Below are 57,671 nucleotides of genomic sequence, written 5' to 3' on the forward strand. Positions count from 1 at the left end.
TAGTTATGGCAAAAAATGATCTGTAATTATACGTCTTGAATCGTTTTTCGTTTCATGCTTTGGATCAATTTATCTGCTCATTTAGAACCGTATGTTTCAAATGAGTTTTGGTTTATGAACGGAATTATCAAAGCTGAACTCTACCGCAAGGTCGTGGATAGACGTGTTAGATACTTGCACGGCAATTGTTGTGTTAATCCCACTGGAGGCAGTAAACCTGGCCACTTGATTCAATTGTGAAAATTCCCCTGAACCACTCGTGTCCACAAATGCGCCCATTGGGGTAACTTTGACATACTGGTCGACATTAGTTTCATCAACACTTGAGCCAGACAATAATGCACTGACATCAAGAACATCGTCTCCACCATTATCAGAATCAAATGATATGTTTTTTATAGTGCGTGGGTTTGTAATCTCATGAGTGATCGCTTCTGTAAGTACCTAACCATATGAAATCGAATATTTCTGGCTTAGTGGTTAGTTACTATGCAAGGCGCAGCGGAGTGAGCATAGCCGTAGCTATGTGATCGAAGCTGCAACGTAGTAGAGTAGCTGGCCACTGAGTCAGAAAGTATGATTTCATATGGTTGGGTACTTACTTCCATTTTGCTCAGAAGTCTAACCTCCGATAGTGCCATCAGAATCACAAGGAAGATCATCAGAAGCACCAAGAAAATCATCAATGTTGAAGTCAGGATTCATTTTAAAACTCCATTTAATAAAAGAATCAAATTCATATTAATTAGTTAATAATTAGCTAAAAGTATAAACAACAAAATCATCTTTGCTGTTTCAATTTAAATCTAACTTCATCTACCTTTTGTTTCAAAAATTACAAAAAAAATCAACCAGTTAATTTTTTAAATTAGATAGTGATTTTAATTTACATAATCAATGTTATTGTGTAACACTTCCTATTTTAAACATCCTCATATCTTTATGACAAAAGCACACCCCACGGATACTTCCCACGACCACAACCTTTGCATAAAAGAAGCGCTGGAAAATGCACAAAAAGTATGTACTGCTCGTGGATCCAGGCTAACAGCTCTTAGGGAAAGGGTGCTGGAGCTGGTTTGGCAGAGTCATCGCCCAATCGGTGCCTATGAGGTAATGGCCAATCTGAAGCAAGGCAATTCAAAACCAGCTCAACCGCCTACTGTCTACAGAGCCTTAAGCTTTCTGGTAGAGCAAGGGCTGGTTCACAAGCTGTCATCATCTAATGCCTATATTGGCTGTCATATACCCGATAAAGCGCATGATAGCTGCTTTTTGGTTTGCAGCAATTGCCAGACAACGATCGAGCTGGATATTCCTGATATAAAGCAATCACTTGCAGCCCATGCTGAGCAGCGCCACTTTTCTATTAATTACTCCAATATCGAGCTTTCTGGCCTTTGCGCCGAGTGTCGATAAACGGATCAAGGGCTAACGAACAAAACAATGATGCAGCCACTCATTGACCTGAAAGACATCTGGATGAAATACCAGAGTAAGGACGTACTAACTGGCGTCAGCCTCCAGGTACACCCTGGAGAAATCGTGACGCTTATAGGCCCCAATGGCGCAGGAAAAACCACGTTGGTTCGCATTGCCCTAGGCCTTCAAGAGCCATCTGCAGGCCAGAGAACTCTGCAGAAAGGGCTTCGTATTGGCTATATGCCACAAAAGCTTCACATCAATCAAATGATGCCCTTAACCGTCGATCGCTTTCTACAGCTAACCGGTTGCCGTCTCACAGCGATCAAAGATGCGCTGGCTAAAACAGGTGTAGTGCACCTTCTTAATTCACCGATGCAATCCTTATCCGGTGGTGAGATGCAGAGAGTACTTCTGGCTCGGGCTTTGCTTCATAAGCCTCATCTTCTGGTGTTAGATGAGCCGGTGCAGGGCGTTGATATCACGGGCCAGCGAGAGCTTTACAAGCTGATTAATGATATTCGTGAAGAACCTCGAGAGAAGAAACGTTGTGCGGTCTTCATGGTCTCCCATGACCTCCATCTGGTCATGGCCTCAACCGACAGAGTTGTGTGCGTAAACCAGCATGTTTGCTGTTCCGGGCACCCGCAACAAGTCAGGGAACACCCCGCCTATCAACGTTTATTTGGCATAATGCCGGATGAGCTCGCCGTCTATGAACACCATCACGATCACCAACATGACATCAACGGCCAGATAACCAGCTGCGGGCACAGTCATCCAGAAGGAAATAACAATGTCTGACATTCTGCTGTACGCCCTTCTGGCAGGCTATGGGGTGGCAATTCTTGCTGCGCCTCTGGGTTGCTTTGTCGTCTGGCGCAAGATGGCTTACTTCGGTGATACGCTATCCCACTCTGCACTGTTAGGTGTCTCCATTGGGCTAATGCTCGATGTGAACATGAATCTGGCCGTTATTATCAGCTCCCTGTTTCTGGCAATCATTCTGGCAGGTTTGCAGGAAAAACAACGGATTGCCTCAGATACTCTTTTGGGCATTCTCGCTCACAGCACCCTGTCTATCGGCCTTGTCGCCGTCAGTTTTTCAGAAAACGTGCGGGTGGATATGATGTCTTACCTGTTCGGAGATCTATTAGCCGTGAATGCTGAAGATCTGCTCTGGATTTTTGGCGGTGGCAGCCTGATATTGCTGATTTTAGGTTGGTTTTGGAAACCGCTTCTATCGCTTTCCGTTCATGCTGAGTTAGCACAGGTAGAAGGCGTTCCCGTCAAACGGCTAAAGCTGGTGTTAACCATGCTGATGGCTCTGGTGATTGCAGTAGCCATGAAGATTGTTGGTGTACTGCTGATCACGGCCTTGATGATTATTCCTGCTGCCACTGCCCAGCGCCTGGCAAAAACGCCAGAACAGATGATGTTTATGTCAGCCATCATCGGTATTGTCAGTGTTTCTGGAGGGTTATCAGCGTCTTGGTACTTAGATAGCCCGGCGGGCCCATCGGTGGTTACCAGTAGTTTTATATTATTTCTCTTATCAAACACCATTAGATCCAGATAATATTTAAGCCAGAATTATTCTGGCTTCATTAAAATCAAATCCTTGCATCTATACTTCCCATATCATCCATTCAACTTTGGTTGAATTGTGTAAATACCAAAAATCATCAATAATTAATTAATTTTCGATTAAATGGAGTTTAGTCATGCCAGGTTCTAGTGGAGCAGTAAATAAATCGATTAAAACCACAGTAAATACTGAAGTTATAAATCCGCCAAACCCACCGGTAAAACAACCTGCATCAGGAACCCGTGATGGAAAAAAAATCACTTCTTCTGACCCAGAAGCACAAATTCAAGATGTTCCGAAAGATGAAGTACTTAAAGATGCTACCAACTTGAATAAAAGGACGGTTGGAAGAAAAGAAGCAAGACAGAAAATAGCCGCTGCGTTAAAAAGCGCCTCTAAAGCTGCAAAAGAGCAAGCAAGGGAAAAGCCTCAACCAGAACAACCTTCAAATTCTTCAAACCCGCCTGCACCTCCTATTCCTGTTGGAGTTCCTATGCCGCCACCTCCGCCGCCGCTAAGCGCTGCTGGAGTTCCCATACCTCCACCACCTCCTGTAAACGGTGCTCCCACACCATCTTCTAAACCCTCTTTAAATTTGAATGACGCACTTCTTACACGTCTAAAGAATGGGTCAGGCCTGAAAAAAGGCGCCAAACAAATAATGACTTTGGAAGAATTGGAAAAGCTGGCAAATAAAAAGAAAGAAGATGCTCTCAAAAACGAACACAAAGCAACATCAATACAAAGCTCTCAGACCAATAGTCCAACAGACAGAGGAAAACCACTACAAGCTGTTACTGAATGGATGGATGTAAATGATATTAAAGATATGACAGTAGACGAATTCCTTCTGGCTACTTACTGGGGTTGTACTGAATCGTTTTTGCAGAATGAAATGAAACAACAAGCACTTTCAGGGAACTCAAAATTATCAGATGAGCTCTTTGATTTTGCTAAAACTGAATTTCAAAAATCACAAAGAAGACAGGCTAGCTGGAAAACATTCAGGAACTTTAAAGCAGAAAAAGTTTCTGGATTTAACCCTAATGATGTGGCCACCAATTTCATTAAAGAGAAGGTGAAATCCATTAACACAAACCTTCCAAAAGAAAACAACAAAAGAACATTATGCGAACATCTCATAAAAGAATTTAAACTTAAACCAGACGCTTCAGAGTTCATAATTAAAAACGACCCATTACTCCAAAGAGCATTTTCAGAATCAAAAACAAGCGACAAAGATATAATTCAAATTCATATAAGAAAACCACAGGAATATTTAAATATCATGAAAGGAGCATTAACACCAGAACACCTTTCAAAAATGAAGGATGAAGCTGCTTCCACAAGAACTATTGAGCTATTAAAAGATCATGGAGAAGGTGAACTAGCCGAAAAAGTGGCTGAAGTCATGCGTCGAATCAATAACAGCTAAGCAATTGAGAGTTTATTATAAGAAAGCAGGATTTGATTTCTGCATTCTTATAATATTTTAATTATCTTATTATCGAATTAAAGGCATTGATTAAGGATACTGAGTCAAATGGTGGCCTAATAAACCCATGGTAATAACCCTTAGGATTGACCAAAGCCAAATTCGCCCCATGATCCACTAAATAAAACTCATCTTCAGGATCAACCACCGGCGTAAACGGCACGTTCATCTGTGTGGCCAGATTATAAATCTGAGTTATTTCACCCGTAACGCCAATAAAATCGTTATTAAAGTGCGGGACATAACCTTTTAGCTTCTCAGGCGTGTCTCGTCTCGGATCCACCGTGACCATCACGTACTGCATCTTTTTCGCCAGCTCTGGCGACTGCTCTTTTAAGAGTTTATCCACCTTGTTCAACTGGCTTAACGTAGCGGGGCAGATATCCGGGCAAAACGTAAATCCGTAATACACCAGAGTCCAACGGTCTTTGAAGTGCTCAGGGGTAAATGGCTGACCGTTGTGGTCTACCAGTTCACCCATCGTAAAACTTCTCGGTGTGTCGAACACCACCACGCCCATCTGTTGCAGCTGCTCTTTGGTTAACGCTGGCTTATTTAGGAACTTGTTAAACGTCAGCCCAAGCACCACGGCGATCACTGACAACAACACAAAAACCGTTTTCCTCACCGACTGACTCCTTCCTGTATCCATTATTCTTGTACCGAAGTTATACCCAGAGATAGAACGAGTAATGATCCACCAATAGCACCACAAATAACAGCATCAGATAGGTGATTGAGAAGCGGAACGTTTTAATCGCAGCATTTGGTCGACTGTCACGCATTAAAACGATTGACCAATACAAGAACCTTGCGCCCAAAATGGATGCACCAAAGAGATAGAAAACACCGCTCATACCCGTTAAAAACGGCAACATGGTCACCAGAAACATAATGACGGTATAAAGCAGAATATGCAGTTTGGTATAAGCCTCACCGTGAGTGACCGGCAGCATGGGCACATCCGCTTTGGCGTATTCTTCCTTTCGGTGAATGGCCAGCGCCCAGAAATGCGGTGGCGTCCAGGCGAAAATAATCAGCACTAATAAAAGACCATGACCTTCTAATTGTCCGGTCACTGCCGTCCAACCGAGTAGGGGAGGTGCGGCACCCGCTAACCCACCAATAACAATGTTCTGGGGCGTGGCTCGCTTCAGAATCAGAGTGTAAATCACTGCGTAACCCATCAGAGAAGCCAGCGTCAGCCACGCTGTTAATGGGTTCACCATGACCAGCAATATCGCCATTCCAGCAGAACCAATCATTAAAGCAAACAAAACCGCCTGAAGTGGTTCAACCCGGCCTGTGGCAACCGGTCGTTTATGGGTTCGAGCCATTTTGGTATCAATCTGTCGATCAACCACATGGTTGATCACTGCTGCGGCACCGGCACAAAGGGCGATGCCTAAATTACCAAAGAACAGAATATCCAGAGATACCCAACCCGGTGTCGCCAGATACATACCAATCACCGATGTCAGAATCATCAGTGCAACCACTTTGGGCTTGGTCAGTTCCAGATAATCCCGCCAGCTGGCACTTCGTGCTTCCATTGCCTGACTTTGACTCATGCTTCAGCCCTCCATGTTGCTAACTTGCCTGATGATTGCTCACCACCAAACAGAAAGTAGTTATACGCTACCAGAGACAGCAGCAATAATGCACCGCCGAGGTTATGAGCTACCGCCACATTTAATGGCAGGCTCCAGATAATATTGCTCAACCCGAGAGAGACCTGCGCTATCAACAGCAACAGTATGCACCAGGAAAGCATGCGTAATTTGTTACCGGATGATTGAGATTCAATATCCAGCGTAGCTGCTTTTCTAAAGGAAATGAGTACCAGAGAAATCACCAACAGGGTTGTCAGTAACGCCCCAATGCGATGAGCAAAGTGAATCGCCGTTCGCGCTTCAGCATGGAGCTGGCCTCCGAGATAATTCGGCCCAATATCCTGCCCAACATCAAACCCCTCTGAAAAATTCATAGGCGGTAACCATTGTCCCTGACACATGGGAAGATCCGGACAGGCCAGAGCCGCATAATTAGAGCTGACCCAACCGCCAAGGCTCACTTGCCCAATCACCACTAGAAGACTTAAGACGCCAAGGCCTTTTAAAACCCCGACACTTTTTGCCGCTGATCTTGCCACTGAGCGCCCTTTGAGCCAACCCGACAATCGCAGTGTTAATAGAAACAACAAACTGAACGTAGCAAAACCACCCAATAAGTGAGCAGTTACCACCTGAGGCCATAATTTAAGCGTCACTGTCCACATACCAAAAGCTGCCTGGAGAGTGATCAGCAACAGAATAAAGATGGGAAGCTTGATGGGTTGACTTGGCTCACGGCGATGTCGAATTGCCTGTATCACAATAGCCAGCACCAGCAGCATAAGCGTTCCGGCAACATAGCGATGAATCATCTCTGCCCAGCCTTTGTCCACTTCCACCGGCGCTTCCGGATAGAGCGATTCTGCATGAGCAATTTCATGAGCTTCGTCTGGCACAGTAAGAAAACCGTAACAACCGGGCCAATCCGGACAACCCAGCCCTGCATGAACCAACCGGGTATAGGCACCCAACCCAACCACAATACTGGCTAACAGGGTGGCGATCAGCGCCAGATAAAATCCTTTCTTTTTCGTATCGTTCGTCATAACAGAACTACCCGTTAACAACCCTTTCTTTATCCGATAAATACCAGAATAGTAAAATCAGGTTTTGCTTTATTCATTTAATATCCATTAACCAATACTGGAAGCTCTCAACAGCTTTTTAAGGTCATTTAACAAGTCGCCTCCCGGCTGCTCTGGCTGATAACTCATGATGACATTACCCAGAGGATCGATAATAAATACCTGATTAGACGGCCACTGACTGGTACCAAGCACTGTCTCAATAGTGTTTTTATCCGCTGCTAGCCAGTAAATACCAGGATGTTCGCTTTCAAGCGCCTCTGAAGGCTTCGGCGCTTCTGGAGAGATAAAGAACCGCGCGACCCGCTCAGCTTCTTTGTTCAAAGCTATGTGCACCTGTCGTGTTTTATACAGACTTTCCTGACACTGAGACTCTGTGCATTCAGTACTACCAAACACCACAATGCGCCATAAACCGTCGGTTTCATCGGGTATAAATGCCTGACCGCCATCTCGCAGAGGTATATCCGCAAGCTGTGCTGGCGGTAGCAGCAGTTCGCCTTTATTTGTGCGTCCGTCTGGAACCCAAACCCCGGTGAAATACATAGTCCAGGCCAACGCCATGGCGGTGGTTGGAATAAGGAAAACAAGTGCCAGCTGCAGACGGTCTCGCTTCTTTGGGCGTTTTTCTGGTGATGCTTTTGGTGATGCTTCTGGTAATAATTGCGCCATAACTACCTCACTGCTTTATACGTCGTTGTTCTTATTCTTTTTTTTCCCGGCTCGAATCATTTGATACCCATAAAGGGTCAATAACACCAGCGCCATGGCAAACCATTGGAAGGCATAACCTCTGTGTTTTTCAGAGGTCATGTTCATCGTTAATGGTCTTACCTGTTTGCTACCCATTTCTCCACCTTCAAGCACCATAAAAAAGTCGGGCGTCGTTTCATTAATGGTTTGAGACATCTTTGCCAGATCAATGGACTGGATTCTTTTTGGCCAGTCATCGTTCCATACGTCTTCACCCAGAAGAAAAGCATCACCCAATGGTTTATAGACAACGCCTTTTAACGTCAGGTGCCGGCTATCTGTGTCTATATTCGGTAATGTGTTTCGATCACCGGCGGGTAGCCAGCCACGGTTGATCAACAGCCACTGCCCATTATCTGTCTGGAAAGGCATAAACAGGTCATAGCCCGCTTGCTGTTGATAAACTTGATTATCCAGCAAAAAGTACCGCTCTACGTCGTAATGACCATTGACGACAATGGGGAGGTACAAGGGATCGTCATACTGTCTTACCTGAGTTAGCATTACAGGCTTAAGACGCTGTCGGGATTCATAGGTTTGCACAAGCTGAAGTTTCTGCTCATACCGCGACAGCTGCCAGAATCCAAGGTACAAAAGTACCGGCAGGAGGGCAATCACTAATAGGGTCAACTTCAATCTGAATCCAAACATCAAGTGAACAGTCTTTCTATGCTATTGTGTGGAAAAAACTGAGCTTCTTATCCTTCATCTCACCAAAAACCCTGTATTTTCAGTGCTTTTAGAGATGTTGGTTATGCTTCAGACTCTTGTGGATAACCTGTGAGCTAAAAAGCATGTGGATAAAACTCATTGTTATTGTTCTGTTTCTTGCCGTTGTCGCCAGCCTCGGAACCGGCTTTTATTTTCTGTTGACTGAAAAGAAAAACTCTCCTCGTTTGTTAAACTCTTTGAAAGTTCGTATCAGCCTTACGGTGCTGATCATGGTGGCTATTGTGGTCGCCTGGTTCCATGGAGATATCCACAGCCAGGCGCCCTGGCTTTATCAGTAATCAGAATATATAAACAAAAATAAACAGCCCAACCCAAACCACGTCGACGAAGTGCCAGTACCAGCTGGACGCTTCGAAGGCGAAATGGTTCTCCGCTTCGAAATGCCCTTGGTAAACCCGGTACAACATCACCGCTAACATAATGGCGCCCAGAGTTACGTGCGCACCATGGAAGCCAGTAAGCAGGAAGAAGGTTGAACCGTAAATTCCAGCGCTTAGTGTCAAACCAAGCTCGTTATAAGCTTCTATGTACTCTTCTACTTGGAGAAATAAGAAAGCTGCTCCCAGAACCAGAGTAAAAATTAGCCAGAGTTTCGTTTTATAACGATCATTGGCTCTCAAGGCATGATGCGAAAATGTTAGAGTTATACTGGAAGCCACCAGCAGCAAGGTGTTTATCAATGGTAATTTAAAAGGGTCAACCACGTTTGCAGCACCCACAAACAGATCGTTATCCGGATTCACCATCAACGGCCAGTCCGCTACAAAATCGGGCCATAAAAATTGGTGTGTACTTGCCCCATCACCTTCACCAGCCAACCAGGGCACCGCAAAGGTACGCACATAAAACAGCGTGCCAAACAGTGCCGCGAAGAACATCACTTCGGAGAAAATAAACCAGAACATTCCCCACCGGAAAGTTCGATCCATTTGTGCACTGTACAGGCCAGCCCGCGATTCGCTGATGACATTGCTAAACCAGCCAAACAGCATCCAGGCCATCAGTAACCCACCTGTGTAAAAAACATAGTGAGCAGAGGAATCTTTCACGCCAGCGGACATGTCGTTCATCATCATGCCGGCGCCAGCCAACGTCAGAAACAGGCCGATGGAGGCAATAATCGGCCACTTGCTTTGGGCCGGAACGTAATAGGTACCTTCTTCGGTAGCCATAGTTATCTCCTGAAAGGGCAGGGAGTACGCCTTTTCTCCCGATTATTGCAAATGCGTCACATCAAACAGTGTGTACGACAACGTTAGTTTTTTAATGTGCTTGGGCAGTTCCTGATCCACGATAATTCGAAGCGGCATTATTTTTTCTTCGCCAGGTTGAAGTGTCTGGGTTGTAAAGCAGAAACACTCTACTTTGTGAAGAAAATTAGTGGCTTCAAAAGGTGTCACACTGGGAATAGCCTGCCCAACCATGGGTTTATCCGTCGGATTCTTCACCACAAAGTTAAGCACACCGGGCTCACCCGGATGCACGGTCACCTGTGGCGTGCTGGGAGCAAAGCTCCAGCTCATACTCGCATTTCGTGTAGCCACAAATTGCACTTTAATGTCACGACTGGTGTCTGCTTTGGCTTCAGCCGCTTTATACAGATAAGGGTCTGGATCGGTTTTCCCGTTGAGACCGGTCACCTGACAAAACACGTTATAGAGAGGCACCATGGCAAATCCGAAACCGAACATGCCAATGGCCACCAGAATGGAGCGAATCACAGTACGGCGGGCTGATTGCGCCACCGATAACGTTTTCTGATCGCTTTCGCCCTTATCTGACTGTGACATCAACGACTACTCCTGTTTATTTCACATCTGGCGGAGTAGTGAACGTGTGATAGGGCGCAGGAGAAGGAACACTCCACTCCAACCCTTCAGCACCTTCCCAAGGCTTCGCTGGCGCTTTTTCGCCACCTCTGATGCACTTGATAATAATGAACAGAAACAGGAATTGTGTGGTGCCAAACAGGAAACCACCGACACTGGAGATCTCGTTAAAGTTGGCAAATTGCAGGGCGTAATCCGGAATACGTCGCGGCATACCGGCCAACCCAACAAAGTGCATTGGGAAGAAGGTCAGATTCATCCCGATAAACGACAGCCAGAAATGAGTCTTTGCCAGTGTTTCGTCGTACATATGGCCAGTCCATTTAGGAAGCCAGTAATAGACGGCTGCAAAGATGGCAAAGATCGCTCCAGGCACCAAAACGTAATGGAAGTGCGCCACCACAAAGTAAGTATCGTGGTATTGGAAGTCTGCCGGAGCAATAGAGAGCATCAACCCGGAGAAGCCACCAATGGTAAAAAGCACCACGAACGCGATGGAAAACAACATGGGGGTTTCAAAGGTCATGGAACCACGGAACATAGTGGTGACCCAGTTAAACACCTTCACCCCGGTGGGCACCGCAATCAACATGGTGGCGTACATAAAGAACAGTTCGCCAATCAGTGGAATACCCACGGTGAACATGTGATGCGCCCAGACAATAAACGACAGGAAAGCAATACTTGCCGTTGCATAGACCATGGAGGTATAGCCAAACAGCCCTTTACGAGCAAAGGCAGGGATAATGGCCGAGACAATACCGAAGGACGGAAGAATCATGATGTACACTTCCGGATGCCCGAAGAACCAGAAGATATGCTGGAACAGTACCGGGTCACCACCACCACCAGCGTTAAAGAAGCTGGTTCCGAAGTGAATATCCAGCAACATCATGGTCACTGCGCCCGCCAGTACTGGCATAACTGCAATCAGCAAATAAGCGGTGATCAGCCAGGTCCATACGAACAACGGCATCTTCATCATGGTCATACCCGGAGCCCGAAGGTTCAGGATGGTGGCAATAATATTAATCGCCCCCATGATGGAAGAGATTCCCAGCATGTGAATGGCAAAAATGAAGAAAGTCGTCGACGGTGGTGCGTAATCTGTGGATAACGGAGCGTAGAAAGTCCAACCAAAGTTCGGGCCGCCCCCTTCCATAAACAGTGTGCTGATCAGCATCACTGCCGCGAAAGGCAGAATCCAGAAACTCCAGTTATTCATCCGCGGCATCGCCATATCCGGCGCGCCGATTTGCATGGGGATCATCCAGTTCGCCAAACCCACAAAGGCTGGCATTACCGCACCGAACACCATGATCAAACCGTGCATGGTGGTCATCTGGTTAAAGAAGGCAGGTTCAACAATGTGAAGGCCGGGCTGAAACAGTTCTGCCCGGATAATCATTGCCATAGCGCCGCCGGTCAGAAACATAATGAAACTGAACCAGAGGTACATGGAGCCAATGTCTTTATGGTTGGTGGTTAATACCCAACGCATCAAGCCTTTGGCTGGCCCGTGAGCGTGATCATCGTGACCACCATGAGTGTCTGTTGCCGAGGTCATTTCAGTGCTCCTTACAGGCTTGCCTGTTGTTTAGCGGGCATGGCCTGCTTGGCCGCTTGTTCTACATATTTACCAGTTTCTTTGTACTCCATGACTTCTTTTGGCGTCACCATTTCACCGGTATTATTGCCCCAGGCATTACGCTCATAAGTCACCACGGCGGCAATATCCACCTCGCTCAACTGGTTGGCGAACGCCTGCATAGCAGTGCCTTTCTTACCGTTTACCACGATATCAACATGGGCTGCAATCTGGCTGGCTTCGGTCGCCATTGCACTGCCTTTGAGAGCAGGGAAGAGTGGCGGCATTCCTGTACCGTTCACCTGATGGCAAACTGCGCAGACTTTGTTGTATGTCTGCTCGCCACGAGCCATAAGCTCTTCCATAGACCAAGTCTTATCATTCAGCTCACGTTCTTTCTCAGCTTCTTCTTTTTTCGCTACCAGCCATGCTTCGTAATCAGCTTCTGATTTGGCTTCTACGACAATGGGCATATAGCCGTGATCTTTGCCGCACAACTCAGCACATTGCCCGCGATAAGTTCCGGGAACGTCGATATTAGTCCAGGCTTCGTTGATAAATCCGGGAATAGCATCACGCTTAACGGCCAGTGCTGGCACCCACCAGGAGTGGATAACATCCGCAGCCGTTACCAGAAAGCGAACTTTTTTACCCACAGGAATCACCAGTGGTTCATCCACTTCCAAAAGATAGTTGGGATTCTTGGTGCGTACGTTGGTCACTTCTTCACGGGGCGTGCTCAGATTACTGAAGAAAGAAACGTCTTCGCCCACGTATTCATACTGCCACTTCCACTGATAACCCGTTATTTTTATATCAATGTCGGCTTCGTCAGTGTTGTAGATATCCACCAGCGTTTTGGTGGCTGGAATCGCCATCAACACCAGAATCAAAAATGGAATGGACGTCCACGCAATTTCCACCAACGTACTTTCGTGAAATTGCTGCGGAACCGCACCTTTTGACTTCCGGTGCTTAAAAATGGAATAGAACATAACCCCAAAAACAATCACGCCAATGACGACGCAGATCATTAATATGGTCATGTGTAGACCGTAGATGTTCCGGCTTACCGCCGTTACACCCTCGGTCATATTGACTTCCCACTCGGCAAGACTGCTGCCTGATGCAGTCGAACCCGCAAGAAGAAGAAAAAGAGATCTCGCCTGCTGCCTCATTCCCTTACATCCCCTGACTATCCGCCGATCGCAGCGGAGACTTCTTATTATTATTGTGCAGACTTATTGTGCTGCTGTACTTCAGAGGTGTGACGGTAATCAATGACTCATTTCAATGAGTAACGATTACTGACATCACGATACTGACCTGTCCAATGGCCTAATTTTAAAGACAATTCTCCCTGAAATCTGTAAATAGACTGAAACATGACTCACTTGTGAAAGTCATAACCTCATTTACAGGTTTGGAAAGTACTATCTTGATTTATCTGACTTGAAAAACCCCAATACATCTAATCAAGAGCAGATATGCAACCAGTAGAAACACGTCAAACTGCCTTAACACATAACTGCAAATCCAACACCTCAGACTGTCATTACCATAAAATAATCACAGCTTTACATCCCAAGCAGAACACTCTAAGCCTGACAATAATCGCACATAGAGTATAGTTCCCGAAAACCATTAAACAACATGGCGAAAAAAAATGAAATCTTCAATCCATAAAATATTATTCTGTCGTCTACTTCAAATGAACTAATTCATAGATAAAACCTAGAAAAACACAGGCAATTACACGACAAATTTATTATTTATAATTTTCGTTTTATGGATATGATATCAGGTGAGTAATCCGGCATGTCTTGAGATTTTTCTACTTCCCTACAGCCGTTCATCCATAATGGACAGTAAATGTCACCCTGTGATTTATATCTCATAATTACAAATTTGTAAGCTGGCACAGCTCATCTTGTGTGCCATATTTTTGACTGCACAACACATAGTAAAATCAGAAAACTCCCTATTTTTACAGCATATTCTTTTAATCTTTTTTACTTATAAAAATTTATCTATATATGCAAAAGTGATATTTTGTATATCTTGTCTTAATGCAGTGACTGTGGTGTTGTAAGCATCTATCAACAACAGCGACGTTGTCAGTTGTGATTCTATGACAGGCTAGTGGAAGGCAGGAGGCAACTATGGATGTTCAGGCAATCCGCGACTTAATCAGTCAGGCTAAGTTACTTGAGTCCCAGAATAAGCATCTTTGTAAACTGATGGATGATCAGATCGAACAACTGCATCATACGATTGAACTCCCCGATCAAAACGCCTGTGAGACGCTTCAGCTCTTCACGATTGACTACATCGATCATGTTCCTGATTTTCTAGAAGCACTCGAGTCATCATCAAAAGAAGCGGGAATCGGCCATTTCATTTGCCCTTTTCTGGATATTGCAGAAGAAAACTTCCTGGCTCCAGCCATTAAGGGGGATCCAATCAATGGTCTGGATTTACTTCTCGATAAAGCCTATTTTGCGCACCGCCTCATTGAAGAAGTGAATGATCAGTACCTGATGAAAACAGGTTCAACTCTTATCCCTATGAACATGACCTGGGCAAACCTGATTATTCACTCCATTCTCGGTGAAAACTTCGCAAATGAGCTGGACATCATTGTGGATAAAACCGTTGAACAGATGATGAAGTCTCAGGCCATTTACCACCAGGAAAAGTTTATGGCGTTTATTCACAACCGCAGTTCTGAGGAGTGGATCCGGATATGGTCGCGCTGGAACTGCCTATCAAACAATTTGGGCATTGAACTGAAATTTACCTCTGCAGCCTGAGCTGCAGGGTTCTGAAATTAATGTTTGGCGTCTGATGGTGAAGAGGCATCGACAAATCGAATAACATCCGTGTGCTCTTCCAGAGCTTTCTCTTCCCGAGTGATTCGCGCTTCTGGCAGGTCACCTTCCAAAGCAGGCGACACGTCCATCACGTCGCTGTAATCACACTCAACACATTCACGATAGTCCCGTTGAGTTTCACTTCGAAACATACGTATAGAGTCCATGGCACCACAGGAAGGACAAACTGCGCCCGCAATAAATCGTTTTGTTTTCATCATTGTACTTCCTATCTGAGGCTCCAGCTTTACGCAGACACTACTTAAATAGAGTAGTTACTGCGTAAACAGTGCTGCAGTCTATGCGATCAATCAGGCTGTCTCAATGCTGCTCTTAATGCCAGAGTGACGGAGAAGTGCATCAATCTCTGGTTCGCGACCCCGGAACTTCACGAATAGCTCCATAGGCTCTGCAGAACCACCTTTCTCGAGGACTTCATGAAGAAAGGATTCCCCCGTCTGACGGTTAAAAATACCTTCTTCTTCAAACTTTGAGAAAGCATCCGCAGACAACACTTCAGCCCACTTATAGCTGTAATAGCCCGCAGCGTAACCACCGGCGAAGATATGACTGAAGCTGTTCTGAAAACGATTAAACGCAGGCGGCATGATTACCGCTACCTGTTGACGAACAGCATCCAGAACGGTCTGAACATTCAGATCATCACCGTATTCTTTGTGCAGTTTGAAATCGAACAAAGAGAATTCCAGCTGTCGCACCATCATCATGGCAGACTGGAAGTTTTTCGCGGCTAACAGTTTTTGCAGTTTGTCTTCTGGTAATGGTTCACCGGTTTCAAAGTGACCAGAAATCAAGGCAAGGCCTTCTTTTTCCCAACACCAGTTCTCCATAAACTGACTTGGCAGTTCAACCGCATCCCACGCAACGCCACTGATGCCAGAAGCGGAAGGATAGTCCACTTTAGTCAGCATATGGTGCAGACCATGACCAAATTCGTGGAAAAGGGTAACGACTTCATCGTGGGTCAACAGTGCAGGGTTATCGCCAACCGGCGGGGTAAAGTTACAGGTCAGGTAAGCAACGGGCAATTGAACCTTGCCATCCCGCTGCCAACGGGAACGACAAACATCCATCCATGCACCGCCACGCTTGTGCTCTCTTGCATAGAGATCGAGATAGAAGCGCCCGATGGTTTCGCCATCACGGGTGATATTGAAAAAGCGAACATCTTTGTGCCAGGTATCCACACCTTCAACACTTTCGAACTCAATACCGTAGAGTCGATTTACCACGGCAAACATGCCGGAAATGGACTTTTCGGCTGGGAACCAAGGGCGAAGTTCTTCCTGAGAAATGGCATAACGTTGCTGACGCAGTTTTTCACCGTAGTAACCAATATCCCAAGCTTGCAGATCATCAGTACCGAACTCGGCTTTGGCAAAGGCTTTCAATTCAGCCAACTCTTTCTCTGCCTGAGGTTTGCTTTTCGCCGCAAGGTCTTCCAGAAATTCGATGACCTTTTCTGGAGACTCAGCCATTTTTGTGGCCAGAGAATACTCAGCGTAACCACTAAAACCTAAAAGTTTGGCCAACTCATAACGGAGCTTCAGAATTTGTTTGATATTGTCCGTATTATCAAACTGACCAGCACTGGGTCCTTGATCTGAAGCGCGCGTGGAGAAAGCCGTGTACACCTCTTTGCGCAGCTCACGGTTATCGCAGTATGTCATCACCGGGAAATAACTGGGGAAGTCCAGCGTCAGCATCCAACCTTCTTTTTCTTTTGCTTGCGCCAGTTGTTTTGCACCGGCTAAAGCAGACTCTGGCAGGCCAGCCAGCTCTGATTCATCGGTAATCAGCTTGCTCCATGCCATTGTGGCATCCAACACATTATCGGAGAATTTGCTGGTTAGTTCTGACAATTGTTTCTTAATGTCGCCAAAACGCTGTTTTTTGTCGTCATCAAGAGCGACTCCAGCCAGCCTGAAATCTCGTAGATTATCATTGATGATTTTCTGTTGCGCTTTATCTAGAGTGTTGAATTCAGCGGAATCTTTCAGCGATTGATAGGCCTCAAACAACTGACGGTTTTGTCCTAGTCGGGTGGAATACTCAGACAGTAGCGGAAGACAACTGTTGTACGCTTCCCGCAGAGCTTCACTGTTCACCACTGCATTCATATGCCCGACTGGAGACCATGCCTGACCAAGGCGGTCGTCCAGTTGGTCAATGGGCTCCTGAAGAGTTGTCCAACCTTTATTGTTTTCTGAGGCCAGAAGCATCGAAATCGCTTTTTCGTTGTCATGAATAATGCCTTCTATGGCAGGTCTAACGTGTTCTGGTTGTAACTGAGAGAATGGAGGGAGTTCGCAGTTTTCCAGCAATGGGTTTTTCATGGACAACTCTCTGTAAGATGGTAGTTTTTGTACCTGAATAATATCTATAGATGGGTTCCATACTTGAGGAATTCAAGCAAGGTTCCCTTTTACCCTGAGTGAGATCAATCAAATGAGCAATGCTGTTCGACCTTATCACCATAAAACGCCAACTATTGGCAAGCGGGTCTTTATCGACAGCAGCGCTGTTGTTATTGGTGATGTATCCATTGGGGATGATAGCTCCGTGTGGCCAACAGCCGTGATTCGCGGCGATATGCACTCAATTATCATCGGTGCCCGCACCAGTATTCAAGATGGCTCAGTGCTTCATATCACCCACTCCAGTGATTACAACCCGGAAGGCTACCCGCTGACCATTGGAGATGATGTGACAGTGGGTCATAAAGCCGTTTTGCATGGCTGCACCATTCACGATCGCTGCCTGATTGGCATTGGGTCGATAATTTTAGATGGCGCAGTGATAGAGGAAGAGGTGATTGTCGGAGCAGGTAGCCTGGTTCCGCCGGGAAAGCGCCTTGAAAGCGGTTTTGTCTATAAAGGCAACCCTGCTGCCAAATCTCGCCCTATTTCAGAAAAAGAGAAGACTTTCTTTCAGTACAGTGCAGCTAATTATGTGAAACTTAAAGACTCTTTCATTGATTGAAAATGAGACGTAAATTATTAAAATTCAATAACTTATATATAAGTACGACTTAAGTATCAATGAACTTCGTTCTATGACTGACTACGGTTTATATTATGAAACCGTTTTAGAAAGGGAGTTTTCTATGTCTGCACCAGGAGTTAGCATATCGGGTTTTAGTACGGCTATAAAACAGCAGCCTCATGGAATTGATAGTGCTGAAGAGAATCCATTAGCGCAGCAGCATGAGCACGCTGATGAAGTCAGAGATAAGAGTGAAATGGCTCTCTACGAAGACATTAATGATGTCAGGCTTGCTAAGATCGCCGCAAAATCCATACTCGAGGCCAGTTCACCTGTTAGTTTGGACTTTGAGTCTACCGGTGATTTTGGTTCATCAGAACAAAGCCCGCTGGAAAAAAGTCAGGATCCGGCACATTTTAATAAACTGGCGTCCATACTCGTTGGCAAGAACCTTATTTAACGCCAACATACAACCAGCACCCTTCTTTGGGTGCTGGTTGTATGTTATAAGCCTTTCTTATTCAACATGAACCAGCCGCTAAATCATGGATATTTATTCAACTGTTATTTTGCTTTTCCTGATCATGGATCCACTTGGAAATATGCCGGTCTTTATTTCCATTCTAAAAAGTGTGCCAGAAGAAAGGCGCTTCAAAGTACTGATCAGAGAACTCTTGATTGCTTTGCTGATCCTGCTTTTGTTCCTCTTCGCCGGTAAATATCTATTACTGTCCCTGAATCTCAAACAGGAATCCGTCAGTATCGCCGGGGCTATTATTCTATTCATCATCGCTATTCGAATGATTTTTCCGTCCAGTCGTGGTGGTGGGATTATGGGAAGCACCCCTGAAGGTGAGCCCTTTATCGTGCCTCTGGCGATTCCCCTGATCGCAGGCCCTTCCATTATGGCGGCACTGATGTTGGTTTCGAGCCAAAATCCTGGGCACCAGCTTGACCTTTCTCTGGCTGTATTTATCGCTTGGGCCATAAGTGCCGCGATTTTAATGTGTTCCGGAAAACTCATGAAGCTTCTTGGTGGCAGAGGGATTTTCGCTATTGAGCGGTTAATGGGAATGGTGCTGGTTATGCTTTCTGTTCAGATGTTTATGGATGGTATTGCGAAATACCTTACTCATTAAATAAAGAAGGCTTTAATTTGATTGCGCTTTGGTATTTAAATCCAGAGATAGCATTTAAAAGACAACAATAAAAATAAAAAAAGAACTTATCCGAAGGGTAGGGAGCAAAAAACATCTCCCTACCCATTAACAAAAATCACGCCGCCATTGAACGTTTCTTCATGTAAACCAGTAACAACGAAACGGCCGCAGGCGTCATCCCCTGAATTCGAGAAGCTCTACCTAACGTCTCTGGTCGTGTTTCACTTAACTTTTGCTTCAGTTCGTTAGAAAGCCCTTCAATTTTCGTGTAATCCATGGCTTCTGGAATGCGGGTTCCTTCGTAACGTCGCATTCTGTCTATTTCTTCCGTCTGCCGATCAATATAACCTTGATACTTGGTCTGGATCTCCACTTGCTCCGCTACTTGCTCATGGCTCTCAGCTTCACCCACAAGTCCGGAAACATCTTCATAAGTCAGCTCTGGTCGACGAAGCAGCTCCAATAGACTGTATTCACGGCTTATTGGCTTGCTGAGCTTGTTTTCCAGTTTTTGGGCAGCTTCGCTACCCGGGTGGACAAACGACGCTCTAAGACGCTCAGATTCCTTCTCAATGCGCTCTTTCTTTTCAGTGAACGCTGCCCAACGCTTATCATCAACCATCCCGAATTCACGACCTTTTTCGGTGAGACGAAGGTCAGCATTGTCTTCACGAAGGATCAGACGATATTCCGCGCGGCTGGTAAACATTCGATAGGGTTCACTGGTACCGTTGGTGATCAGATCATCCACCAGCACGCCAATGTAGGCTTCGTCACGGCGTGGGCACCAGGCTTCTTTCTCCTGAGCGCGCAGTGCTGCGTTCATTCCGGCCAGCAAACCTTGAGCTGCCGCTTCTTCGTAACCGGTGGTTCCGTTTATCTGACCAGCAAAGAACAAACCGCCAATGCTTTTCGTTTCCAGCGAGTATTTCAAACCACGAGGGTCAAAATAATCATACTCAATGGCATAACCTGGTCGTGTAATGTGCGCATTTTCCAAACCACGAATGGATTGAATTAGATTGATCTGCACATCAAATGGCAAACTGGTGGAAATACCATTTGGGTAGAGTTCGTTTGTGGATAACCCTTCTGGCTCCAGAAACACCTGATGGGAGTTCTTATCCGCAAACCGGGTAATTTTGTCTTCAATGGATGGGCAATAACGTGGTCCAACCCCTTCGATGACACCGGTAAACATTGGCGAACGATCAAGCCCGCCACGAATAATGTCATGGGTTTGCTCATTGGTATGGGTGATGTAGCAGGAAACCTGCTCAGGATGCTGTTCAACAGATCCCATGTAAGACATCACCGGCAATGGCGTATCGCCAGCCTGTTCTTCCATTACCGAAAAATCCACGCTTCGGGCATCAATTCGCGCAGGAGTTCCCGTTTTGAGACGCTGAACATCCAGCGGCAATTCTCTTAACCGGTTAGCCAGAGCAATGGAAGGTGGATCGCCGGCGCGGCCACCGCTGTGGTTTTCTAAACCAATATGGATTCGGCCACCAAGGAAAGTACCTGCTGTCAGTACCACGTTAGGCGCCAGGAAACGAACCCCCATGTTGGTCACAACACCACGAACTTCGTTGGTATTGTCATCCATCACCAGATCATCTGCAGACTGTTGGAAAATCCAGAGGTTTTCCTGATTTTCCAGAATGTTGCGTATGGCCGCTTTATACAGCGCACGATCAGCCTGAGCCCGGGTTGCACGAACCGCCGGCCCTTTCCGGGCATTGAGAATTCTGAACTGGATACCTGCGAGATCTGTGGCTATTGCCATAGCGCCGCCCAGAGCATCCACCTCTTTCACCAGATGACTTTTACCAATCCCGCCAATGGCCGGATTACAGGACATCATCCCCAGAGTTTCGATGTTATGGGTCAGTAATAGCGTTTTCACGCCCATACGCGCTGAAGCCAATGCGGCTTCAGTACCGGCATGGCCACCACCGATAACAATCACATCAAATTGATTTGGGAAATCCACTGCCAACGTCGGTCACCTGTGAGTTAAAAGGGTAAAGGCTGGCAATTATACACAGGAAAAATCACTCTGTGACCCTGTGATCACTACGGTTGATTAGAATAACGACTCGGACGGTCCCCTGATAGAACCGCCCCCTATCGGTAGTGCAAGTACTAACCTCCGTAATGATACGATCGTTTGCAAACTTTTGTTTTGTATTTACTGATCGAACAGGTAGAGATACTCGCCATATCCCTCTTTTGCCATATCCGCCTTGGGTACAAAACGCATGGCAGCGGAGTTCATACAATAGCGCAGCCCGGTTGACTCTGGGCCATCATCAAATACATGACCAAGATGAGAGTCTCCGTATTTACTGCGAACTTCCGTTCTTGGGAAAATCAGTTTGAAATCAGTCTGCTCAGTCACAAAGGTATCATTGATAGGCTGAGAGAAACTCGGCCATCCAGTACCGGATTTGTATTTATCAGTGGACGAGAACAGGGGCTCTCCCGTTACGATATCCACATAAATACCTTCAGCCTTGTTGTCCCAGTATTCATTCTGAAAGGCCTTCTCAGTGCCGTCTTCCTGGGTGACATAGTATTGCTGCTCTGTGAGTTGTTTGCGGATCACTTCGTCAGAGGGTTTGGTATAGGTCTTTTCGGTCGAAGGTGTGCTGCGAGCATCGATCATCTCCCTCAGCGTCACTGGATTTTCTTTTCGGTCAGAGCCGAAAATCCCATCCAGATATTTATCCCGGCCAGAGGCGTAGCGGTAATAGGTATAGCGAACTTTATTTCGCTTGTAATAATCCTGATGGTAGTCCTCTGCAGGCCAGAATTTATTGAAAGGGATCAACTCCGTCTTCAATGGCTTTTTAAAGACGCCCAACGCTTCAATCTCTTCCATAAAGGTTTGCGCTACCAGCTTCTGCTCCTCACTCCGAAAGAAGATGGCCGGTCGATACTGTGGCCCACGGTCAACAAAAGAGCCTTTATCATCCGTTGGGTCAATATGTCGAAAGAACTGATCCAGTACCTGCTCATAGCTCACAACGGCTGGATCATAAATGACGTTGATAACTTCAATATGTCCTGTCTTTCCTGAAGACACCTGATCATAAGACGGATTTTCCAGCTGCCCACCAGAGTAACCGGAAATCACATCAATAACGCCATTCAGTTTCTCCAGATCCGACTCCGTACACCAGAAGCAGCCACCGGCCAACGTGGCGATTTCTGTCGTAGCCGCTTTGGTTTCTGAAGCGTTATCCGCATAACTGAAGATGGATGTTGCCAACAGCAAGAGAGCTGCCAGTCTGGCCACCAGTTTTGAACCTGTTTTCATAAGCACCCCGCATTAACGCTTAAGTTATCTTTGCTATTAAACGGATTGATTGTTTAAACGTTACAAATGTTCCTACGAAAATCACATGATTTTTACACCGACCTTCCAATAAACACCTGCATCCTGAACACATCCCCCCTCTGAGTTTCGGCCTGAATTACAGTAATAACAGCGATAGCTGTTTTTTAGTGTTTTTTATATTAGATATTATTATTAGTGTTGATAAAATCTGTGCAAAACCCTAAAAAAACCTTTATAAACAATATGATACGTATTGAACAACCCTGTTCTTTTCATGGTAGGAAGCTCTACTTATCATGTAGGCAGGCTGTGGATAAAACGACACTTATCCACAACATCAACTTATCAATAACTTCTTCCATACCTTGTTAATAGTTTGTATGTGTTGATGTCCACATTTTCAGGTTCGCTGTGTCGACTGTGCTGGAGATCAATAAAATCAACCTGTTCAAAAGAAAAAGTACTTCTTTTGAGTGAAATACTATCCACAGGAATAAAAGACAGGGGTTGTTAGATAAGGAAATTTGAGTACAATCCGCAAACGATAATAATTATTGTTTGCAGGTGCATATGAAAAAGCTTCTCTCTATTGCCTCCGCCGTTGCTCTCTTTTGCTCGTCTCTGATTGCCCAGGCAGCTGAAGAGGTTAACGTTTACTCCTACCGTCAGCCTTTCCTTATCGAACCGATGCTGAAAAAGTTCGAAGAAGAGAACGACGTTAAGGTCAACGTGGTGTTTGCAAAGAAAGGTCTGGAAGAGCGAATCCAGCGAGAAGGGAAGTTCAGCCCCGCAGACGTGGTTCTGACTTCCGACATGATCAGTCTGTTTGATCTGGTAGACCGCAAGCTGGTTCAGCCTGTTGAGAGCAACGTTATTGATGAGAATATTCCCGCTAACCTGAGAGACCCGGATCACCAGTGGTACTCACTCACCAAGCGCGTACGCAACATCTACAGCTCCAAGCGCAATGAACAGCCGGTTGATATCAATTACGAAGATCTGGCCAGCGCTCAATACAAAGGGAAAATCTGTACCCGCAGCGGTAAGCATCCATACAATCTTGGCCTTGTCGCTTCCATGGTTGCTCATAAAGGCGAAGCTGAAACCAAGCAGTGGCTGGAAGGTGTAAAAGCCAACCTGGCTCGTCGCCCACAGGGCAACGATCGTGCTCAGGTAAAAGCGATCAAAGAAGGGGTTTGTGATGTGTCCCTGGGTAACAGCTATTACTTTGGCAAGATGATGCAGCGAGATGATCAGAAAGCCTGGGCAGATGCCGTCTATCTGAACTTCCCTAATCAGAAAACCGATGGTTCGCACATCAATATCAGTGGCATGGTGATGGCCAAATATGCGCCGAACAAAGCAAATGCCCAGAAGCTGATGGAATACCTGTCCAGCGAAGAAGCTCAATCCATCTACGCGAAAGACAATATGGAATACCCAGTGAACCCTAAGGTCGCCGTATCTGAAACAGTGGCGTCCTGGGGAGAATTTAAAGCGGATCCATTACCGATTGCAGACATTGCCGCCAACCGCACCACGGCTCAGCGTCTTCTGGATGAGGTGAAGTTCGATCTATAATGGCTGATTTTTGATTATATGAATCATCAGTTACCTTTCTACTGGAGGGCTGGCAGTTGGCTGCTAGCCCTTTTGTTGTTTTCGCCTGTCGTCGCTTTGGTGGTGGAAGCGCTTGCGCCATCCGGTGAGCTTTTTGAACACCTCTGGAACACGGTACTCCCCACCTACATTATTAACAGCATTCTGCTGATTCTTGGTGTCAGCATCCTTGGCGCCATTCTTGCCATTCCCGCGGCCTGGGTTATGGCGAATACCAATCTACCGGGTAAAGCACAGTTGCAGTGGCTCTTGATTTTGCCACTGGCGATGCCCTCTTATGTCATTGCTTTTATTTATACGGACTTACTGGAGTTTGCTGGCCCGGTTCAACAGTTGTTACGAACGATCACAGGTTGGGAATCCGCTGCTGACTATTATTTTCCTGAAATCCGCAGTCTTGGTGGCGCCATTATTATTCTTGCCCTGGTGCTCTATCCCTACCTTTATTTATTGGCGAGAACCGCTTTTCTGGAGCAGTCACAAAGTCAGGTGTTGGCCAGTCGGTTGCTTGGATGCTCTCCGCTAAACAGTTTCTTTCGTGTTTCACTGCCGATGGCACGTCCGGCCATTATTACCGGCCTCGCGTTGATGGGCATGGAAGCCTTAGGTGATTTCGCCACTGTCAGTTATTTCTCCGTTCCCACTCTTACAACTGCGGTATACGACACTTGGCTTGGGTATGGCAGCCTGAATGCTGCCGCTAAAATTTCTGCCATGATGTTATTGGTGGTCATGCTGCTGATCAGTACAGAAAAATACAGCCGTCGACGTTTACAGCTTTATCAGAAAAATACCGGACAAGAACAAAAAGAACACATAGCATTAACCGGCAAAACCAAATTGCTGGCTCTGGGTTGGTGCTGGATGTTGGTTATTCTCGGCTTTCTATTACCATCCCTGATTCTGGTGAACTATCTGATTCGCTATTTCGAGTCATCATGGAACGCCGAGCTTTTCCAGTACGGTCTTAATAGTCTTATGGTTTCTGGTTCTGCAGCAGCTGTCGCTTGTTTTGTTGCGTTATTTTTGTGTATTTATCAGCGCCTGAAGAACTCTACATTTGCAAAAATCCCAGGGCGTCTTGTATCCACAGGTTATGCATTACCGGGCAATGTGCTGGCTATTGGTGTACTGATTCCTCTGGCGCTGACAGATAATTGGATTAATGAATTACTGATTCAGTGGGGGCAATCACCGGTTGGGTTAATCTTCAGCGGCTCGGCGCTCACTCTTGTTTTTGCCTATGTGGTTCGCTTTTCCGCTGTTGCTGTCGGTAGCGTGGAATCCAGCCTTGGCCGAGTGTCTCCTTCTTTGGATATGGCCAGCCGAACTCTTGGCTGCCATCCACAGGGCATGGTTAAGCGCATTCATATTCCACTGATTAGAAAAGGCTTGCTGGCGGGTTTGTTGCTGGTCTTTATCGAGAGTATGAAAGAGCTGCCGGCAACCCTTTTGTTGCGTCCTTTTAATTTTGAAACACTGGCTACGTGGGTATTCCAATACGTATCAGATGAACAACTTGAGTATGCGGCACCTGCCGCATTGGTACTGGTTCTGGTAGGATTAGTGCCCCTGATAATGCTCAATCGATCACTGGAAAGGCAAGAGCAGTCATGAATTTGAACGCTTTAGAAATCACTGACCTTGCCTGCTCCTATAATAGTCAGCGCAAGAAGCCAAAAGACGCATTAAGCCGCAGCGATCTGGTATTGTCAGATTTGAACTTAGCCATTGAAGACGGTGAAATTGTTTGCTTGTTGGGCAGAAGCGGCTGCGGTAAATCCACTTTATTGAAAGCCATTGCCGGCATCATTCAACCTGTTGCGGGCACCATAAATATTCATGGTCATGAAGTCAGTTCAGCCCGAAAAGTGACGCCTCCTGAACAGCGGGGTATTGGCATGATTTTTCAGGATTATGCCCTGTTTCCTCATCTGACTGTTTTTGAAAACATTGCTTTTGGCCTCAACAAATCGGATTCGACAACGATAAAACACCGCGTTCGGGAAATGCTTGAACTGGTTAATCTGTTCAATCTTGAAAAACGATATCCTCACGAGTTGTCCGGTGGTCAGCAACAGCGTGTGGCTATTGCCCGGGCGCTGGCCAACAAACCCTCCATTCTGTTATTGGATGAACCTTTTTCTAATATCGACAGTCAGGTTCGCCAACACCTGATTCGTGAAATTCGAGACATATTAAAACAGCAGAAGGTCGCTGGCTTATTTGTTACCCACAGTCGAGAAGAGGGTTTTGCCTTTGCAGATAAAGTCGCGGTGATGGGGCAGGGCAGAATTATGCAGTATGGAACGGCATCCGACGTTTACCATCATCCGGATAACCGCTTTATTGCCGACTTTATGGGCGCGGGTAATGTACTACCTGTGTCGATAAAAGATGAGTATCACGTCGAAACACCCATTGGTCTTTTGAAATCTACACGACCACTATCAACGAATTCTCCAGCCAGCCTTGAGTTATTTGTCAGGCCGCAGATGGTTGAAATTAAACCTGTGCACAACACAGACAATAGTTATCCACAGGCAACCGTCTCCCGTCAGCAATTCATGGGGAAAACCATCCGCAGTGAAATTCAGGTGGATTGCTGTCAGGGAAAGTATCAGCTGGTGGCAGAACATTCATCACTGGGTGCTGAAGGTTCCATGGTGTTCAGTGAAGGCGCGCCAGCTCATGTGAATATTATTCCTCACGAGCTGGTGTTGTTTGATGCGGATGGTCAGGCGCTCACAACCACTACACCAGCGACGCCTGATGGGCTTCAATCAAATGATGCATGTGCGCATCCGCCCGTTGCTGAACCTGTTCCATAGCATCGTCCGCGTCAAAGGGTTCAACCACTTCGTAATAACATTTTAATTTGGGCTCGGTACCGGATGGCCTGACCACCACTCGGTTACCGGACTCAAGGTGATAAATCAGCACATCACTCACGGGTAACTGAATCACTTCTTCACGACCATCGGCGTGCTTTCTTCTGGAGGATTTGAAATCCTCAATAATCATCACCTTTTGCCCGGCAATCATTTCGGGCTGTGCAGATCGTAATGTGTCACCAATCGGTGGCGCGGCTGGATCAAGAGCAATACTGCGCTGAGCGTTCAGGTGCAGACCGTGTTTTCTGTATAGGGTTTCCAATTGATCCCAGACGGTTTTCCCCTGGCTGTTTAACTCAGCGGTTAGCTGCGCAAAAGCAACAAGGGCAGAAAGACCGTCTTTATCCCACACCTGACTGCCAATGGTGTAGCCAAGGGCTTCTTCATAGGCAAACAGAAACTGTCGTTCACTGGTTTCCATCGACATTGCCACATTCGTCAGCCATTTAAAGCCCGTCAATGTCTGGAAGCATTCAGCGCCCATGCTGCTGGCAATTTTTCCCAATAAGCTGGAAGAAACAATGGTACAACCAACCAGCTTATTTTCAGCTCCAGCCAATCGCAGCAGATAATCGCCAAACAGAGCACCTACCTGATCACCGGTTAGCATTTGATAACTGTTATCCGGTTTGCGAACGGCCACCGCAAAACGATCAGCGTCCGGATCATTGGCACAGGCCAGCACAGCGTTATGGGCTTTGGCTTCTGCCATCACCATATCCATTGCACCAGGTTCTTCCGGGTTAGGAAAATTAACGGTTGGGAATGTGCCGTCAGGCTCTCTCTGAGCCGCTACACTAAATACTTGATTAAACCCATTGTCACACAATAGATCTTCAGCCATCTCTGCACCTACGCCATGCATAGCGGTATAGGCAAGGGCAATGTCATCGGGCTTAGTGTGATTGTTCAGTAGCGGGCTTTGTCCAATAATTTTGCGATACGTTTCGTAATAATCCTTTCCAAGCCACACCAGCAGGCCTTCTTGTTCCGCTTGATTCAGATCTTTCAAGTTAAGCTCTGCTTCAGCGGCCATATCTATTTCCTTGGCTATGCCTGAATCATGAGGCGGAATAATCTGAGCACCGTTACTCCAATAAACCTTAAAACCATTGTATTGAGGTGGGTTATGACTGGCGGTGACGACAACACCGGCTGCCGTTTGCAGATGGTTAATACCAAAAGCCACCAATGGCGTTGCGGCTACTTTTTCCGTGAGATAAACCTTAATACCCAAAGCGGTGAGTACGCCAGCGGTATCATGGGCAAACTGTCGTGAATCCGGACGACCGTCATAACCGATAATCACACCTTTTGTAGATGTACTCTCTATTTGATCAAGCAAGTAACGCCCTAAGCCCGTAGCGGTCTCCTGAATAACCAAACGATTCATCCGGTTTGAGCCTGCGCCAACAACGCCTCGCAGGCCTGCTGTGCCAAACTCAAGTCGCCCGGTAAATCGACTGGTTAGCTCCTTTTCATTATTCGAATCTATCAGCGTTTGAAGCTCTTTACGGGTGGCTGGATCAGGGTCCCGTGACAACCACTTCGATACGTATTCGTTCATGAAGGAGCTCCTATGACAATCGTAGTGATGAGCAGAAAAAAGACTAAACAGTCGACACCTGTATTTTAACAGCTTTGTTGAACGTCACTTCCCAATACAGAAAGACGAGAAAATTCTGCCTAGCAAATCATCGCTGGTAAAAGTACCGGTGATTTCACCCAGCACTTTTTGTGCAAGTCGCAGATCCTCAGCCAATAATTCGCCGGCACCCATATGCTCCAGCTGCTGTCGACCATTTTCAATGTACTCGCCCGCCTGACGCAGTGCTTCCAGATGACGGCGGCGCGCGGAGAAATTACTTTCCATTGCGCCTTCAAACCCCATGCAGGCTTTCAGGTGCTCGCGCAGAGCATCAACTCCCTGATGATTATTTGCACAGATTCTCAACACAGGAACACCGTTTTCTTTTGCAAATCCGGGCTGCTCTCCGGTGAGATCAATTTTATTGCGGATAACGGTGAGTTTTTCCTGAATAGGCAGGCGATCTGCAAATTCCGGCCAGATGTCGTGAGCATCTGTTGCACTGGTTGAAGAACCATCCACCATCAGTAATACACGATCCGCTTCTTCTATGGCTTTGAATGCACGCTCCACTCCAATCTGTTCCACCAGATCATCGGTTTCACGGAGCCCGGCGGTATCAATCACATGCAGTGGCATGCCATCGATATGAATTTGCTCTTTCAAAACATCCCGGGTGGTTCCGGCAATGTCGGTAACGATTGCTGTTTCCCGACCGGCGAGCACGTTCATCAAACTGGATTTTCCGGCGTTTGGCCGACCTGCAATAACGACTGTCATTCCGTCACGCAGAATGGCGCCCTGACTCGCTTCCCGAATCACATCCTGAAGCTGCTGAGTAATGCTTTGCAACTCACCGGTGACTTTACCATCGTTGAGGAAATCAATTTCTTCTTCCGGAAAATCGATGGCTGCTTCGACATAGATTCTCAACTCTATCAACGATTCAACCAGCCCATTAACACGATTTGAAAACACACCCTGCAAAGAGCGCAACGCCGAACGGGCAGCTTGCTCAGACGTGCTCTCGATCAGATCAGCAATGGCTTCTGCCTGAGCAAGATCAAGCTTATCATTCAGGAATGCTCTTTCTGAGAATTCACCGGGATGGGCCTGTCGAATCCCCAGAGACATGATCCGCTTTTGAAGCATATCGAGAATGACCGGGCCGCCATGCCCTTGAAGTTCAAGCACATCTTCGCCGGTAAAGGAGTTCGGGTTTGGAAAGTAAAGGGCAATGCCTTCATCCAGAATCACATCATCTTCATCATGAAATGGACAATAGTGAGCAAACCGGGGTTTTGGTTCCAGTTTCAGCACTTCTCTGGCAACGCGCAAAGCATCCGGTCCGGATACCCTAATAATGCCAACACCACCGCGCCCTGGCGCAGTGGCCTGGGCAACAATTGTATCCTGGTGTAAATTGCTGAGATCAGACATATCAAGCCATCAGTTACTGCGTAGTTGATGGCATAGTCTATGAAGGATTGGCGATCTAGTACACAGAAACCGCACCGATTGGTAACTTCAATTCGGCATTGCTTCTTAGCTGATTAATGTCATTATCAACAAATGCCTCCGGATTTAAATCATAGAGATCATTCATTAATTCCGCCCAGCTCTCATACTCTGGGTAGTCCTTATGCAGTTGTATTGCTACCATGCTGATAGTGTAATCCTTGGGAACCACATAGAACACTTCTTTGACCAGATCTTTTTCGCTAACGGCTCCGCGCTCCAAGGGTTTACTGATCTTATCATATTTGGTGTGTGGCGCCGCTCGAGCATCAGTATTGATTTCCAGTTGATGCATAACCTTATCCATGTCGTGCACTTTTTCACTAGGGTCAGGAAGAAGCAGCAGTGTACCAGCTGGAATAGATCGCTGATTACGCTCTGATAGTACGCTTGGGTTCATACGAATTAATTCATCAGCCATAACTCGCAAACTGCTGATATGCGGATATTTGTCCAAAAGCTTGTAAGTGATCAAGCTTAGGTTATCGCCATCGGTAACCCGATAAGTTCCATGACGACTGGTATTTTTAGCGACGGGAGCTGAGAGTATTTTTTTAACTTCTCGGTTCGCTTCTATATTCAATGGCTCAGGTGTTTTTTTCGTATATCCGGGTAGCTCCATTACCTCAGCTTCGATTTCTATGGTCGGTAAAGCAAGTTCAGCGCCTGTCAATAATTGACTTGGATCACCATTAATAAACGCCTTCGGATTCATGGCTACTAACTGATTTACTAACGACTTCCAGTTACCAAGCTCCGGATGTTCTTTAGCCAATCTCATGGCAATGGTGCCAATACTCTCACCGTAATTAACCTGATGATGTGTATTCTGTGTTTTGATGGCGTGCGATTTAACTCGCGTTTGTACCACAGGCACGTGGGTAGGTAAACGGTTCTTTGTTATGCCCAGCTGCTCTGGTAATGACTCGGTCCTTACTTGAGCCATTCGTTTTTTATTAACTGGCAGTGTTAGCACCTTACCCGCCATAAGCCTATTGATATCTTTACCTGCGAATGCATTTGGATTTAGTTTTACTATCCCCCTCATTATTTCAACGGCAGAACCGCCATTTTTTCTGGCCAATTTAATGGCAATTGCACTTAATGAATCACCCGGACGAACTTTGTAATGATTATCTGATGATATGCCCAACACATGCTGCGACATTGCCAGAGCTTTTTGTCGCTGCTCTTTTGATGGAAGCCGAAGTTGGATGTCTGCTTTTAACCGATTGATATCATCATTAATAAACGCACCTGGATTCAGTGCCACAAGGTGTGCCATCAGATTTTTCCAATGACCATACTCTGAATATTGTGACGATAGCTTAAATGCAATCTCACTAAGAGTTTCACTTTTCGCAACCCGGTAATCCATTGAGCTGCCATCAATACGAGACTTATTAAAGACGACCGGTTTTTTAACACTTGCAGTGGATTGAACCGTTGCTCTGCCATCAGAGAACGCTCTCATTCCTTCAGGCTTAATAGGCTCATCAAGAGCATTTAATGCACTTATGGACGATACACGAGCAATGGATTGCTTATTAACTCTGGGCTTAGCCTCTGAACTTCCTCCACCTCTTACGACCAATTTTTTAGGCGTACTTCTATCGTCTTGCACTTCCTGCAGTACCAAAACAGCACTTTCACGCAACCGGTTTTTATCTCCATCGATGAATGCAGTTGGGTTCAGCGACACCAAGTGATTCATCAATGACTGCCAGTTTTTATGCTCTGGATAACGAGGTAACAGTTCCATGGCAATTTTGCTGATACTGGTGCCTGACAACACCGTATTATTACTGGATAGAGAACTATCTATATGTTTCGCAGTCGATTTTACCGGTCTGGGTATTGATGTAGCGATAACTGGCTTTTGCACATCATAATTACTTCTAGCAACCTTTTTAATAGATGCTGCTGAAGGTTTTTTGTAATGAGTATTCTGACTTAACTGTTTACCTGTAATCGAAAAGTTGGTCGCTTTTGAGTCACCATCACGGTATGAAAAATCCTGCTTGGATTGCATTATCGGTGCTGAGCTTGAAGCCACTCTTAACAGTGAGCTCTCAATTTGGTTTTTTGCAAACCCCTTATAGCCCGGGCGCATTTCCAGATCATAGACACCGTATATTTTTTGCCGGCCGGCATAGAGCTTTACAACCAGAGGCAGAGTACCAGACACAATAGGGCGCATCGATTTGACACGAATAATGTGTTTACCGCCCGCATCCTTGAGCACATTGAAACGAAGGCTGGACAGCTGATTACTATACCCGACATCGTGACGATAGAAGTCAGTGATTGACCCAAGCTTGGCCTTCAGCTTTTTATTTTTCAGCTCATCCGGTAGAGCATCAATCGCTATCACACCGTTGAAATGGTTGTCTTGTGCATGGTTCAAGACAATATTTCCCAGCTTTGGACTGGCCATTAAGCTTCCTGCAACACTGCTGGCAATAGCAGTTCCTATCAATTTTTTGAGCATGATTCTGGTCTTTTTCTGGTTAGCCCATCAATGGAAATTCCGAATTACTCTCTGGTTATCGGTATAGGAGAAGGTAACTGTAGAAACGCCGAAAAAGACGACAGTAGATGGATTAATTAGAAAGGGGAATATCAGAAGAGAAGAGGTGAAGAAAGCAAAGCAGCCTTGCGCTGCCTTGCTCTAAAAAAGAGGTTAACCCTCTCTTTCGATCTTCTTGGTAATGAAGTACTGCTGAATAATCGACAACGTGTTGTTCGTCACCCAGTACAGTACCAGACCTGCAGGGAAGAACAGGAAGAAGAAGGTAAAGATGACAGGCATCATCTTCATCACTTTTGCCTGAACAGGGTCTGGAGGTGTCGGGTTCAGCATCTGCTGGATGAACATGGATGCACCCATGATCAGCGGCAGGATGAAGTACGGATCCATCTGGGACAGATCGTGAATCCAACCAAGCCAAGGCGCCTGACGCAGTTCCACAGATTCCAGCAGCGTCCAGTACAGCGCAATGAATACCGGCATCTGAACAAGGATTGGCAAACAGCCCCCCATTGGGTTGACCTTCTCCTTCTTGTACAGCTCCATCATCGCCTGCGACATCTTCTGACGATCGTCACCAAACTGTTCTTTCAGTTCTGCCAGCTTGGGTCCAAGCTTTCGCATTTTCGCCATGGAACGGAAACTGGTTGCGTTCAATGGATAGAAAATGCCTTTCACCAGCACCGTCAGCAAAATGATGGACCAACCCCAGTTACCCACAATGGAATGAATCCATTTCAGAATGGCAAATAACGGCTGAGCCAGGAACCAGAGCATGCCGTAGTCGACAGTCAGTTCAAGACCATTCGCATGGGTTTTCAGGATGTCCTGATTCTTTGGACCAACATACAACGTCGCACCGGTTTCTACCGTCTCACCAGGTTGTGCTGTGAGGGCGTTATCAAAGAAACCAACAAAGTTATAACCTTCTTTGTTTTGCTTAGCGTAGTACTTATGGTCTGCATCCTGGTCTGGAATCCACGCACTGACAAAGTAGTGCTGCAGCATGGCCGCATAACCACCTTTCACGGTTTCGTTAAACGGTTTATCCGCGGAATCGTCAAATGCCAGCTTCTTGTAAGGCTCTTCACTGGAATGCACCGCAGCGCCCAGGAAGGTGTTCATTGGCGCTTTGGAGTTCAACTGACTTGGATCTTCAGAGTTATCGCGCTTTAGCTGAGCGTAAAACTGATCTTTCCACACCTTGTTGCTGTTGTTGGTGATCTTATAATCCACAGACACATCGTAGCGATCACGGTAGAAGGTGAAGCTTTTGGTGATGTTAACGCCGTCAGTATTTTTGTAGAGATCAACCGTCAGAGCATCCTGACCATTTTCCATGGTGTAGCTGGATTGCTTAACCTGATAGATTCCGCGCTGATTATCAGCGTTGGGTCCATCGGATTTTGCCAGCGCACTCTGGGCAGTGAATACACAGGTTTGCTCACCCAGACAGTCAGGGCTGTTTACCAATAACTGGAACGGTACCGATGTTTCACCATCTTCTGGTAACCAGGCTGGGTATTTAGGCAGAGTCAAACTGATAATATCGCCACCGGCCGGATCGATCAGGGCGTCAATGGTGTCGGTCTTCACACTGATCAGATCAGTAGAAGGCTTGGAAGCACCCGTAGTATCAGTAGAAGGAATTGCATTGTCACTGGACAGTGACGGCATATCGGAGCCAGCAAGCGTGCTGGAAACGGATTGGGTCACGGCGGTCGATTTCGACGTACCGGGGTAATCTGCGTTCCACTGCTGCAGTGTTAAAACACCGACGACAGCAATGGCACCAATCAGGAGTGTTCTTTGGAAATCCATGAGTTCCGGGCCACACATTCAGATGAGTGAATATGATTGTCTGAGTGATTCCGATGTTCACCAGAATCTTTCTCCGGTACCGGGTCAAATCCTCCTGGATGCCAGGGATGACACCTCAGTAGCCGGAGCAAGGTCAGCTTGCTGCCAGTCAGAAAACCATGACTATTTAGGGCTTCCAGGCCATAGGCGGAACATGAGGGGTAAAAGCGGCATCGACTGGGCAGCAGTGGGCTGATGGCATAACGATAGACTTTAATTAAGCCCACCAATAGCTCCCTTGGGATGCTTGCCAATCTGACCATACAGATGCCTTATTCGATCAATACTTTCTGAGACACTTCTTGAGAAATTTTCTAAGAAACACCCTAAGAAAGCTTGCTTTAATTCACTGCCCTGAGGCGGCTTACCCACAAACAAAGAATCACGATGAATCCGTATTGTCTGTTGATGCACGTCTTTCAGACCTGGTTGAGCCAAACAGGATGTGTTCATTAGTTAAAACATGCGTTAAAACCACGAATACCCTGTTGCGGTGCTCTGGCCTGTCGTCCAGACAGGTCGGATACCAACGGAGGTGAACGTCAGGCTTGCTGCTGCCTCTCACTCCGTTTGCGCTTTAGTCGCTGCCACTGCTTGTTGAGCAGTTGGTTTTGCTCGCTGTCCGTCAGTTCGTGAAAACCCCGGCGGACTAAAACGACAATATCCAGGTCACCTATTTCATCCTGTTTGAGACGAAAGGTTTCCCGGATATGGCGCTTGGCCCGGTTTCGGCCAACAGCGGTACGAATATTTTTCTTGGCAACCACCAACCCCAGTCTTGCCTGACCCAGCACATTGGCTTTTGCCAGTATCAATAGTTGTTGGCTGGATACCTTAATATCCGTTGTATCAAATACCTGTTTGAAATCAGCCGAGCTACATAGCCGTTTATCACGGCTAAACGATTGACTCATGCTGACGCTCTTTACAGAGCCGCAGGCGTCAATCACGCAGACAGACGCTTACGTCCTTTAGCACGACGGCGATTGATAAGTGCACGGCCGCTCTTGGTAGCCATACGCGCACGGAAGCCATGAGTACGTTTACGCTTCAGGTTGCTTGGCTGGAAAGTTCTTTTCATCGGGTTATCTCGTCTTTATGGACTTACAAAAGACGGGCATTCTAAGTAATTGAAGAGGGGGCGTCAATTTGCATTTGTCAAGAAGCACCGTAGTAACACTGTTGTTTACACTATGTCTTTTGCGTTGCCTATATAGAAGTGGAATTTATTCAGGTGAAATGTTTTCTTACTTATATATAGATAAGAGATTTATCTCTTATGTGATGTGTATTAGAAATAGATGTAATTATTAGGGTGGCACTTTTGTGTGGATAAGTGGCTTTTGCCCAGGTTTTATAAGGGATTGATCGTGTGCATGTAGTTGTCTAAAGCCTCTCTGTATTCTGTTGCTTTCATCTTAGTGTCTTGTGGATAAGAAGGCTGTTTATCCACAGAGGAAATCATGGTCATGTTACCCACAGGAAGAACATAAGGTTCAAGGGTACTCATTAACGGGGCTTTCCACAGCTTTTAGTTGATAACATATATATCTGGTAAAACCTGCTTAGGTTTATTCAAGTTATTGATATATATAATAAATTGCATTTTTCTTGTTAAGTTCAGCTTCCAATCTCTGTGTGGATAACTTTATCCAAAAAGGATACAATTTCTTTTTATCTATTTACCCTTATCCTTAACGAACCTGAAGGTCTTCAGCAGGCTGTCTGACCGGCTTCAGTGATACCCGTATCAGATCTTGATCTGTATCAGGAAAGTAGGAGATCGCCTGTGCCTCTCGAGCTATGGCAGAAATGCATTAACATGTTGCAGGATGAGCTGTCTTCCCAGCAGTTCAATACCTGGATTCGGCCTTTGAAAGTGATGGGGGACGATTACGACCTCTGCCTGCTGGCACCCAATCGTTTTGTTGCAGACTGGGTTAAAGAGAAATTTCTGCCACGAATTGAAGAAATTCTGGATGAGTTATCAGATGGCGAATCCCCTGCGGTCGCTCTGGCGGTTTCCAACCGTCGTCCGGCTTCTTTGACCAAGCGCACAACTCGCGTCAGGGAGTCGGAGCCAGCAATGATTTCAGTTTCCGATAGACCCATAGAGAACCCTTTAAAACAAGCTGCTATAGAGCAGTCTGTGGTGACTCATGAGCTGGTCTCGTCTTTACCGGTAGCGAAAGATGAAACGCCTAAACCCGATCTTGTTGCCGAGATTGAGAAAGAGCCTGCTCAGATAAAGGTTAACCCTTTAAAAGAGAGCAGTGTTGACCATGAGGAACCGGCTGCCCCACCACCAAGACAAGTGGTTGTGGAAGGCTCCATCAAACACCACAGTTCCCTGAACACAGGTTTTACCTTCGATACTTTTGTTGAAGGTAAGTCGAACCAGTTGGCGTTGGCGGCAGCAAAGCAGGTGTCTGAAAATCCGGGCTCTTCCTACAACCCACTCTTTTTATACGGTGGCGTTGGTCTTGGTAAGACTCACTTGATGCATGCGGTGGGTAACTCTCTGGTTAAACAAAATCGTAATGCCAGAGTTGTTTATCTTCACTCCGAACGGTTTGTAGCGGATATGGTCAAAGCGCTACAGCTGAACGCTATCAATGACTTTAAGAAGTACTATCGTTCTGTTGATGCATTGTTGATTGATGATATCCAATTCTTTGCGGGCAAAGAACGTTCCCAGGAAGAGTTCTTCCATACCTTTAATGCGCTGCTTGAAGGTGGTCAGCAGATGATTCTGACCTGCGATCGTTACCCGAAAGAAATTAACGGCGTTGAAGAACGGTTGAAATCCCGGTTTGGTTGGGGCTTAACCGTTGCGGTTGAACCGCCGGAATTAGAAACCCGTGTTGCTATTTTGATGAAGAAGGCAGAGCAGCATAAAGTAGAGCTTCCCCATGAGGCGGCTTTCTTTATTGCTCAGCGCATTCGGTCCAATGTTCGTGAGCTGGAAGGGGCTTTGAAACGGGTCATTGCCAGTGCTCACTTTATGGGGCGGCGCATTGATATTGACCTGATTCGCGAGTCTCTGAAAGACCTGTTGGCATTGCAGGATAAACAAGTCAGTATAGATAATATCCAGAGAACGGTGGCTGAGTATTTCAAGATCAAGGTGACGGATATTCTGTCCAAACGGCGCAGTCGTTCCGTGGCCAGACCTCGTCAGATCGCCATGGCGCTTTCGAAAGAATTAACCAGTCACAGTTTGCCTGAGATTGGTGACGCCTACGGTGGCCGTGATCATACGACAGTGCTCCATGCCTGCCGTAAAGTGAAGGAACTGGTGGAAGCAGATAATGAGATCAAAAGTGATTACAAAAATCTGCTGCGTTCCCTTACCAGTTAATTAATTGTTTTTAATAGAGTTTTAGGGCGTGATGTTGATCGCCCTTCCCAGTTAGCCAAGAGAAAGGAAAGCGATGAAATTTACCATTAATCGGGAAGCATTGCTTAAACCACTTCAGCTGGTTGCCGGTGTGGTTGAGCGCAGACAAACCTTGCCAGTGTTATCCAACGTGCTGATGGTGGTTGATGGAGATCAACTGTCGTTAACCGGTACCGACCTGGAAGTGGAACTGGTTGGTCGTGTAACACTGGATGATGTGGCAGAAGGTGGAGAGATTACCATCCCGGCACGCAAGCTGATGGATATCTGTAAATCTTTGCCAGACAACACACTGATCGAATTTAAGCAGGAAGACCAGCGGGTCAAACTGAAAGCTGGGCGCTCACGGTTCACATTGTCCACGCTGCCAGCCAATGACTTCCCAAGTATTGATGAAGAAGCCGGTTCGATCTCCTTCACTATTGGCCAGTCCCGTTTGCGTCGTCTTATTGATCGCACGGCGTTTGCCATGGCTCAGCAGGATGTTCGTTATTATCTGAACGGCATGCTGGTTGAAGTGAGTCAGAACTCACTGCGAGCTGTAGCAACTGATGGTCACCGCCTTGCCATGTGCAGTGTGGATGCAGACATCAATCAGCAGGAAAAGCATCAGGTTATTGTTCCGCGTAAAGGTATTATGGAAATGGCGCGCCTGCTTACGGAAGGTGACGAGAGTGTTCATATCACCCTGGGCGCAAATCATATTCGTGCAAAAACCGGCGAGTTTATGTTCACCTCCAAACTGGTGGACGGTAAATTCCCTGATTATGATCGAGTCATTCCGAAAGGTGGTAACAAGGTTATCATCGGGGATCGTCAGGAATTACGTCATGCATTTCAGCGTGCTTCCATACTTTCCAATGAAAAGTATCGTGGTATTCGCCTGATACTTTCCGATGGTCAGCTCAAGGTTATGGCTAATAACCCAGAGCAGGAAGAAGCGGAAGAAGAGATGAGCCTGGCTTATCACGGCGAAACTATGGAAATGGGTTTCAACGTCAGCTATTTGCTGGATGTACTGTCGGTACTTTCCGGCGACACTATTAAGATGACCTTATCCGATCCAAACAGCAGTGCGTTGCTGGAAGAATCTGAATCTGGGGATTCTACCTACGTTGTGATGCCCATGCGGCTGTAAAGTAGTTTGTGAAAAGGCTGAGCTTTCAGTCTTTTCACTTGCTCCATCCTGATCCGGCCACCTGTCCGGCCCGGATATAAACTAAATATGATTCAGCAGCTTAAAATTACTCAAATCAGAAATCTTATTTCTGCCAGCCTTCAACCATCCTCTTCTATAAATGTGCTCTATGGATTCAATGGCAGTGGTAAAACCAGTGTGCTTGAGGCTATTCATTTATTGGGCGTTGCTCGCTCGTTTCGAACATCCCGCATCAAACCTGTAATTAATCGGGAATCTGATATCTGCACAGTATTTGGCAGATTAGGTATGAGTTCAGGAACTATTCCCATCGGAGTCTCTCGAAACCTTATGGACGAATCTTTGCAGATTCGGGTTTCCGGTGAGAACCTGAAATCCACATCCGAGTTGGCAAGGTTGCTTCCGTTGCAGGTGATCAATCCGGATACGTTTCGACTGTTGGAAGGTTCACCCAAGCTAAGAAGACATTTTATCGATTGGGGAGTGTTTCACGTGAAACATCAGGATTTCTTCCCCATTTGGAAACGCATGCAGAAAGCGCTTAAACAGCGGAACAGTTTGCTCCGACATGGTAGAATAAACGGTTCCGAATTGTCTTCGTGGAATATTGAGTTCGAAAAAGCGGCTAAAGCCATCGATCAACTGCGAAGCGATTATATCCAGAAGCTGATACCGGTCTTTAAAGAAGTACTGTCGGAATTATCGGATATGGATGATCTGACTATTCAATATTATCGTGGGTGGGATAAAGATCGGGATTTAAAAGAAGTATTAGAAAGTGGGCTGACTCGAGATATTCAGTCAGGCTATACCCACGCCGGACCGCAACGGGCGGATCTGAGAGTAAGAATTGGCCGGGGTAGTGCTGTCGATGTACTTTCCCGAGGTCAGCTGAAACTGGTGGTGTGTGCTCTTAAACTGGCACAGGGATTTCTCTACAAAGAGATACAGGGAAAGCAGTGCGTTTTTCTTGTGGATGATCTGCCATCAGAGCTGGATACCATCAACCGGCAAAAGCTGTGTCGGTTGTTTCAGAAAATGAAATGCCAAACCTTCATCACTAGTGTTGAGAAGGAGGCGTTGGAAAATTGCTGGTTACCTGAAACCGAGGTGAAATTGTTTCACGTGAAACACGGACAGGTGGAATTGGATGATAACCCTGGTCAGCAAAGTATTCGCCGGGCAGAGTCTTTGGAGATAGTGCATGAGTGAACAAGTTTACGACGCGTCCAACATTAAGGTTCTTAAGGGCCTGGATGCTGTGCGCAAGCGCCCGGGAATGTACATTGGTGACACGGACGATGGCACCGGCCTGCATCACATGGTGTTTGAGGTGGTGGATAATTCCATCGACGAAGCGCTGGCAGGGCATTGCGATAAGATTTCTGTGATTATCCACCCGGATGAATCCATCACGGTAAAAGATAATGGCCGTGGTATTCCGGTAGATATCCACGAAGAAGAGGGCGTATCCGCAGCAGAAGTGATTATGACGGTCCTTCATGCCGGTGGTAAGTTCGATGACAACACTTACAAGGTGTCCGGTGGTCTGCACGGTGTAGGTGTCTCTGTTGTAAACGCGCTTTCCAGCCAGTTGAAGCTGACTATCCGTCGCCACGGCAAAGTTCATCAACAGATCTACAGTCAGGGCGTGCCGAATGAACCGCTGAAAGTCATCGGTGAAACGGATGTGACCGGTACTGAACTGCACTTTATCCCATCACCGGACACGTTCTCGAACATCCAGTTCGTCTACGAGATTCTGGCCAAGCGTCTTCGTGAACTCTCCTTTCTAAACTCCGGTGTCTATATCCAGCTGACGGATGAACGCACCGGCAAGGTTGATGACTTCAGATACGAAGGCGGCCTTCAGGCATTTGTTGAGTACCTGAACGTTAACAAATCCACCATCAATAAAGTCTTCCATTTCAATATGACCCGGGAAGATGGCATTGGTGTTGAAGTGGCGATGCAGTGGAATGACAGCTTCCAGGAAGGTGTTTTCTGCTTCACGAACAACATTCCCCAGAGGGACGGCGGAACCCATCTGGCCGGCTTCCGTGCAGCGTTGACTCGAAGCCTGAACAACTACATCGAAAGAGAAGGTTTCCAGAAGAACTCCAAAGTAGCGACTTCCGGAGACGATGCCCGTGAAGGTTTGACCGCGATCATTTCGGTTAAAGTCCCTGACCCAAAGTTCTCATCCCAGACCAAAGACAAGCTGGTTTCCTCCGAGGTGAAAACCGCCGTAGAGCAGGAAATGGGTAAGTACCTCAACGACTACCTGATGGAATACCCTCAGGAAGCCAAAGCCGTTGTCGGCAAGATGCTGGATGCAGCCAGAGCTCGTGAAGCCGCCCGTAAAGCCCGTGAAATGACCCGTCGCAAAGGCGCACTGGATATCGCAGGTTTGCCAGGGAAACTGGCTGACTGCCAGGAGAAAGACCCTGCGCTTTCTGAACTGTACATAGTGGAGGGTGACTCTGCGGGCGGTTCCGCCAAGCAGGGACGTAACCGTAAGACTCAGGCTATTCTACCTCTGAAAGGTAAGATCCTTAACGTAGAAAAAGCCCGCTTCGACAAGATGCTTTCTTCTCAAGAAGTCGGCACTCTAATCACAGCATTGGGTTGTGGCATTGGTCGCACCGAATTCAATATCGAGAAACTGCGTTACCACAACATCATCATCATGACCGATGCGGACGTGGACGGATCCCACATCCGTACACTGCTACTGACGTTTTTCTTCCGTCAGATGCCTGAGCTCATCGAACGTGGTTATATCTACATTGCACAACCGCCGTTGTACAAAGTTAAGCGGGGTAAACAGGAACAATACCTGAAAGACGAAGCAGCTCTGGATGGCTACCTGACTCAGTCTGCGCTGGAAAACGCCAGCCTGCACGTTAATGAAAATGCACCGGGTATTGCCGACCATGCACTGGAAGAACTGGTAAAAGAGTTCCGTGATGTTCACTCTCTCGCTGACCGACTAGCTCGAGTTTATCCATCGCACATTCTGAAAGAAATGATTTACATGCCGGCGCTGAATCCGGAAAGTCTTTCAGGTAAGAGCGTAATGGAAGAGTGGGTTAGCCAACTAAGCACTCGCATTGAGAATCTGAAGCTCGCAGGCAGCGTAACAGAATGCACCGTTGAAGAAGATAAAGAGCATAATGCGTGGCTGCCAAAGGTAACGATTGTTTCCCATGGTGTTGATACAGACTATCGCCTGAGTTCAGACTTCTTTGTTTCTACCAATTACGGAAAAATATCCTCTCTCGGCCAGAAGCTTCAAGGCCTGATTGAAGAAGGTGCCTATATCCAGAAAGGTGAGCGCAAGAAGGAAGTAACTTCGTTTGAAGAAGCGTTGCAGTGGTTGATGACAGAATCGACCAAACGCCACTACATTCAGCGTTATAAGGGTTTGGGTGAGATGAACCCGGATCAGCTCTGGGAAACCACAATGGATCCTGACGTTCGTCGTATGCTGAAGGTCACCATTGATGATGCCATCTCTGCAGATCAGATCTTCAACACATTGATGGGCGATCACGTTGAACCACGCCGTGAGTTTATCGAGAGTAATGCTCTGAATGTAGCGAACCTGGACATTTAATAATATTTCAGTGCCGGCGTGAGTCGGCATTTTTTTAGAATTTGCTTTAGGGTGTGTTGTTTATGTCCTCAGAATTTAAAGCAATTATCCGGCAGGAGCTGGAAGAGGCGGCGGTTGTACTTAACCGGTTTCTCGATGATGAAGCTAACCTTGATGCCATTGATAAAGCTGCACGACTGCTGTCAGATAGCTTTAAAGATGGCGGTAAGGTTATATCCTGCGGTAATGGTGGTTCCCATTGTGACGCTATGCACTTTGCAGAAGAGCTGACCGGACGCTACAGAGAAAATCGTCCTGGCTATCCTGCCATTGCGATTTCCGACCCAAGTCATATCTCCTGCGTATCTAATGACTTTGGTTATGATTACGTCTTCTCACGCTATGTTGAAGCGGTGGGTAGTGAAGGGGATGTGTTGTTCGGAATTAGCACCAGCGGAAATTCGGGAAACATTATCAAAGCCGTAGAAGCTGCCCGAGCCAAAGGTATGAAAGTGGTTCTTCTGTCTGGTAAAGATGGCGGCAAAATGGCAGGAACGGCTGACGTTGAAATCCGCGTTCCGCACTTTGGCTATGCTGACCGGATTCAGGAAGTACATATAAAAGCCATTCATATAATGATTCAACTTATTGAAAAATATATGGAATAATGAAAAGGCTGGGTAACCGGCCTTTTTTATTTAGTGGCATAAAAACGGTTTAGTGATTCAGCAATGGTGTTTCTAGCCTGATCGTTTGCTTCTGCAACACTTAATGATTCCGTCTTGATAACGTTGCCTACCTCAACCTGAATGGTGCCAGGTCTTTTCAAAAAACCACGACTAGGCCAGAAGCTACCAGAGTTGTGTGCAATGGGCAGAATGTCTGTTTCCGCTGCTTTCGCTAAGCCAGCCCCGCCTCGGGAAAACTTTCTAGGTTCACCGGGAAGTGTTCGCGTACCTTCAGGGAAAATCAAAACCCACACCCGATGTTCCAGAGCCGCTTTACCCTGTTCTCGAACCTGTTGAAGCGCAAGACGAACATCTTTTCGGTCAATGGCAATGGGTTTGATTTTACGGAAGGCCCAGCCATAAAAGGGGATGTTTAAGATTTCTTGTTTGATAACCTGCGTTTGAGGTGTCAGCAATGTTTGCAGGAAAAAAGCTTCCCAGGCACTTTGGTGGTTACTGATAACCACACAAGGTTCAGCAGGAATATTCTCTCTACCGGTCACCTTCCATGAAATACCACAGATAAACCGACAGAGATAAACGGCAACAATCGCCCACGGTTTTACAAACAACTGATGACGTTGGCGAAAAGGAAGAAAAGAAATCAGCAGGATCATCAGCACGGACCAAAAGATCGTCCATACCGCCAGACACGAATAAAAAATAGCCGTTCTAACCACCGCAAGGCAGGTTGAAAATAAAGAGTATTGATTCTGGCTGGCGGCTGCTGACATTAAATTCCCTCTGAAACCAGTGCTTCAACAAAATGCTGTAAATTATTAAATACCGGCACATCCATAGTAACCGGTAATTCTTCAGGGCTCTCAGAAAGTTTAGCCTGAGTTTTCAATCCTTTACCGGTGAGTACTAAGGCGATTTTGCATCCGCATTTTGCGCCAGCCTGAAGATCCCTCAATGAATCACCAACAACCCATACGTGTTCAGGAGTTCCGTTAAATTTCTGAAGTGCTTGTTCAATTAACCCCGTATCCGGTTTTCGGCAATGGCAGTCATCCTCCGGCCCATGAGGGCAGAAATAGATTCCATCAATATGTCCGCCCTGGGCTTTAACCAGAGTAAGCATTTTCTCATGCATGGCTTCCAGCACTTGCAATGAGAAATAGCCTCGGGCGATACCCGACTGATTAGTAGCAACGGCAATTTGGTAACCGGCGTTTGTTAGTCGGGCTATAGCCTCGATACTTCCCGGAATTGGAATCCATTCTTGTACAGACCGGACATAATGATCCGAGTCTTGGTTGATCACACCATCCCTGTCCAGAATTATCAGCTTTGTCATTCTCTTATCCCAGATACAAAAAATCCCAGAAACCGAATCTTTGTTTCTGGGATTAGTGAACCCTGATATAAAGGTGCGGCTGTTGCCGAACTGTATCAGGTTAAAATCAGCTTTTCTGTAACAAACTGATATCAGCAACATGCAGGAACAAGCTGCGCAGCTGCTTCAGCAAAGCATAACGGTTCATGCGAACCGCTTCGTCTTCAGCATTAACCAGAACGTCATCAAAGAAACGGTCAACCGGCTCTTTTAATGAAGCCAGGCTTTCCATGGCATCAGCGTAGAGACCTTTCGCAAGTGCAGGTGCAATTGCTTGTTTGCAAGATTCTACCGCTTCCGCCAGCGCTTTCTCGGCATCTTCGCTTAGAAGTGCGGTGTTAACGCTATCAGGAATAACAATGTCACCCGCTTTGGCCAGAATATTGGAGACTCGCTTATTGGCTGCAGCCAGAGCATCGGCTTCATCCATCGCGTTAAAGCGAGTGACTGCTTTGATGCGTAAATCGAAATCCAATGGGCGAGTTGGGCGCAATGCTTTAACCGCATTGATTACTTCAACAGCAACACCGTCTTCCTGATAAGCCGCATCGAAACGCTCAAGCATATAATTGACGATTGTCGTGTTTAGTTTGTCGAGGGCTGGCAGTTCTACTTTCTGTTCCTGATAACCGGCAATGGCTTTTTCTACCAGCGCTTCCAAATCAAGGTTGAGATTCTTCTCAACAATAATTCGCAACACACCAATGCTTGCCCGACGCAGTGCAAATGGGTCTTTGCTGCCTGTTGGAAGTTGTCCGATACCAAAGATGCCGGTGATGGTGTCAACTTTATCAGCAATCGCAACCGCGCAACCGGTAAGGCTGGAAGGCAGCTGATCGCCGGCAAAGCGAGGCATGTACTGCTCATCAAGGGTTTTGCTGACTTCCGGGCTTTCACCGTCATTCGCTGCATAGTACTGACCCATAATGCCCTGAAGCTCTGGGAATTCCAGAACCATCTCAGACACCAGATCCGATTTGCAAAGCTGGCCTGCTCTTTCTGCCAGTTTGGCATCGCCACCTTCGGCGTTGGAAATAAACGCAGCAAGATTGGCAATACGTTCAGTTTTGGCGAACACGGAACCCAGTTGTGCCTGGAAAACAATCGACTTTAATTTTTCACGACGATTGTCTTGTGTTTGTTTGCGATCAGTGTCGTAGAAAAACTTTGCATCAGACAATCGTGGTCGTATAACTTTTTCGTTACCTTCCACCACATGTTTTGGCTCGTTGCTTTCAATGTTTGCAACAGTAATAAAGTAGGGAAGCAGGTTTCCAGAAGCATCCACAACGTGGAAGTATTTCTGATGCCCTTTCATGGAAGAAATCAGCGCTTCGGATGGTACAGAAAGAAACTCATCATCAAAACGACCAGACAACGCCACTGGCCATTCATTCAGCGCCGTCACTTCATCCAGCAGATCGTCATCAATCACCGCCTGACCATTAATGTCAGCAGCCACTTTTTGCACCTGCTCATTGATCATGTCACGGCGGGCAGCAAAGCTGGCAACCACCTTGCCCTGTTGATGCAGCGTTTGTGCATAATCCGTAGGGTTCGTGATAGTGATTTCCTGATTTGCATGGAAGCGGTGGCCACGAGTGGTAGCGCCAGCGTTAAGACCAAGAATTTCACAATCAACAATCTTGTTACCCAATAGCATCAGCAACCAGTGAACCGGACGCACAAATTCCGTACGACGAGCACCCCAGCGCATGCGCTTTGGAATCGGCAGGTTATTCAGTGACTGGGAAATAATCTCTGGCAGCAGTTCGCTGGTCGATTGGCCTTGCTGAACCGTACGGAATACCAGACGGTCTTCCTGAATAAGATCGTCAAATGTAACGCCATTGGAACGGGCAAAACCTAAGGCCGCTTTACTTGGGTTGCCATCGGCATCAAAAGCCGCTTTAACTGCGGGACCTTTCTTTTCAATTTGTTGATCCGGTTGAGCGGTGTCCAGACCTTTAATCAGCAGTGCCAGACGACGCGGTGCCGCAAAGGATTCAACCTCACTGTAAGTGATTTGAGCTTTATCCAGACCGGAAAGAATGCCCTGGGTAAACGCATCTGAAAGGTTTTTCAGCGCTTTAGGTGGCAGCTCTTCGGTTCCCAGTTCGACCAGAAAATCTTCTTTATGAATGTCGGTGCTCATTATTTAGCCTCCTGCGCGCTGTCTTTCTTTGCTTCTTTTTCAAGAGAGGCTAGCACTTCGTTTCGAATCGCTTCATCCGCCATTGGGAAGCCAAGTTCGTGTCGTTTATCGAAATAAGCCTTGGCGACTGCTCTGGCCAGAGTTCTGACACGCAGGATAAAACGCTGACGTTCCGTTACCGAGATGGCATGACGGGCATCCAGCAGGTTGAAAGTATGCGACGCCTTCAGTACGTATTCGTAAGCCGGTAATGGCAGGTTCAGCTCAACCAGCTTTTTGGATTCGCTTTCAAAGAAATCAAAATGCTTGAACAGATCCTCAGTGTTCGCATGCTCGAAGTTGAAAGTAGACATCTCCACTTCCTGCTGATGGAACACATCTCCGTAAGTTACCGGGCCTTGTGGGCCGTGAGTCCAGATAAGATCGTAAACGTTGTCTACATTCTGGATATACATGGCCAGACGTTCGAGACCGTAAGTGATCTCGCCGGTCACCGGATAACACTCCAGACCACCCACCTGCTGGAAATAGGTGAACTGGGTGACTTCCATCCCGTTCATCCACACTTCCCAGCCAAGACCCCAGGCGCCCAGTGTTGGGGATTCCCAGTTATCTTCCACAAAGCGAATATCGTGAACCAACGGATCAATGCCGAGAGTACGCAGAGAATCCAGATACAGCTCCTGAATATTGTCAGGAGATGGCTTCATCACCACCTGAAACTGATAATAGTGCTGCAGGCGGTTCGGGTTTTCACCATAACGGCCATCGGTTGGGCGACGGCTTGGCTGAACATAAGCGGCATTCCAATTCTCCGGACCAATCGCACGCAGAAAGGTTGCTGGGTGGAACGTACCTGCTCCCACTTCCATATCCAGCGGTTGCATGATTGCGCAGCCCTGTTGGGCCCAAAATTGTTGCAGGGCAAAGATCAGCCCTTGAAATGTTTGAGTATCTGGCGTGCTCTGGGAAGTCACTTGTCTACCTCTTGGAGGCTTTCCCTGTGAGCGACGACTCCCAGGGGGCAATTGTAAAAATAGACGGGGATTATACCGGTTTGCGTCGGTAAAATTAAGCTGTGGATAAGTTGTTAATTATGTGGGTAAAAGTAATATAAGAGTACCCAGAATGAACTATTTCACTTGTTTTTTTGTCCAAATCACAAGGTTGAAATTACTTAGAAACAATAAATATATATAGGATCCAAAGGATGAAAATACCCTCTATTTCTACTCTGCAGAATACTAATTCCAGGCAGCTGGCAGAGTCTGGAAGCCCAATCTGTACTCGAGTAAATAAGGGTGGGATTGCTAGGAGAATGACAAGTAACTTTATTCCGAGACCTAAGAATAAATGGATGATTTTCTTAACAGAATATACAGCCAGAAATGCTGGAGGAATTCATAAAAGAACAGAAATATGCAAAGCAGCTTCTGTAATTTGGAACGGTATGAGTAGGCAAGAGAAGGAGGTATATGTTAACAAGGCATTGATAGAAAAGAAGAAGCATAGTGAGCAATATCCAGACTATAAATATCTCCCAAAAAAAGCTGTTAAGTCTGTTAAGTCTGTTAAGTCTGTTGAGTCTGAAAGAGAAGGTAAGCGGGTAAAAATATTTAGTCTCTTTTATTCTGAAAATGGATATTTCAAGCCGGTTGTTTTCGATGCCCTCGATTCTAAAAGTGTGAAAAAGACTAAGGCTCAAGTTTATCAGTATGCGCTCAGTGAAAAAAAAATGGAAAAAACATATCAAACAAAAAATGACGTGTGCATCATTGAAAAGTCTGGAGCATATGCAAAACACCTTGAAAATAATCAGGCCGGTCAAATTTTATGCAATGGTGAATTTGTATCTGTTGAAGATATAAATGTTCAAAATTCAGCAGAAAAATGCCTAGAGGCTCTTTTGCCGTTTGGGGTAGAGACAGAACAGGAGTTACCCGATATATGCAATGTGGAATCTAGTTTGCCTATACTTGGAAATTTTACTGATAGCTTATTTACTGCCCCTACCAATAGTACAATAAATAGACAGCTTTCAGTGTGTGATTCTCTATCATCTTCAGGTAATAATCAGATGGCTGAGTACTCTTTCAACCAAAGTGGTAAAAATAATTACTTATCATCACCTGAATGTCTCATAGATAGCCAACAGTATGACCATAATTATTATGGTTGTCCTAAAACAGACAACGAAAGTTTGAGAAAAAACTACCAAAGATTACTTAATATTGTCAGTAAACTGTGATTTCTTGAGTCCAGAGTATCTTGAAATAAACTAATAGCGCCAGAAAGTAGGTGTAAATAGTACAAGTAGTGTAAATATTTCAAGTCGTCCAAGGAGCATGGCAAAAGAGAGAACCCATTTGGCACTGTCAGGTAATGTTTGATAACTGGTAGCGGCTTCTCCTAATGCAGGGCCAAGGTTATTCAAGCAGGAAGCAATGGTTGAAAAAGCGGTGACAAAATCCAGACCAGTGCCCAGTAATACCAAAAACAGCAAAACAAAGACCAGAATATAAGTAGCAAAGAATCCCCATACCGCTTCACCGACTCTCGGGCTTATGGGTCTGCCACCCAGTTTGATGGTAAAAATAGCATTTGGATGAACCAGACGACGAAGCTCTCTAACGCCCTGTTTGGCAATCAATGCCACACGAATTACTTTCATACCGCCAGCTGTTGACCCTGCACAACCACCAATAAAACTGGTGAAAAATAACAGGAACGGTAAAAACATTGGCCATGAAGAAAAGCTGGAAGAGGATGTGTATCCCGTCGTTGTCGCAACAGAAACCACCTCAAACAATCCGTAGCGAAAGGATTTAGTCAGTGAATAGGTATCGGAGAAATACAGTGTTGCTACGGTGATCGCCCCCACAACCCCAAGAATTCCCAGAAACCATTTCACTTCCGGATCCTGAAAATAATGAGACAGTGACTTATATCGCCAGGCAGTAAAGTGCAGAGCAAAGTTAAAGCCAGCGACCACCATAAAGAAAATAGCGACAGACATGATCAGTGGTGAATTAAACGCTCCCATACTGCCGTCGTAAGTGGAGAAGCCACCAATGGCAATGGTAGAAAAGCTATGGCAGATGGCATCAAACAAATTCATTCCTGCCAGCCAGTAGGCAAGAGCACAGGCGGCGGTAAGAAACAGATAAAGAAACCATAGCGCTTTGGCGGTTTCAGTAATTCGTGGTGTCAGCTTTGAATCTTTAACCGGCCCAGGGGTTTCTGTGCGATACAGCTGCATTCCACCGATACCCAGCATCGGTAAAATAGCGACAGCCAGAACGACAATGCCCATCCCGCCAAGCCATTGCAATTGCTGGCGGTAAAAGAGAATCGAGCGGGGTAAGTCTTCGATATTAGTCAATATTGTCGCACCGGTTGTCGTCAGCCCAGACATGGACTCAAACAGTGCATCGGTAATACTGAGCGACGGGCTTTCCATAAACAGAAACGGCAGAGAACCCACAGAGCCAAGTACGATCCAGAATAGAGCTGTGACCAGAAACCCTTCCCGGTTTCTAAGCTCATCTTTAATGTTTCTGAATGGAAACCAAAGCAGAATGCCCAAAGAGAGCGTCAGTAAGAAGGTATAGATGAAAATGGAGATTTCCCGCTCCTGATAAATCAGGGCAACGAACATCGGTGGTAAGCTGGAGGTGCTGAAAAGTAACAGCAGTATTCCCAAAATAGGGGAAATAACCTGAAACTGCATGGTGTGCCTGCTTCAATCCTTTTGGCGTGTCGCCGTGTAAATTCTTATAGTGGCTATAAAAAATATTGATTATATGCAGTAGGAGGGTACTCCCAATCCATGGGAAAAAAAAGCCTATAAATACTATGGTCAGGAGCTTACAGAATAAGACATGTTGGTTCAGGTCGTTCAGGTTCTGGAAGGTTATTTGCAGCACAGTGTAAAAAATCTCGCTTGTAAGCAGGAAGGTTTTCATCTTTACTTTTTTGTAAAGCAAACTGCTTAATTGACTCATGCTGTTCACAGTTACTGCGAAATGACCAATTAGCTGAGCTTTCTACCGTAATCCTAGCTACAGAAGCAAAAAAGTTTGGTGTATTTCCAACAAATGTAAGCATTTTTTCAAGATATTGGTCATCACCCGTCGCAAAATAACTTCCCCACAATAAATCAAATCTATATGGGTCACCCCGATTATCATTATTTACAAAATCAAGAATATCGTTCGCTCCTGAAATAATTTCAGACGCTCGAAAACCCAAAGGAGATTCATCTACTTTCCAGGAATGCTTTTGGGCAATAAGCCCTATCATAAGAGCGATGAGATCTTTATTATCATTACTCGTGTAATTATTAGCCAATCTTTGAAATTCATGAAAGTCTATTTCAGTTGGAGAGAGGTAGAAGTAAGTCACCATATCATTGAATTTATCTTTTTCACTCTCAGGCTTTTTATCCGTGGGTTTGGTGAGTGGTATTTCTTCAAACACCTGCTGTGAACCATTATGTTCTGAAATTCTGTTTCGGACATTTTGGGCATGAACGGTTGTGGATGCTAGAGTTTTGCTTTGTGGATAGTTAGGGCTTGTTCCGCTTTGTGCTGTTGATTCGACGGTAGAATGAATTTTAACAGTAGAGTCTAAAAATTTTCCCTCAGGACTATCCCCCGTTACATTTGATCGATCAATAATCTGTGATGTAGAGGAGGCGGAAGTAGGAGAACTGGAATGATTTGAAACAGAAGCATTAGCCATTGGTTAAGTCCACATGATAAGTATCCAAACGTAGGACAAAAGAAAAGAATAATGGTTCATTTCTGGTATTATGAAACCACTTACTGTCCTGTAAGTGGCTTCAAAAAATAGAGTTAGAAAAAACCCAGTCCTACCTGAAACAGTTGCTCAACTTCTCTAATTTTCCGTTTATTCGTCAGAAATAAGATGACATGGTCACCAGTCTCAATCTTGGTAGAGTCATGGGCAATGAGCACTTCATCATTACGAACGATAGCCCCGATGGTTGCGCCATCTGGAAGGTTGATATCTTGAAGAGCCTTACCTACCACTTTGGAACTGTGTTCATCACCATGAGCAATAGCTTCAATCGCTTCCGCAGCACCACGGCGCAGAGAGTGAACATTCACAATATCCCCACGGCGAACGTGCTTGAGCAAACTACCAATAGTGGCAAGTTGCGGGGATATCGCAATATCAATTTCACCGCCCTGAACCAGATCAACATAGGCCGGGTTGTTAATCAGCGCCATTACTTTGCGGGCACCAAGACGTTTCGCCAGCATGGAAGCCATGACGTTGGCTTCATCATCATTGGTTAGCGCACAGAAGATATCGGTTTCTTCGATGTTTTCACTGATCAACAATTCTTTGTCAGAGGCGTTGCCGTTAAACACCATGGCTTTGGTCAGTGTTTCTGACAGGAACTGACAGCGCTCCATATCCCGTTCGATAATTTTAACTTTGTACTGACCTTCAACAGCCTGAGCCAATCGCAAACCAATATTACCGCCTCCGGCAATAATGATGCGTTTGTAATCATCATCCAGACGTTGAAGCTCGCTCATTACCGGACGAATATCTTCTCTTGCGGCAATAAAAAATACTTCGTCGTCTACTTCAATAACGGTGGTGCCTTTCGGGGAAATTGCATTTCCCCGGCGGAAGATGGCAGCAATTCGAGTGTCCACATTTGGCATGTGCTCACGAATGTAGCGAAGCTCATGCCCAACCAATGGACCACCGTAGTATGCTTTCATGGCCACCAGTTGAACTCGACCATCGGCAAAGTCGAGAACCTGAAGAGCTCCGGGCCGTTCCAGCAACCGCTTAATATAATTGGTGACGACCTGTTCAGGGCTGATCAATACATCAATAGGTAAGGCGGTATTGGCAAACAAATCCTGATTTTTGAGGTAAGCCGCCTGACGAATACGGGCAATTTTTGAAGGCGTGTGAAACAAGGTATAAGCAATTTGACAGGCGATCATATTCACTTCATCGCTGTTGGTCACAGCAACGAGCATATCGGCCTCATCAGCACCGGCCTGCTTCAGAACGCCAGGGAAAGAGGCCTTTCCCTGAATAGTGCGGATATCGATTTTATCCTGAAGCTCACGCAACCGGACGCTGTCAGTATCGACAACGGTAATGTCATTTTCTTCGCCGGCGAGATTCTCTGCCAGTGTGCCGCCAACCTGGCCAGCACCTAGAATGATAATTTTCATGAGGATTCCGTCTTCACCATCAGGCTATAGAAGAAGCCATCACCATTAGAGCTGGTCTGACCGCTGTTGCCCGGAAAAAGCTGTTTACCAAACCCAGTATCATGACCCCATTTTCCCTCAATGGGTAGAAGTTTGGCGCCGGCGGTTTCTGATAGAAAGCGCTCAACCTGCAAATGGTTTTCCTGAGGCATAATAGAGCAGGTAGCGTAGAGAAGCGTGCCGCCGGGTTTTAATAATGGCCAGATAGCCCGAAGAATCTTCTGCTGGAGTTCCGCAAGGGCTTCAATATCTTCTGCGGTTCTGAGCAGTTTAATGTCCGGATGGCGACGAATCACACCGGTGGCAGAACAGGGCGCATCTAAAAGAATATGGTCGTACAGTTTGCCCGGGAACCAGCTATCAGGATCGGTAGCATCACCACAAAGCACATTGGCCGTCAGGCCGAGCCGGTTTAGATTTTCGCCAACGCGTTCCAGACGATGACCATCCGCATCCAGAGCGTCGACAGTAATATCAGTATTTAACTCAAGAAGGTGGCAGGTTTTTCCACCGGGGGCACAGCAAGCATCCAGAATATGATCGCCGGGTTTTGGTGTAATTAACGTGGCTGCCAGCTGTGCAGATTCATCCTGAACACTGACCGCACCTTCACTAAACTTATGAAGCTTATCTACAGGCACAGGACGATTTAAAACGATGCCCTGTGGTGCAATAGGCGACAATTTACCTTCAATGCAGTCATCCAGTAGCTTTTTCATATAACGGGATGGTTGAAACTGTTGTTCATTCACCCGCAAAGTCATGGGCGGCTGCTGGTTATTGCCAGTCAGGATGCTTTCGTAATGATCTGGCCAGGCGCGCTTGATAGTATTGACCATCCATTTTGGATGAGACCAACCACACACAGGGCTTCTGTCTTCCAATTCTTTCAGCTCATCCAGACGACGCTGGGCGTTTCTGAGAATGCCGTTGACCAAACCTCTTGCCCAGGCTTTGCCCATGGTGCGTGTGGCTTGAACCGTTTCACCAATGGCCGCGTGGGCCGGAATTCGGGTATAAAACAGTTGGTAAAAGCCCACCAGGATCAGATTATGAATATCCTGCTCTTTGTCTTTTAAAGGCTTCTCGGTGAGAAACTTCAGCCAGGCATCCAGCTTGTGGTAATAACGAAGGGTACCGTAGGAGAGCTCTGCCAGCAGTGGTTGATCTTTTTTAGCCAGCTTTTCCTGCAGGGCGGGCAGCACGACGCTGAGGGATTCACCGTTAGCAACCCGGGTTACTGCCCGGGCTGCCAGTTGTCGAACAGACGATTGTTTGGCCATTTAGCTGAATAGTTTCCCGGCGCTGAACATTTCCTTTTTGCTGTTCAACAGCTCCTGAACGGTCATTGCGCGGCTTCCTGCCAGCTGCAGTTTTTTAATCCGAAGCGTGCCTTCAGAGCATGCAATATCCAGTCCATCCTTATGGGCTTTGATCAGGGTGCCCGGTGTTTGGTCTGAACTTTCACTTAAAGGCTCAGCTTCCCAGACGCGGATATTGGTGTCGTCCAGAACAGTGGTGGCCACAGGCCAGGGGTTAAACGCGCGAATCTGACGATCCAGTGTTACCGAAGCGCTCTGCCAGTTCAGCTTTGCTTCTTCTTTACTCATTTTATGAGCGTAATTGGCCAAAGCATCGTCCTGCTTTTCTGGCTGAAGCTGACCTGCGGCAATTTTATCCAGTGCTTCCACCAGTGCCGGCTGACCCACTTCAATCAAACGGTCGTGAAGGTTGGCAGACGTATCATTGGCATGAATAGGGCAGAATGCTTTTAACAACATATCGCCGGTATCCAGCCCTGCATCCATTTGCATAATGGTAACGCCGGATTCGGTATCGCCCGCTTCAATGGCTCGTTGGATCGGAGCGGCACCACGCCAGCGCGGTAGAATAGAACCGTGCACATTGATACAGCCCAACTTCGGTGTATCCAATACCACTTGAGGCAGAATCAACCCGTAAGCCACAACCACCATTAGATCCGCATTCAGCGAAGAAAGTTCCTGCTGAGCCTCTTCATTACGAAGGGATTTTGGCTGGTAAACCGGGATATTATGTTCCAATGCCAGCTTTTTCACAGGAGATGGCATCAATTTCTGACCACGACCTGCAGGGCGATCTGGCTGACTGTAAACGCCGATCACCTCGTGGTGGGTATTCAAAATGGCCTGAAGGTGAGCGCTGGCGAACTCGGGAGTGCCAGCAAAAACGATGCGAAGACTTTTCATTACCGGTTCTTTTTACCCAACTTCTTGCGAATGCGATCCTGCTTAAGGCGGGAGAGAGTGTCGATGAAAAGCTTGCCTTCCAGGTGATCCAACTCATGTTGCACACAGACGGCAGCAAGACCATCAAAATCTTTGCTGTATTCGTTGCCGTCACGATCCAGAGCGGTCAGGCGAACCTTTTCCCAGCGATCCAGCAATTCATAAAAGCCGGGAACGGAAAGACAGCCTTCCTGAAGCTCGGATTTCTCATCACCAATCGGCTCATAGGAAGGGTTGATCAAGACCTGAGGGTCGTTACCTTCTTCGGAAAGATCCATAACCACAATACGCTGATGAAAATCCACCTGAGTCGCAGCAAGCCCGACGCCCTGTGCTTCGTACATGGTTTCCAGCATATCGTCCACAAAGCGGCGAATCTCGTCAGTGACCTCAGCAACCGGCTTGGCAACAGTGCGCAACCGTGGGTCAGGGTATTCAAGGATTTCCAGTAAGGCCATCAGTACTCTCTATCTGGCGAAAAAAATCGGTATCTATTATGCAGTATATCGCTATTTGGGGTCATCAACTAAGAGACAGGAACTGCAGGAATAGGAAATGGTAAAAAATCATAAGGTACCGATGAATATCAGCTATTTTTAGGCGTTGGAAGTCTACACCTTATAAAGATTATATTAAGCCAAAAGGTTCGGGCAATTTTGAATATAACAATATATACAGAGAGTGCCTCATGCCTGCTTTATCTATTCCTGTAACGTCTGCAGTGCTTAGTGATAGGTCATTTGAAAACGATAGGTCAGATTACAACTCAAAATATAAAACACCACAGACTGTCTTCTCAAAAAAGCCCTTAATGAGTTCAACCCCAGAGGACAAGAGCATAACCGGCCGTGGGTCTAAAGTAGCGACCCCCAAAAATAATTTAGTAAAGGACGGTGTTGAAAACGCGAAAGAAAGTAGCCTGACTCGAGAGCGTCGAAGTGCTGAAACTAAACATCAGAAAATGACAACAACGGCAATTCCTGAGACTGAGGGTTCAGCATCAACAGTGAGTCAAACCACGACACCGGACAATACAGACGTTGACGAACTTCAGACGTTGCACCTGAAACTGCAGAATGAATTAAACATAAATATGGAGAGTGCGCGTGATTGGCACTTTCTTAGCATCCTGCTCACCTATAGCAGCCTGTGCCCTGAAGACAGTACGAAGCTCGATCCAATTATCGAAAAGGCCAATACAAATATTTCACGTCAAACAATGGCTCTGTTTTACAGCCAGCTGGTGGAGTATCGGGATATTATTAAATCCTTTGATACAAAGACAGGAAATGCTTATAGCAACATTATTGATGATGTTGAAACAAAAGCCACCGCCATTCTCAATGAGGCGGACTCAGAAGAGAGCTCAAAAGGCAAAGCACTTTTTGACTTAATTGATGAGGCCATTAATCGTCTCAAACCCTTGAAGTACAGCGGTAAGTTTGGTCTGTTTTTTAAAGGGTTGCGAGATCGGCAGCTTGAGACCGCAAGGCTGCAGCAGCCATTGTCAAACATTGCCCCTACTAATGAGAATGAAAGGGTTATAGCGGCTTCGTTCGAACAGGGCCTTGATCGAGCAACATTGTATGAAAATCTGTATGAAAAATTACACCAGCTTATATCTTCAGATGAATTTGAGCAGGCAGGCAGGTTGTTTTTCTTTGCAAATGCAATGATTAGGGGGAAAGAAGGAACCGCTTACAATCATAAAAAGCAGAACCCGTTCATGGATAAGCTACTTGATTTTGAATCCCCTTCCTTACCATCACAGGTTGAGCACTCATCGAATGGAATTCAGAATGATTTTGAATATGGCATGAAGGTTGCCCTTATTCTGGCGAGCCTGAAAAGTTATGGAGGTATCTGGAACGAAGATTATGAGTTTGGTGTTGCTTTCAGTTTTCTGCAGATGTTATCGGGAGATAACCCTCAGTTTCTGAATAACCTTCTTGAGCAGATGACATTGTCAGATGAAGGCTCCAGACAAGTGGTTAAAGAGCTTACACTGGCTTTTCAAGCCAGCTATGAGTACTACCTTTACACCATGGTGTACCCGAATGAGGAAAAACAGAGAGCCAGCGAAACAATCCTTCGAAAACTTGGTGTGGATACATTAAGCGAGCACTTTTCACTATTACAGGCAGCCATTGGACGAATTATTGGACCAATGAGTGCTTGGGAAAGTAGTAGAAGCACTCCAGCTGAAATCATAACATTTCTTATCAATAAATTTGATGAAGCTCATGGGAGGGATGG

51 protein-coding genes (1 of these 51 running past the window's edge) are annotated in these 57,671 nt (G+C 46.3%); 19 read left to right on the forward strand and 32 right to left on the reverse strand.

Features of this window, described 5'->3' with window-relative positions:
* Positions 1-96: 96 nt before the first annotated feature.
* Positions 97-429 carry a type I secretion C-terminal target domain-containing protein gene (locus tag AKL11_RS26605; protein ID WP_095210227.1) on the reverse strand — a complete coding sequence of 111 codons (333 nt, stop codon included), beginning with the start codon at positions 427-429 and terminating at the stop codon, positions 97-99.
* Positions 430-942: 513 nt separating this feature from the next.
* Here AKL11_RS26605 and AKL11_RS06595 point away from each other — a divergent pair.
* The 4 genes from AKL11_RS06595 to AKL11_RS25050 all read left to right on the forward strand — a co-directional run bounded on the left by AKL11_RS06595 (position 943) and on the right by AKL11_RS25050 (position 4,445).
* Entirely contained in the window at positions 943-1,419 is a 477-nt protein-coding gene (locus AKL11_RS06595) for a Fur family transcriptional regulator (RefSeq protein WP_067515802.1), read from the forward strand.
* Positions 1,420-1,446: 27 nt separating this feature from the next.
* Positions 1,447-2,226: a zinc ABC transporter ATP-binding protein ZnuC gene (znuC, locus tag AKL11_RS06600; RefSeq protein WP_067515803.1), complete on the forward strand. Its 780-nt coding sequence runs from the start codon at positions 1,447-1,449 to the stop codon at positions 2,224-2,226.
* Positions 2,219-3,001, forward strand: coding sequence for a zinc ABC transporter permease subunit ZnuB (gene znuB, locus AKL11_RS06605; protein WP_067515804.1), 783 nt, complete (start codon positions 2,219-2,221; stop codon positions 2,999-3,001). Before znuC ends, znuB begins: the two co-directional genes overlap by 8 nt.
* 145 nt (positions 3,002-3,146) lie before the next feature.
* Positions 3,147-4,445, forward strand: coding sequence for a hypothetical protein (locus AKL11_RS25050; RefSeq protein WP_067515805.1), 1,299 nt, complete (start codon positions 3,147-3,149; stop codon positions 4,443-4,445).
* Positions 4,446-4,506: 61 nt separating this feature from the next.
* Here the strand turns inward: AKL11_RS25050 and AKL11_RS06615 are convergent, their stop codons facing one another.
* The 5 genes from AKL11_RS06615 to AKL11_RS06635 form a co-directional block, all read right to left on the reverse strand.
* A complete protein-coding gene (locus tag AKL11_RS06615; RefSeq protein WP_157673443.1) occupies positions 4,507-5,133 on the reverse strand; it encodes an SCO family protein in 627 nt (208 codons plus the stop codon).
* Positions 5,134-5,173: 40 nt separating this feature from the next.
* Positions 5,174-6,076: a heme o synthase gene (gene cyoE / locus AKL11_RS06620; RefSeq protein ID WP_067515807.1), complete on the reverse strand. Its 903-nt coding sequence runs from the start codon at positions 6,074-6,076 to the stop codon at positions 5,174-5,176.
* Complete coding sequence (locus AKL11_RS06625; RefSeq protein ID WP_067515808.1) at positions 6,073-7,164, reverse strand: COX15/CtaA family protein; 1,092 nt, start codon at positions 7,162-7,164, stop codon at positions 6,073-6,075. The genes cyoE and AKL11_RS06625 overlap by 4 nt, the downstream gene beginning before the upstream one ends.
* 87 nt (positions 7,165-7,251) lie before the next feature.
* A complete protein-coding gene (locus AKL11_RS06630; protein WP_067515809.1) occupies positions 7,252-7,875 on the reverse strand; it encodes a redox-active disulfide-containing membrane protein in 624 nt (207 codons plus the stop codon).
* Between the two features lie 15 nt (positions 7,876-7,890).
* Entirely contained in the window at positions 7,891-8,592 is a 702-nt protein-coding gene (locus tag AKL11_RS06635; RefSeq protein ID WP_157673444.1) for an SURF1 family protein, read from the reverse strand.
* A gap of 158 nt (positions 8,593-8,750) precedes the next feature.
* Here AKL11_RS06635 and AKL11_RS06640 point away from each other — a divergent pair, with 158 nt between their 5' ends.
* Positions 8,751-8,966, forward strand: a complete 216-nt coding sequence (locus AKL11_RS06640; protein ID WP_067515811.1) for a DUF2909 domain-containing protein — start codon at positions 8,751-8,753, stop codon at positions 8,964-8,966.
* Here the strand turns inward: AKL11_RS06640 and AKL11_RS06645 are convergent, their stop codons facing one another.
* The 4 genes from AKL11_RS06645 to coxB are packed head-to-tail and all read right to left on the reverse strand — an operon-like array spanning position 8,967 to position 13,283.
* A complete protein-coding gene (locus AKL11_RS06645) occupies positions 8,967-9,860 on the reverse strand; it encodes a cytochrome c oxidase subunit 3 (protein WP_067515812.1) in 894 nt (297 codons plus the stop codon).
* Positions 9,861-9,902: 42 nt separating this feature from the next.
* On the reverse strand, positions 9,903-10,478 hold the full coding sequence (locus AKL11_RS06650; RefSeq protein ID WP_067515813.1) for a cytochrome c oxidase assembly protein: 576 nt from the start codon (positions 10,476-10,478) through the stop codon (positions 9,903-9,905).
* A gap of 16 nt (positions 10,479-10,494) precedes the next feature.
* Complete coding sequence (ctaD, locus tag AKL11_RS06655; protein ID WP_067515814.1) at positions 10,495-12,084, reverse strand: cytochrome c oxidase subunit I; 1,590 nt, start codon at positions 12,082-12,084, stop codon at positions 10,495-10,497.
* Between the two features lie 11 nt (positions 12,085-12,095).
* Positions 12,096-13,283, reverse strand: a complete 1,188-nt coding sequence (gene coxB, locus AKL11_RS06660; RefSeq protein ID WP_067515815.1) for a cytochrome c oxidase subunit II — start codon at positions 13,281-13,283, stop codon at positions 12,096-12,098.
* A gap of 984 nt (positions 13,284-14,267) precedes the next feature.
* Between coxB and AKL11_RS06665 the strand changes: the two genes are divergently transcribed.
* Complete coding sequence (locus AKL11_RS06665; protein WP_067515816.1) at positions 14,268-14,918, forward strand: hypothetical protein; 651 nt, start codon at positions 14,268-14,270, stop codon at positions 14,916-14,918.
* 17 nt (positions 14,919-14,935) lie between these two features.
* On the opposite strand, the gene AKL11_RS06670 is transcribed toward AKL11_RS06665, so the two are convergent.
* Positions 14,936-15,199, reverse strand: a complete 264-nt coding sequence (locus AKL11_RS06670) for a YheV family putative zinc ribbon protein (protein WP_095210230.1) — start codon at positions 15,197-15,199, stop codon at positions 14,936-14,938.
* 90 nt (positions 15,200-15,289) lie between these two features.
* Entirely contained in the window at positions 15,290-17,335 is a 2,046-nt protein-coding gene (gene prlC, locus AKL11_RS06675; RefSeq protein WP_067515817.1) for an oligopeptidase A, read from the reverse strand.
* A 112-nt stretch (positions 17,336-17,447) separates the two neighbouring features.
* On the opposite strand from prlC, the gene AKL11_RS06680 reads away from it, so the two are divergent.
* From AKL11_RS06680 to AKL11_RS06690, 3 genes are all read left to right on the forward strand, one after another.
* Complete coding sequence (locus AKL11_RS06680; RefSeq protein ID WP_067515818.1) at positions 17,448-17,981, forward strand: gamma carbonic anhydrase family protein; 534 nt, start codon at positions 17,448-17,450, stop codon at positions 17,979-17,981.
* A gap of 73 nt (positions 17,982-18,054) precedes the next feature.
* Positions 18,055-18,444, forward strand: coding sequence for a hypothetical protein (locus AKL11_RS06685; protein ID WP_157673445.1), 390 nt, complete (start codon positions 18,055-18,057; stop codon positions 18,442-18,444).
* Positions 18,445-18,529: 85 nt separating this feature from the next.
* Entirely contained in the window at positions 18,530-19,123 is a 594-nt protein-coding gene (locus AKL11_RS06690; RefSeq protein ID WP_067515820.1) for a YhgN family NAAT transporter, read from the forward strand.
* 136 nt (positions 19,124-19,259) lie between these two features.
* On the opposite strand, the gene mnmG is transcribed toward AKL11_RS06690, so the two are convergent.
* The gene (mnmG, locus tag AKL11_RS06695; protein WP_067516008.1) at positions 19,260-21,140 is read right to left on the reverse strand and encodes a tRNA uridine-5-carboxymethylaminomethyl(34) synthesis enzyme MnmG; all 1,881 of its coding nucleotides are present in this window, start codon (positions 21,138-21,140) and stop codon (positions 19,260-19,262) included.
* Between the two features lie 198 nt (positions 21,141-21,338).
* On the reverse strand, positions 21,339-22,469 hold the full coding sequence (gene msrB, locus AKL11_RS06700) for a peptide-methionine (R)-S-oxide reductase MsrB (RefSeq protein WP_067515821.1): 1,131 nt from the start codon (positions 22,467-22,469) through the stop codon (positions 21,339-21,341).
* 591 nt (positions 22,470-23,060) lie between these two features.
* Between msrB and AKL11_RS06705 the strand changes: the two genes are divergently transcribed.
* The 3 genes from AKL11_RS06705 to AKL11_RS06715 are packed head-to-tail and all read left to right on the forward strand — an operon-like array spanning position 23,061 to position 26,941.
* Positions 23,061-24,071, forward strand: a complete 1,011-nt coding sequence (locus AKL11_RS06705) for a Fe(3+) ABC transporter substrate-binding protein (protein ID WP_067515822.1) — start codon at positions 23,061-23,063, stop codon at positions 24,069-24,071.
* Between the two features lie 18 nt (positions 24,072-24,089).
* Positions 24,090-25,727 (forward strand): ABC transporter permease, encoded by a 1,638-nt coding sequence (locus tag AKL11_RS06710; RefSeq protein ID WP_067515823.1) that lies wholly within the window; start codon positions 24,090-24,092, stop codon positions 25,725-25,727.
* Positions 25,724-26,941, forward strand: coding sequence for an ABC transporter ATP-binding protein (locus AKL11_RS06715; RefSeq protein ID WP_067515824.1), 1,218 nt, complete (start codon positions 25,724-25,726; stop codon positions 26,939-26,941). The genes AKL11_RS06710 and AKL11_RS06715 overlap by 4 nt, the downstream gene beginning before the upstream one ends.
* On the opposite strand, the gene AKL11_RS06720 is transcribed toward AKL11_RS06715, so the two are convergent.
* From AKL11_RS06720 to rpmH, 8 genes are all read right to left on the reverse strand, one after another.
* Entirely contained in the window at positions 26,865-28,571 is a 1,707-nt protein-coding gene (locus AKL11_RS06720; protein ID WP_067515825.1) for a phospho-sugar mutase, read from the reverse strand. The two genes, AKL11_RS06715 and AKL11_RS06720, sit on opposite strands and share 77 nt — an antisense overlap.
* A gap of 84 nt (positions 28,572-28,655) precedes the next feature.
* Positions 28,656-30,032, reverse strand: coding sequence for a tRNA uridine-5-carboxymethylaminomethyl(34) synthesis GTPase MnmE (mnmE, locus tag AKL11_RS06725; RefSeq protein WP_067515826.1), 1,377 nt, complete (start codon positions 30,030-30,032; stop codon positions 28,656-28,658).
* Between the two features lie 55 nt (positions 30,033-30,087).
* Positions 30,088-32,547, reverse strand: coding sequence for a FimV/HubP-related protein (locus tag AKL11_RS06730; protein WP_157673446.1), 2,460 nt, complete (start codon positions 32,545-32,547; stop codon positions 30,088-30,090).
* A gap of 246 nt (positions 32,548-32,793) precedes the next feature.
* On the reverse strand, positions 32,794-34,461 hold the full coding sequence (yidC, locus tag AKL11_RS06735; protein WP_067515828.1) for a membrane protein insertase YidC: 1,668 nt from the start codon (positions 34,459-34,461) through the stop codon (positions 32,794-32,796).
* Positions 34,437-34,763 (reverse strand): membrane protein insertion efficiency factor YidD, encoded by a 327-nt coding sequence (gene yidD, locus AKL11_RS06740; protein ID WP_067515829.1) that lies wholly within the window; start codon positions 34,761-34,763, stop codon positions 34,437-34,439. The genes yidC and yidD overlap by 25 nt, the downstream gene beginning before the upstream one ends.
* On the reverse strand, positions 34,714-34,953 hold the full coding sequence (locus tag AKL11_RS25595; RefSeq protein ID WP_172807238.1) for a hypothetical protein: 240 nt from the start codon (positions 34,951-34,953) through the stop codon (positions 34,714-34,716). The genes yidD and AKL11_RS25595 overlap by 50 nt, the downstream gene beginning before the upstream one ends.
* Positions 34,954-35,042: 89 nt before the next feature.
* Entirely contained in the window at positions 35,043-35,414 is a 372-nt protein-coding gene (gene rnpA / locus AKL11_RS06745; RefSeq protein ID WP_067516010.1) for a ribonuclease P protein component, read from the reverse strand.
* 32 nt (positions 35,415-35,446) lie between these two features.
* Positions 35,447-35,581, reverse strand: coding sequence for a 50S ribosomal protein L34 (gene rpmH / locus AKL11_RS06750; protein ID WP_067515830.1), 135 nt, complete (start codon positions 35,579-35,581; stop codon positions 35,447-35,449).
* 741 nt (positions 35,582-36,322) lie between these two features.
* Between rpmH and dnaA the strand changes: the two genes are divergently transcribed.
* The 5 genes from dnaA (at position 36,323) to lpcA (ending at position 43,325) form a co-directional block, all read left to right on the forward strand.
* Positions 36,323-37,861 carry a chromosomal replication initiator protein DnaA gene (dnaA, locus tag AKL11_RS06755; protein ID WP_425387563.1) on the forward strand — a complete coding sequence of 513 codons (1,539 nt, stop codon included), beginning with the start codon at positions 36,323-36,325 and terminating at the stop codon, positions 37,859-37,861.
* A gap of 73 nt (positions 37,862-37,934) precedes the next feature.
* Entirely contained in the window at positions 37,935-39,038 is a 1,104-nt protein-coding gene (gene dnaN / locus AKL11_RS06760; RefSeq protein WP_067515832.1) for a DNA polymerase III subunit beta, read from the forward strand.
* Positions 39,039-39,125: 87 nt separating this feature from the next.
* Entirely contained in the window at positions 39,126-40,271 is a 1,146-nt protein-coding gene (gene recF, locus AKL11_RS06765) for a DNA replication/repair protein RecF (protein ID WP_067515833.1), read from the forward strand.
* Positions 40,264-42,678 carry a DNA topoisomerase (ATP-hydrolyzing) subunit B gene (gene gyrB, locus AKL11_RS06770; protein WP_067515834.1) on the forward strand — a complete coding sequence of 805 codons (2,415 nt, stop codon included), beginning with the start codon at positions 40,264-40,266 and terminating at the stop codon, positions 42,676-42,678. The genes recF and gyrB overlap by 8 nt, the downstream gene beginning before the upstream one ends.
* A gap of 62 nt (positions 42,679-42,740) precedes the next feature.
* Positions 42,741-43,325: a D-sedoheptulose 7-phosphate isomerase gene (lpcA, locus tag AKL11_RS06775; RefSeq protein ID WP_067515835.1), complete on the forward strand. Its 585-nt coding sequence runs from the start codon at positions 42,741-42,743 to the stop codon at positions 43,323-43,325.
* A gap of 26 nt (positions 43,326-43,351) precedes the next feature.
* On the opposite strand, the gene AKL11_RS06780 is transcribed toward lpcA, so the two are convergent.
* The 4 genes from AKL11_RS06780 to glyQ all read right to left on the reverse strand — a co-directional run bounded on the left by AKL11_RS06780 (position 43,352) and on the right by glyQ (position 47,856).
* Positions 43,352-44,119, reverse strand: coding sequence for a lysophospholipid acyltransferase family protein (locus AKL11_RS06780; RefSeq protein ID WP_067515836.1), 768 nt, complete (start codon positions 44,117-44,119; stop codon positions 43,352-43,354).
* Positions 44,119-44,685, reverse strand: a complete 567-nt coding sequence (gene gmhB, locus AKL11_RS06785; RefSeq protein WP_067516012.1) for a D-glycero-beta-D-manno-heptose 1,7-bisphosphate 7-phosphatase — start codon at positions 44,683-44,685, stop codon at positions 44,119-44,121. Before gmhB ends, AKL11_RS06780 begins: the two co-directional genes overlap by 1 nt.
* 106 nt (positions 44,686-44,791) lie before the next feature.
* On the reverse strand, positions 44,792-46,879 hold the full coding sequence (gene glyS / locus AKL11_RS06790; RefSeq protein ID WP_067515837.1) for a glycine--tRNA ligase subunit beta: 2,088 nt from the start codon (positions 46,877-46,879) through the stop codon (positions 44,792-44,794).
* Positions 46,879-47,856, reverse strand: coding sequence for a glycine--tRNA ligase subunit alpha (gene glyQ, locus AKL11_RS06795; RefSeq protein ID WP_067515838.1), 978 nt, complete (start codon positions 47,854-47,856; stop codon positions 46,879-46,881). Before glyQ ends, glyS begins: the two co-directional genes overlap by 1 nt.
* Positions 47,857-48,197: 341 nt before the next feature.
* Here glyQ and AKL11_RS06800 point away from each other — a divergent pair, with 341 nt between their 5' ends.
* Positions 48,198-49,127 carry an HMG-box domain-containing protein gene (locus AKL11_RS06800; protein ID WP_157673447.1) on the forward strand — a complete coding sequence of 310 codons (930 nt, stop codon included), beginning with the start codon at positions 48,198-48,200 and terminating at the stop codon, positions 49,125-49,127.
* 30 nt (positions 49,128-49,157) lie between these two features.
* Here the strand turns inward: AKL11_RS06800 and AKL11_RS06805 are convergent, their stop codons facing one another.
* From AKL11_RS06805 to def, 6 genes are all read right to left on the reverse strand, one after another.
* Positions 49,158-50,609 (reverse strand): TrkH family potassium uptake protein, encoded by a 1,452-nt coding sequence (locus AKL11_RS06805; protein WP_067515840.1) that lies wholly within the window; start codon positions 50,607-50,609, stop codon positions 49,158-49,160.
* A 137-nt stretch (positions 50,610-50,746) separates the two neighbouring features.
* Complete coding sequence (locus AKL11_RS06810) at positions 50,747-51,622, reverse strand: hypothetical protein (protein WP_067515841.1); 876 nt, start codon at positions 51,620-51,622, stop codon at positions 50,747-50,749.
* Positions 51,623-51,735: 113 nt separating this feature from the next.
* Positions 51,736-53,109 (reverse strand): Trk system potassium transporter TrkA, encoded by a 1,374-nt coding sequence (gene trkA, locus AKL11_RS06815; RefSeq protein ID WP_067515842.1) that lies wholly within the window; start codon positions 53,107-53,109, stop codon positions 51,736-51,738.
* On the reverse strand, positions 53,106-54,431 hold the full coding sequence (gene rsmB, locus AKL11_RS06820) for a 16S rRNA (cytosine(967)-C(5))-methyltransferase RsmB (RefSeq protein ID WP_067515843.1): 1,326 nt from the start codon (positions 54,429-54,431) through the stop codon (positions 53,106-53,108). Before rsmB ends, trkA begins: the two co-directional genes overlap by 4 nt.
* Entirely contained in the window at positions 54,432-55,376 is a 945-nt protein-coding gene (gene fmt / locus AKL11_RS06825; protein ID WP_067515844.1) for a methionyl-tRNA formyltransferase, read from the reverse strand. It lies immediately after the preceding gene.
* Positions 55,376-55,873, reverse strand: a complete 498-nt coding sequence (def, locus tag AKL11_RS06830; protein WP_067515845.1) for a peptide deformylase — start codon at positions 55,871-55,873, stop codon at positions 55,376-55,378. The genes fmt and def overlap by 1 nt, the downstream gene beginning before the upstream one ends.
* Before the next feature lie 353 nt (positions 55,874-56,226).
* Here def and AKL11_RS06835 point away from each other — a divergent pair, with 353 nt between their 5' ends.
* Positions 56,227-57,671 carry the 5' portion of a hypothetical protein gene (locus tag AKL11_RS06835; RefSeq protein ID WP_067515846.1) on the forward strand. The gene runs 12,556 nt beyond the window's last position, so the window shows 1,445 of its 14,001 coding nt (coding positions 1-1,445); it begins with the start codon at positions 56,227-56,229; its stop codon lies beyond the right edge, outside the window.

The sequence above is a fragment of the Endozoicomonas ascidiicola genome (genome assembly GCF_001646945.1).
GTDB lineage: Bacteria > Pseudomonadota > Gammaproteobacteria > Pseudomonadales > Endozoicomonadaceae > Endozoicomonas > Endozoicomonas ascidiicola.

What these genes read in the sequence shown, in the direction of transcription:
- AKL11_RS06595 (WP_067515802.1), top strand. Translation starts at nt 943, where the DNA reads ATGACAAAAGCACACCCCACGGATACTTCCCACGACCACAACCTTTGC.
- znuC (WP_067515803.1), top strand. Translation starts at nt 1,447, where the DNA reads ATGATGCAGCCACTCATTGACCTGAAAGACATCTGGATGAAATACCAG.
- znuB (WP_067515804.1), top strand. Translation starts at nt 2,219, where the DNA reads ATGTCTGACATTCTGCTGTACGCCCTTCTGGCAGGCTATGGGGTGGCA.
- AKL11_RS25050 (WP_067515805.1), top strand. Translation starts at nt 3,147, where the DNA reads ATGCCAGGTTCTAGTGGAGCAGTAAATAAATCGATTAAAACCACAGTA.
- cyoE (WP_067515807.1), bottom strand. Translation starts at nt 6,076, where the DNA reads ATGAGTCAAAGTCAGGCAATGGAAGCACGAAGTGCCAGCTGGCGGGAT.
- AKL11_RS06625 (WP_067515808.1), bottom strand. Translation starts at nt 7,164, where the DNA reads ATGACGAACGATACGAAAAAGAAAGGATTTTATCTGGCGCTGATCGCC.
- AKL11_RS06630 (WP_067515809.1), bottom strand. Translation starts at nt 7,875, where the DNA reads ATGGCGCAATTATTACCAGAAGCATCACCAAAAGCATCACCAGAAAAA.
- AKL11_RS06640 (WP_067515811.1), top strand. Translation starts at nt 8,751, where the DNA reads ATGTGGATAAAACTCATTGTTATTGTTCTGTTTCTTGCCGTTGTCGCC.
- AKL11_RS06645 (WP_067515812.1), bottom strand. Translation starts at nt 9,860, where the DNA reads ATGGCTACCGAAGAAGGTACCTATTACGTTCCGGCCCAAAGCAAGTGG.
- AKL11_RS06650 (WP_067515813.1), bottom strand. Translation starts at nt 10,478, where the DNA reads ATGTCACAGTCAGATAAGGGCGAAAGCGATCAGAAAACGTTATCGGTG.
- ctaD (WP_067515814.1), bottom strand. Translation starts at nt 12,084, where the DNA reads ATGACCTCGGCAACAGACACTCATGGTGGTCACGATGATCACGCTCAC.
- coxB (WP_067515815.1), bottom strand. Translation starts at nt 13,283, where the DNA reads ATGAGGCAGCAGGCGAGATCTCTTTTTCTTCTTCTTGCGGGTTCGACT.
- AKL11_RS06665 (WP_067515816.1), top strand. Translation starts at nt 14,268, where the DNA reads ATGGATGTTCAGGCAATCCGCGACTTAATCAGTCAGGCTAAGTTACTT.
- AKL11_RS06670 (WP_095210230.1), bottom strand. Translation starts at nt 15,199, where the DNA reads ATGATGAAAACAAAACGATTTATTGCGGGCGCAGTTTGTCCTTCCTGT.
- prlC (WP_067515817.1), bottom strand. Translation starts at nt 17,335, where the DNA reads ATGAAAAACCCATTGCTGGAAAACTGCGAACTCCCTCCATTCTCTCAG.
- AKL11_RS06680 (WP_067515818.1), top strand. Translation starts at nt 17,448, where the DNA reads ATGAGCAATGCTGTTCGACCTTATCACCATAAAACGCCAACTATTGGC.
- AKL11_RS06685 (WP_157673445.1), top strand. Translation starts at nt 18,055, where the DNA reads ATGACTGACTACGGTTTATATTATGAAACCGTTTTAGAAAGGGAGTTT.
- AKL11_RS06690 (WP_067515820.1), top strand. Translation starts at nt 18,530, where the DNA reads ATGGATATTTATTCAACTGTTATTTTGCTTTTCCTGATCATGGATCCA.
- msrB (WP_067515821.1), bottom strand. Translation starts at nt 22,469, where the DNA reads ATGAAAACAGGTTCAAAACTGGTGGCCAGACTGGCAGCTCTCTTGCTG.
- AKL11_RS06705 (WP_067515822.1), top strand. Translation starts at nt 23,061, where the DNA reads ATGAAAAAGCTTCTCTCTATTGCCTCCGCCGTTGCTCTCTTTTGCTCG.
- AKL11_RS06710 (WP_067515823.1), top strand. Translation starts at nt 24,090, where the DNA reads ATGAATCATCAGTTACCTTTCTACTGGAGGGCTGGCAGTTGGCTGCTA.
- AKL11_RS06715 (WP_067515824.1), top strand. Translation starts at nt 25,724, where the DNA reads ATGAATTTGAACGCTTTAGAAATCACTGACCTTGCCTGCTCCTATAAT.
- AKL11_RS06720 (WP_067515825.1), bottom strand. Translation starts at nt 28,571, where the DNA reads ATGAACGAATACGTATCGAAGTGGTTGTCACGGGACCCTGATCCAGCC.
- mnmE (WP_067515826.1), bottom strand. Translation starts at nt 30,032, where the DNA reads ATGTCTGATCTCAGCAATTTACACCAGGATACAATTGTTGCCCAGGCC.
- AKL11_RS06730 (WP_157673446.1), bottom strand. Translation starts at nt 32,547, where the DNA reads ATGGCCAGTCCAAAGCTGGGAAATATTGTCTTGAACCATGCACAAGAC.
- yidC (WP_067515828.1), bottom strand. Translation starts at nt 34,461, where the DNA reads ATGGATTTCCAAAGAACACTCCTGATTGGTGCCATTGCTGTCGTCGGT.
- yidD (WP_067515829.1), bottom strand. Translation starts at nt 34,763, where the DNA reads ATGGTCAGATTGGCAAGCATCCCAAGGGAGCTATTGGTGGGCTTAATT.
- AKL11_RS25595 (WP_172807238.1), bottom strand. Translation starts at nt 34,953, where the DNA reads ATGAACACATCCTGTTTGGCTCAACCAGGTCTGAAAGACGTGCATCAA.
- rnpA (WP_067516010.1), bottom strand. Translation starts at nt 35,414, where the DNA reads ATGAGTCAATCGTTTAGCCGTGATAAACGGCTATGTAGCTCGGCTGAT.
- rpmH (WP_067515830.1), bottom strand. Translation starts at nt 35,581, where the DNA reads ATGAAAAGAACTTTCCAGCCAAGCAACCTGAAGCGTAAACGTACTCAT.
- dnaA (WP_425387563.1), top strand. Translation starts at nt 36,323, where the DNA reads ATGTTGCAGGATGAGCTGTCTTCCCAGCAGTTCAATACCTGGATTCGG.
- dnaN (WP_067515832.1), top strand. Translation starts at nt 37,935, where the DNA reads ATGAAATTTACCATTAATCGGGAAGCATTGCTTAAACCACTTCAGCTG.
- recF (WP_067515833.1), top strand. Translation starts at nt 39,126, where the DNA reads ATGATTCAGCAGCTTAAAATTACTCAAATCAGAAATCTTATTTCTGCC.
- gyrB (WP_067515834.1), top strand. Translation starts at nt 40,264, where the DNA reads ATGAGTGAACAAGTTTACGACGCGTCCAACATTAAGGTTCTTAAGGGC.
- lpcA (WP_067515835.1), top strand. Translation starts at nt 42,741, where the DNA reads ATGTCCTCAGAATTTAAAGCAATTATCCGGCAGGAGCTGGAAGAGGCG.
- AKL11_RS06780 (WP_067515836.1), bottom strand. Translation starts at nt 44,119, where the DNA reads ATGTCAGCAGCCGCCAGCCAGAATCAATACTCTTTATTTTCAACCTGC.
- gmhB (WP_067516012.1), bottom strand. Translation starts at nt 44,685, where the DNA reads ATGACAAAGCTGATAATTCTGGACAGGGATGGTGTGATCAACCAAGAC.
- glyS (WP_067515837.1), bottom strand. Translation starts at nt 46,879, where the DNA reads ATGAGCACCGACATTCATAAAGAAGATTTTCTGGTCGAACTGGGAACC.
- AKL11_RS06800 (WP_157673447.1), top strand. Translation starts at nt 48,198, where the DNA reads ATGACAAGTAACTTTATTCCGAGACCTAAGAATAAATGGATGATTTTC.
- AKL11_RS06805 (WP_067515840.1), bottom strand. Translation starts at nt 50,609, where the DNA reads ATGCAGTTTCAGGTTATTTCCCCTATTTTGGGAATACTGCTGTTACTT.
- AKL11_RS06810 (WP_067515841.1), bottom strand. Translation starts at nt 51,622, where the DNA reads ATGGCTAATGCTTCTGTTTCAAATCATTCCAGTTCTCCTACTTCCGCC.
- trkA (WP_067515842.1), bottom strand. Translation starts at nt 53,109, where the DNA reads ATGAAAATTATCATTCTAGGTGCTGGCCAGGTTGGCGGCACACTGGCA.
- rsmB (WP_067515843.1), bottom strand. Translation starts at nt 54,431, where the DNA reads ATGGCCAAACAATCGTCTGTTCGACAACTGGCAGCCCGGGCAGTAACC.
- fmt (WP_067515844.1), bottom strand. Translation starts at nt 55,376, where the DNA reads ATGAAAAGTCTTCGCATCGTTTTTGCTGGCACTCCCGAGTTCGCCAGC.
- def (WP_067515845.1), bottom strand. Translation starts at nt 55,873, where the DNA reads ATGGCCTTACTGGAAATCCTTGAATACCCTGACCCACGGTTGCGCACT.